The following is a 55,334-nucleotide window of genomic DNA, read 5'->3' as shown; positions in this document are numbered from 1 at the left end:
GGATACCCGCTTCGATACGGAAGAGGGGATGGGTGTGATTTTCACCTTGGTAGAAAGTGGTTTGTCCGATGGTGAAGTGGGTGTCGTCTTTGCTCATCGCTCAATCTTCCTGACATTACGTTTTGTGGGCTGGCCTGTCTTCATGGATAGACCAGCGCAGGCATACTCTTAGTGCGAAGTCCGTGGCTCAGTGGGCGTCTGAACTTGGAGCAGCGCGGATTCGAGCAAAGCGCGCAGGGCCTCCATTTCATGCATCGAGGTCATCATCAAAATTGACGCTGGGGATTTAGGCTGCAGCAGCAAGGCCTGATGCACCACAGTAGCTGCGCAGAGCGCATAGTCCGTGGCCTGGATGAGGGTGTCTTCGAGGGTAAGCTTGTCGAGGGGTGGATCGGGGACGATCTTCAGCATGGTATGGCTCCTGTCGTAATGGAGCTACCACTAACCGCGGCTAAACGAATTGGTGGCAGCTGTACGCGGGTTAGCCGACCGGGACGTCAGGCACCCGGCGCACCCGAAGGTGCCCCCCGTACAGCCGCCATGAAAGGCGCAACTGCCGACTACTCGGTGTTGCAAGGCTGTGGTGTCCGACGATTTCGGGCGGCTAAACCCGGTCGTTGAATGGCAACGACATGCCGAGACTAGAGTCCACATTTTGCGCGTGCAACGGATAACAGCCGCCGGGAGTATCTTTGGGAAATGCCCTACAAGAAAGGGCCAAATTCTGATTTTTTCAGCCGTTAGACGTAACAGCATGTAACGCCTGGCCTGACATCGAGCCGTCGACGCGCCCTTGAAGCGCGCTCCGCGTCACCGGCAAAATTGTGCGACCACATCGTCTGATGACGTGACCTGGGCATATTCGCGGCGTTAGTGTCGAGGCCCTGAATAGGATGCTGCCTGAATCAGGAATGCAGGCGCAGCCATTGATCTGCAACGTCACCCATCGTGGCTGGGGCGCCGCTCTTGATCCATGCCATAAAAGCCCGATCAAATTTGAATGCCCCGCCGCACTCGCTCACCAGGAACTGCCGGACCTTCTGCGTATTTCGGTAGCGGGTGTCGATTGGTGTAGCGCGGGTGATTGGCCCAGCATGCCAGTCAAAGCTCATATCCATTTCCTTGGAGGGGAAGTCGCCCGGAGCGTAGCACCGCTCGTGCCACAAAACACTGATGCGCCTTTGCGACCGACAATGGACAACCAGCGCAAGAAGATCACCGACCAAAAGGCTTGGCGTGCGAGCGAACCTATAATGCCGTGCGATCCAACGGCGTAATCAAGTCAGCACCTTGATTGCGCACATTGCCAACGGCTGTGCTCACGCGGTACCACTCAAAAACCTCTGCCGGCTCACCCAGATTGAGCGCCATCTGCTCGGCATAATCGCCAGGCATCACTGCTGTTATCCACGCTCGGGCGAGCTCTGGCGACAGTACGACAGGCCTTCGGTCGTGCACATCGACCATGCCGCCCTGGGCATCGGCGGTGATTATCACGAACCCGTCGTGCTCACCGCCCGAGAACTGCCCTATCGACGCGCACAGGGCAGGGCGCCCGTCGCGGCGCCGGATGTAGTACGGCTGCTTCTTGGCGCCACCTTCGTCCACCCATTCGTACCAGCCATCAATGGGCGTGACTGCCCGATGCGGCCAGATGGCCCGGAAGAATGGGCCGTGGGCCACCTTCTCGACCCGGGCATTGATAGGCGCAGCGCGATCGGTCGCCCAATGCGGGCGCCACCCCCACCTCACCAGGTCTGCCCTTGGGCCTGCGTCATCCATCCGTAGAATTGCTACCGGCGTACTTGGCGCGACGTTGTACCTACCAAGCGTCTGGTTTCCTACGTTGTTCCGCCATACTACCGGCATGCTCAGGGTATCCACGAAGTCGTGGATGCCTCGGTACTGCGTCAGCCTTCCGCACATACGCCCTCCCTAAGAAGCTTCAGGATAGCCGCTGACCTGTTAAGCATCCGTAGCTACCCCTCAATTTGGATACCCCTGCAACATGAGGTTCAGCCCGTGCTGGGCTGTTGTATCTGGACTGCAGTTACCAGATGTGTGTGATATCGTTTTGCCTCTATCATTGGAGGCAGCGATGAAGGTCAAAAATTGGGACGGCTGGGAGCCAGAGTGGCTGAAACTTGTAGATCACTACCAGAGCGCGCCGGCAGCGCCAGGTGTCTACATCATTTGCGCGGACCGTGCGATCACGCGTGCGGTCGGGATTGACGACAACGGCATTCTGACGGTTGGCGAGTCGGATAACTTGAAGCGTCGGCTTGCTGATTTCGTCCGTTGCGCGAGAACGAAAGGCGCGACAGGGCATATGGCCGGTTGGCGATTCAGCTTCGCTTCGTTCGAGAAGATGTTCCCGCTAGATACTCTGTATGTGAGCTGGTGCCCCACTGTCGACAAAGCAGCAGCATACGCGAAGGAAGGCGAGATGCTTGGGCTTTACCTAGCCGAGCATTACGAGTTACCTCCGCTTAACTACAAGTTCAACTGGTCTCCTCAGGAGCAGTGATCGCTGAGCCCAGCTTCGCGCTGGTAGTGGCGCTTATTGGGATGTTAGAAAATCTGGCGCAGATGAACACGGAAATGGATAACCAGGCGGAAAAATGAAAACGTTGTGCTTTGAAGATGTAATGTTCCTTTCTCCAATGGATGAGGAGTCGTTTTTTACTAGATTAGGAAAAATCAAGTGTGTATCCGCGGTGTTAGGGGTGGGGAACGAAATAAGAGTTTCCATAAAGTCGCCGGTTTCAAAAGTGGACCTTCGCGAACTGCTGGCGGTGAGCTACAGGTATGAAACTGATATGACGCAGTTGCAGTGTCTTATGACTAAGGCTAGTGAGTCTTGGTTCTTTGGTAACAAGGATGCATACTGGTACGCTAGGGTTTTTGGTTAACTCACCTGAATATTGTCAAGTTCATAGCAGGCTGCGTAGTCAGGCGCCGCGGGGCGGCGCATTGCGAGCTGCGCTCGCTCCTACGGGGGGAAGGGTTAGGCGTCTGACAGCGTTGTTCGAATAAAGGCCAAGGCATCCTTGAAAACCTGATGCCATTGGTCAGACGGTTCGCTCATGAGCGGGTGCCAGAAAAACCTGAACTCATGGCCACCATCATCTTCTGCAAAATGCACCCAGGTGTTGGGTAGGTCTTGGGCGACATGGCATTCATGAAATGCCCATAGGTGGCCGGTAACGCGGGAGCGCCATTGCCCCAGATTACGGGTGGGTGTGGAGCGGAGGCCGGCTTCTTCTTTTAACTCTCGCACAGCAGCCAGGTCGGTGGGCTCACCGGGTTCGACACTGCCTTTGACCAGTTGCAAGCCTGCCAGTGGGTGCTCGAACGCCAGGATTTCCAGCGCTTCGCGGGTTCGTAGAACGACGGGGCAAGCTTTATCGGCTTCCATGCTGTCAGGCCTGTTTCCAGAACATTGGGTGGGGCGGGAAGCATAAGGGAAGCAGGCTGGAATCAGAACCAGAGGATGGTTTGGTTTGCAGAGTGGTAGAGCGCCGCTGGGCGGCGCATCGCGAGCTTTGCTCGCTCCTACCGGGCCAGTTCACAGCCTCGTAGGAGCGAGCAGAGCTCGCGATGCGCCGTGTGGCTCAGAAATGAACCGTGATACCTGCATTCACCGAGTGGAAGCGCGTGCCGGAACCGAACTGGCCCTGGTACGACAGCCCCACATCCGTCTGGCGGTTCAACTTCACTTTCGCCCCAAGCTCGGTCATCGCCACGTTGCGCGTCTGTACCAGGCCCTGCACCTCGAAGTCCGGGCCGCCGGCCAAGGCCTGGGTGCTGCGTGGGTCCAGGTCACCGTACGCACGGCGCCAGCCCAGCGAGCCATACACCTGGGTGTCGTGGCTGGCCACGCGGGTGTGGGTCGAAGCGCGCATGCCCAGGGTCGAGAACCAGGTTTCCTGCTTTTCACTGGCCACGTTCAACGCCGCAGCACCGCCTTTTTCACGGAAGCTGTCGGCATCGTACTTCACATACGAAACGCCCACGAACGGCTCCAACGCCACCTCGCCCAAACCAATGCGATAGGCCGCTTCGCCACTGGCTTGCAAGGTGTTGGCGTCGCGCTTGCTCTTCAGGTGGTCGTCGAACCCGGCGAAGGCCACGTTACGTTTGCTGTCGAGCTTGTGCCAGGTGTAGCCAACGTCTGCGCTCAGGCGCAGGGCATCGAGTTGCGCGCCGGTGTACAGGCCCAGGTGGTAGTTGTCGCTGTGGCCCTTGGCATCGCGGTCGTCGGCATCGAACTTGGTGCGGCTGTAGCCACCATACACACCGGCACGCCAGTCCGGGGTGATGCTGCCGTCCGCGCCCACCAGCACACCGCCGGTTCGCTGGTGAAGGCCGCCGGCGCCATTGTTGCCGTCCAGCCGCGACCAGTTGCCGAACACCTGCGCCCAGGCACCGGCCTGGGTGTCAGGGGTGGCGGGCATGAAGTTCGATGCACCCAGCGGCATGCGCACGGCCGTGCTGTCGAGCAGGCTGCGCAGGCGAGTGTTCAGGGCGCCGGAAACCACCTGGCTGTTGGCGATCAACGCAGTGCCGGTGCTGCCGTGGTAGTCGCCGGAGAGTTGGTCGATGGCATTGCGTGCGCTGTCGGCATCCAGCACCAGCAAGTTGTTGTACAGGCGCAGCGGGTCGCCGCTTTGCTGAAGCTCGCTAAGCGCACCTGCGGTGTTCCACTGGTTGCCGGTGAGCGCTACCGTCTGGAAGATGCCAGGGGTGGCCGGGCCGCCTGTTTCTGGCGGCTGGACCGGGGGCTGAACCGGTGGCTCTACGGGCGGCTCGACCGGAGGCTGAACCGGCGGCTCCACCGGTGGCTCGACGGGGGGCTGAACGGGCGGCTCCACCGGTGGCTCGACGGGGGGCTGAACGGGCGGCTCCACTGGTGGTTCGACCGGTGGCTCTACAGGCGGTTCAACCGGAGGCTCCGGCGTAGTGGTTTTCTGCGCGATGGTCAGGTTCAACTCGTTGGCCGTGCGTTGCAAGCTGACGTTGAGAAACGCCGAGTTGGTGAACGCCTCGGCATAGGCGGTGCCGGCGGCAGCGCCGTCGACTACGCCGCCCTGGGCGGCCAGCAGAGTGTAGGTTTGGCCGGTCTGGTAGCTTTGTGCGTCATTGAGCGTGGTGACGTCGACCCGGGTGCCGCGCAGGGTTGCGGTGCCAGTGACATTGACGCGGTCGGCGCCGCCGTCGCCAGCGATGTCCGCAGCGTATCGCGAACCGGCAGCCATCTCCAGGTTGCCGTTGATCGAAAGGGTGCCCAGTGCGCCTTCACCCGGGGAGAGCGTACCGCCGGAGGCGACCTGGGTATTGCCGACTTGGCCGGTACCGGCCAACACGCCGCCGTCGAGTACTTCGGCGCGGTTGCTGTAATTGCCCAAGCTGTCGGTATGGCCGACGGTGCCGTTCACCACCAAGGTGCCGTTGCCGATGCTCAGCAGCGAGGTGCCGCGAGGGTTGGTCTGGTCGACGTCGCCGGCCAGCACCAGGCGCCCACCACGCACCACCGTGCTGCCCGACAGGCCGGTGAGGTCACCGCTGAGCGTGGTGTTGCCGCTGAAGGCATACACCCGGCCCGCGCCGCTGATGCTGTTGCTGACCTGCAGGTCGCTGTCGGTGTGGTTGAACGCCAGCGCGCCGCTACCTGCGCCGAAGCGGATCGCCGTTAGCGGGTCGAGGCGGCCGGCGGCTTGCGCGGTACCGGCCGAAAGGCCGTCGATATCAGTGCGGGCCGGGTCCCGGGTGGCCTGGCCACCGATGCTCAGGGTGCCGCGTGCCGCTGAGTTGATACTGGTCAGCTCGCTGATGTCGATACCTTCGCTGCTGCTCAGCTCGGCGCCATTGGCCAGCACCAGGTTGGTGCTGTTGGTGGTGTTGCCCACCAGCAGCGTGCGGGTGGCCAAGCGCGTGCCTTCGCCAGACACGCTGACCACGGTTTCGCGGCCAAGGTTGGCCGAGCCCAGCTCCATCGAGTCGCTGGTCAGCACTGCGCCATCGCTCAGGCTGAGGTCGTTGCGGTTTCTGAAAGAACCGGTGTTGTCCCAGCGTGTGTTGGCGCCCGACAGCTCGCTGATCGAGTTGATCGCCACCCGCTCGCTGGCAAGCTGCCCGCCATCTTGCAGGGTAATGCGCGAGTCGTAGAGAAAGGTGCCGCCGGAGGTCACGTTGACTGCGTCCACCTTCGCGCCTTGGCCGCGCACCAGCAAGTTGGCCCGGGAAAACGCATTGCCGGTATTGCCATTGTCGCTGAGCTGAAGGTCGCGCACCGACACCAGCGCGCCGTCCAGCACATTGAGCGTACCCTGGCCGGCGCCGCCGATGACGATGGTATTGCCCAGTACGGCCGTGGTACGTGGCACGATCCAGCGGGTGCCAGGGCCTGTGACCGTGACAGTGGCCAATGCAGCGTCGGCTGTGTTGGAGGACTGCCGGCCACCGATTCGCCCGCCCTTGGTGGTGACTTCGGCGCCGTTGTTGATGGTCAGGCTGGCGCTAGCGCCGTTTTCGGGGCGCAGCAGTATCGAGCCATCGTAGGCTCGGTCGCTGCTGAAGGTGTCCTCTCCGCTGTTGAGCTCATAGTCCGCCGCGTGGGCGCTTGGCAGCAGGGCGAGGGTGATCGAAAAGGCGAGCGGGGATAATCTGAATAAGGGATTCATGGCGGTTCTTGATACTCCATTAAATGCCAAGCTCCGGGGGGGCTTGGCGTTCCTTATGTGCAACGGATTAAGGATGGAAGTATCGGGAGGGTTGGCCGCAATGAGAATAGTACGCATGTCCTAGGTTATGTGGACGGGGTGCGCTGGCAGCGTAATTAGTGATGTCCGCGGAACTAATTTGCTGTTGTGAACGGTTTGAGCGGTAGCTCAGAATGGTGGCATATTGCCTTGATGTAAGTGTATGCTCGCTCCTTTTCAACACATCATGGAGTGATCATGCGTCATTACCTTTTTGCCCTAGCGGGTATCCTCACCCTAACAAATACTGCGCACGTTGATGCCTCGTCGATAGACGGAAACAAGGTTACTCAGGGTTTTTATCATGTATACAACGACAAAGGCCGTGAGCGGATTGAGGTCGTATCCACTGATAGCGCGGGTCATGAGACTGGCAGAATGAGCGGCGACGTTTCCCGTGACACCCGACTTGCTCGCTTCACTGCCTTGTTCGGGGAGAATTGCCTGCTCGGATTCACTCCAGCGAAGATGAAGGTATTAGTCGTAGAGGATATCTCTGGAGGCACTGCAGTTTGCGAAATCATGCCACTGCCAACCGCACTTCGGGCCAAATAATACCGATTCGAATTCGTTGATTTTTAGTGGCCCTATTGGTTCTGTCTCAGCGAAATGGGCTCTTACACGCTCTTCCTCAACTAGGAGAACCTGCGTCAAACAGTGTGGGAGCCGTCATATGAGCGGATAGCTGGTTATCTAGCTCAATCCACCCACCGCCACAACGGCTCATCCAGCAACCCTACGCCCTGCAACTGCGTTTGCCCCTGGTGTTTCTCCAGCTCCAGCACATTGCAGCCCTCGCACGCTGTGATTGCCTCGATCAGCGGCCGGCTGTGCGACACCACCCATACTTGGCTGCGTTGCGAGGCCCGAATGATCAGCCGTGCCAGTGCCGGCAGCAAATCGGCATGCAAGCTGGTTTCCGGTTCGTTCAGTACCATCAGCGACGGTGGCCGTGGCGTCAGCAAGGCGGCCATCAACAGCAGGTAACGCAGGGTTCCATCCGACAACTCGGCGCCGCCCAGTGGCCGCAACAAGCCGTGCTGATGTAGCCGAACACTGAACAGCCCGCCTGGTGGAGCGTCGATCTCAAGGCGGCTACCGGGAAAGGCGTCTTCCAGCGCGGCCACCAAGTCTTCCACTTCACCGATCTCGATGATGGTTTGCAGCGCCGAGGCCAGGTTGCGGCCGTCGTGGTGCAGCACCGGCGAGCGGGTGCCCAGTTGGGGCTGGCGGCACGGGGCGTCGCGGTCGATACGGAAGTGATCGTAGAACCGCCAGCTGTTGATGAAGGCACGCAACTCACCGATCTCCGGCGCCTGGCGGGGCCGGCCAACGATGTTGAAGAAACTCTCGCCGCTGTCGGCATGCTGGTCGAGCACCGCCCAACTGTTGCCCTCGCGGGCACGCACCAGGGCGTTCCGGCGCTCGACCAGCAGCGAGGCAGGGCGGTAGGCGCCAGCGCCCCAAATGGCTTCGCACTTGATCTCGGGGTCGAGCATGAAGGCGGTCGGGTAGGGCAGGGGAATCGGCAGGCCAAGGGAGATCGCGAAACCGAAATCCTCGGTGGCGAAGCCCAGGCGCAGGCGTTTGGACTCGCTCGCCTGCTGCCCTTGAATGGGCACTTCGCCGCGCTTCATCCGGGCACTGGTTTGCGGCCCGGCCCACCAGGTGGAGTCCAACCCGCCTTCGCGGGCGAGGGCTTCGACCACGCCGCCCTGGGCGGTTTCGGCAAGCAGGCGCAGGGCTTTGTACAGGTTGGACTTGCCGCTGCCATTGGCGCCGGTGACCAGGTTGAGTTGGCCCAGCGGAAGCACCAGGTGGTTGATAGAACGGTAATTGCCGATGGCGAGGGTAGTGAGCATGCGGTGCGTCCCAGCGTGAACCAGGCGGTCGATTGTGGGCGAAGCCGGCCTGTGATGCCAGCGTTGAAGCCCTTCCCAACATCAGATCGGCGTGAGCAGGATGCCCGGCACCACGCTTGGCGTGGCCTGTAAAAATTGAAACATTATGATACTTTGCCCGTCCTTCAATCGACTTCAGGAAGAGGTCTCATGCAATTCCCTTTTGTTGCAATAGAGTTCAATGAAGTGCAGGCGCTGAAAAAAGCTTGCAAAGGCGCTCAGCTGAAGGGGCTGAGTGTTTTGGGCGCAGCTACTTTCGCCGTGCTTGCCAGTACGGCCACCTTTGCGGCCAGTGACATTGCCGGCGTCGCCCTCGGCGTTTCGCTGGATGAAGCCAAGGCCGCCATCGCCGATGCCAACCCCAACTTCAAGGTCACGCCACTGATGCTAGTGGGCGGCCAGGAAGCCGGTGTTACAGCGAAAACTGACGACCGCATGCCATCGACGGGCATCAATAACAGTGGCGGCCCATCCGACGAGTTTGCAGCCTTGCTGAACGACTCGGGCAAAGTGTGGTTCGTGGCACGTGCGCAGCGCTTCGACAAAGGCGGGCGGATAGACCTTGAGTCGTTCAAGCAAACGCTGATCGAGAAGTTCGGCCAACCCTCGGACCACTCGATCATCGGTGCCCAGGGCTACACCTGGCAATACGACCGCACTGGAACACAGTGGACTGGAAAGGGCCCGGCGCCGTGCCAAGGCAATGGAACCTACTCCACGATTCCTGGCGTTTCACTGACCGCTCCGCGCTCGTTCAGCCCCAAATGCGGGAAAATCGTTTCGGTTAGCGCTGTTACTCAGCCGGACCATATGGTGCCGTATTACACGATCGCCATTACCGATGCCCAAGGGATGTTCGATGAGTTGTCTGCACGCGATGCGAAAGAAGAAGCTGCGCGTAAACAGAAACTGGCCGACGAAAAAGCCACGGCTGTGAAACCAAAGATTTGATGGTGGGTCAGAGCACTCGCTTACTGTATATCCAACTGATAAGGACATCCCATGCGTAATCTCAAAGTTGCACTCGCGGCACTGCCGTTCCTGGTACTGGCCGGCTGCGGTAACGACGCCCTTGAAGGTACTTACGAAGCCACCACCACCGTGATGGGTTTCAAGGCGCCCAAACAAACCTGGGAGTTCTCCAAGGACTACATCATCGCCAACGGCAGCAAGGTCAAGGTTGATGAATGGGAGCGCAAGGGTGATGTGGTAGTTGCGCGCAACAAGGACGGCCAGGCGTTGATCAACGTTCGCGTGCTCGATGGCGGTAAACGCCTGGAAGGCGTAGGCGGCAATGACATGGCCAAGAACGAGTTCGTGCGGGTGGACTGACCGTTCCGAGCGTTGCCTGTACGGGCCTCATCGCGAGCTACGCTCGCTCCTACCGCGTAGGAGCGAGCAAAGCTCGCGATGCGATCTAGCAGGCGCAACCGGCCCCAGGACAGCTCCCGCTCACCACTCGATCGCCTGCCCGTCCCACGCCTTAAAGCCACCACTTTCCGCAGGCCCAAGGCGTTCCACCAACGTGATCAGGCACTGCGCCGCATACGCCGGCTCGAACAGCTTCCCCGCCGCAACATTCCCTTGAAACGGCCGTGACAGCTCGGTATCCGTTGTCCCCGGATGCAGCGCCAACACCGTCGCAGCCGGGTTCAGCCGTTTCAGTTCGATGCTCGCCGTGTGCAGCAGTTGATTGAGCGCCGCCTTGCTCGCCCGGTAGCTGTACCAGCCTCCCAACCGGTTATCGCCAATCGACCCCACCCTCGCCGACAGCGCGGCGAAGGTCGTCGGGCCTTTGCGCAGCATTGGCAACAGCTGCTTGAGCAACAGGATTGGCGCGAAGGCGTTGGTCGCGAAGCTTGCCTGCAACCCGGCCAGTTCCACCTGCAGCAACGACTTTTCGGCCTTGGCGCCTTCCTGGTGCAGGATGCCCAAGGTGCTGATGACCAAGTGCAGATGATCACAGGTTTGGCGCACCGCAGCCGCGAGCGCCACCAGGGCCTGTTCGTCACGTGCGTCGCAGTCGATCAGCAGCAATCGGCCGCCGTGCGCATCTGCAAGCGTCAACAGGGCGGTGCTCTGGCTGGCCTGCCGGGAAACGGCCCAGACGCGCGCCACGTCGGCACGGGCCAACAGCGCGGCGCACAGCGCCAGGCCAATGCCCCGGCTTGCACCACAGATCAGCGCATTGGCGTCGCCATGGATGTTGGGAATCAGGCTCATGCATGCACCTCATGCGATGTGCGTGGCTGGGTGTTTCCGGTAGACCGCCTCGCGCCGATTAAACGCCGTTGAGCAGTGGCGCGTCGTCAGCCCTGGGCTCTGGCAGGCTATCAAGAAACGCCTTGATTTCCCGCTTGCCGCGCAAGTGCAGCGTAGGCACTTGCGGCCCAACCTTTTCGCGCACGGCCTCGATACCGGGGCGGTAACCGCGGTCGAAGGTCCACACGAACTTGAGAAAGGCCAGTTCAAAGCGTTCCTCACAGCCGTCCGCGCGGTCCGGGCGCGGCTGGTTGCGCAGCAGGCGCTGCACCACGCGGGTAAAACAGGTCAGACGGGGTGTGTCGAGCCAGATTATCAAATCCGCACGCGGCAAGCGCAGGTCGAAGGTGCGGCGGGCGTAGTTGCCCTCGCACACCCAGGCATCGCCAGCGACCGCTTGGCGCACGCGCGCACGAAACTGCTCGGCGTCCGGCTCGGCCCAGTTCGGCTCCCAGAACAGCCGGTCCAGGTGGACCACGGGGAGCTTCAGGCGGGCGCCAAGGGCGCGGGCGAGGGTGGACTTGCCGCTGCCGCCGTTGCCGAGAATGACGATGCGTTGCATGGGGACTTCCTGTCGGGGTAAACGCGCAATTCTACCCGTCAGCCCAGGCAGTTCAAACAACTGCCTGCCGGTTTGCACGCCCCGCTCAGGTCTTTGCTACCGTGCCCGCACGCGGTTGGCATCCTGTGGATGGTTTTGTGCTGCGCGGGGCAGCCATCAGGCTTGCGGAGTTACGCCCAGCAATACCTGAACCTGGCGTTGCAGTTGGCTGACATGCTCACGCTCGGCGCGCAGGGCAGAGCGCAGTTCGCTGTTTTCCAGTTCGTGGATACGTGCGCTGCGCTCCAGGTCGCGATCACCTTTGAGCAGGCTCCAGATTTCGCCCTGCCGGGCATGGTCAAGGCAGACCATGAGCAGCGTAAGGCCGGTGACGCCCAGCAATGTGATTTCAATGGCTTGCATCTGTTTCTCCTTGGGTGGTGGCAAATTGCTGCCAACCAAAAGATATGTCCTGTTAAACGACATGTCGATATTGGAGGCTTGTACAGGTAAAGGAATGGTGCAGATCTGAAGGCCAGCCCGGCGCTAGGGTGGAGAAGGCCTTGAGGCTACCTGGCTGGGCCAAAGCGCACGAAGTATTGTGCCGTGAGGGCTGTAGCGCATGGGCCACCAAACCGCATCTTTGCGCAATCGCTTATGATATGACCGGTTTATTTACATATCGCTGCTGGCTTGATTTGCATCGGGCTGGACACGTACGATCAGGCGACACGTCAGCCTTTTAACCATGAACAGCCACCCTGCCACCAGGAACCCGGATGAAACGCACACAACGAATGGAACAAACCCGTTGGGACCTGGCTTTGCGCTATCGCCTCATTGAAACGGTGGTGTGGTGGGAAGGCAGGCTGACAACCAATCACCTGATGCAAAGCTTCGGCATCAGCCGGCAGCAGGCCTCCAAGGACATCAATACCTATATCAACGATTACGCCTCGAAAAACCTTGTCTACGACAAGCAAATCAAAGGCTATGTGCCCACCCGCCAGTTCAAGCCCCTGTTCATCGATGACAGTGCCAGTGCCTACCTGGACCTGCTGAACCAGAACAACGAGCGTGCCCCGCACATCGAAGGGCTGGCGCTGGCGTACGCACATACCGAGGTGTTGAAAGTGCCGGACCGTTCCATCCGGCCCGAAGTGCTGCGGCCATTGCTCAAGGCCTGCCGGGAGAAACGGCGGCTGGACATCGAGTACGTGTCCTTCACAAGCCCAGAGCTGGAAGGCAGAACCATTGCGCCGCATACGCTGGTGTATACGGGCATGCGCTGGCATGTGCGGGCGTACTGCGAGAAGAACCGCAAGTACCGGGATTTCGTGCTGAGCCGTTTTCGCGGGGAGCCTGAGTTGCGCGATGAAATCACCGATAACGGCATCGAGCTGGACACCGAGTGGAATACCCAGATTGACGTAATCTTCCGGCCAGACGAGCGCCTGAGCCCGGCGCAGAAGGCGATCATCGAGGTGGACTACGGAATGACGGATGGGCAACTGGTGGTGCGCAGGCCGCAAGCGTTGGTGAAGTACGTTGTGCAGCGCTTTCAGATCAACCCGAATGTGCATGAGCCCAAGCCCGAGGCGCAACAGTTGGTGCTGGCCAATCGCACCGAGCTTCGCCCTTGGTTGTATTCGGATTGAGCCCGCAACCCCTCAGTCGCTATCCAGCTTGCTCAGGTCCTTTGCCGTGAAGGCTGCAGCCTGGCGCTTGTTGGCCACGCCAAACGGCACGTGCACCATGGGCAGGTCGCCGGCTGCCGAATACAGGTGGCTGCGCTGGTCATCGAAGAACATGTGCGGTTTCAGAATCCGCAGTACCCGTTCCTTTTCCATGCCGCCCAGGAAGAACGACTCATCCGGCGAAACCCCCCAGTTCTTCAAGGTGGTTACCACCCGTTCATGGGCCGGCGCGTTGCGCGCGGTGACGATGGCGATGCGCAAGATGCGCTGGTAGTCAGGGTCTTGCGCCAGCTTGCGGTCTTCAAGCTGGCGAATCAGCGACAGCTTGCGGTACAGGTCGGCCAATGGGCCCGGCTGATGGGGAATGGCCTTGCGGTCCTGCTCGTGGGCCTGGAAGTCATCGAGGTTGAGGTTCTGCTTGTAGACGCTTTCGGCCTCGTCATCGGCAATCACGCCATCGAAGTCGAAGGCCACCCTTAGCTCGGTGTCGATCTCGTCGTCGTAGATGCGCGTGGGAAGCACCAGCCCGGCCGGGTAATTGGCGTCGATGGCGCGTTGCACGTCACCTTCGTGGGCGCTGAGGAACAGTGAGGCATTGAACGCGGGAATGTACTCGTAGGGCGAGCGGCCGGACATGAACGCCGCACGGGTGATGTCCAGGTTGTAGTGCCTGATCGAGCGAAACACCCGCAGCCCGGTTTCCGGCGAGTTGCGCGAGAGCAGCACCACTTCCACCGGCAGTTGCTCGGGAAAGGCCTGGTTGATGCTCAGGAAGCGGCGGATGAATGGGAAGGCCACGCCCTTGGGGAACGGTACGTCGAGGTTCGCCTCCTGGTGCAGGCGGTAGGCTTCGACGCCTTCGGCCTGGTAGATGTCGTCGGAGACGGCCAGGTCGAACAGGGCGCTGGAGGCAACGCCGACAACCAGTTTATGCTCGATGGGGTAGGGCATCGCGGGCGTCTCCTGCGGCGCTTGGCAAAAGGTCGAGTGCCATCATACACGCCGCGTGCGTTTGGGCGTGACACTGGGTGACAGCCCCGCGATGCGCCTAAGTCAATTCATCCGTCCTTGAGCAACTGCTTGTACATGACGATGGTGCGTTCATCTCCATGCAACACCTCGCGCAGCTTCTGGTAGCCAAGCATTGAATAGAAGCCATTCGGCGGTAATGGAGGAGGGCACTCGCAAGCTACTCAGCCCGCTTGCGGTGGCGTGTTGCTCGATCACCTGCATGAGCTGGCGGCCAATGCCAAGGCCTTGATGATCCGGGCAGACGAACACGCTTCTGACCACATCGTTTTCAAGGCTGGCGGTCGCCACCACGTTCTCGTCGATCAGTGCCACGAAAACCTGGCGCTGAGTCAGCAGGGCGATGATGGCCGGCGCGCTGAACGAGGCCTCGACGCGAGCGATGGTACGCGCGTCGTAATCTGCGGCATTGCTGGTGCGCAGTGCGCTGATGATCACCTGGCTGATGGCGACGGCATCATTGGGTAGCGCTTGGCGAATGTAGCAATCCAATCGTGTATCTCCTCTCTGTGCAAGCGTATCCCCAGCTACAGGCTTCCCATCGCTTCACAACGCCTGAAAACGCCCCTCGAAATCGCTCGCCAGCTGTTCCAGCGTCACACTGCCCAGCCGCTCCAGCAATAGCGCCTGGGCCGCCTCGAAGGCATCGGTAAGCGCCGCATTCACCGCCTGTTCCACCAGGCAATGCGGGTGGTCGGTTGACAGGCCGATGGCAAAGATCGACGCACCGCCCAGCGCTTCATGGATATCCAGCAAGGTGATCTGCGCCAGAGGCCTGGCCAGCGTCCACCCGCCACGGTGCCCTTTCACAGAGCTTACATAGCCTTGCTCCTTGAGCAGCCCCATGGTCCTGCGCACCACCACTGGGTTGGTCCCAAGCATCTGCGCAAGGGTTTCGGAGGTGGACGGTTTGTCATGGCGGGCCATGTGGATCAGCACGTGCAGCATGCGGGACAGGCGGGTGTCGTTTCTCATCTGAGCGAGGTCTGGCCAGGGTAGGCTGCCAGCCTCACACGAAACATCAAAGGTTACAAGACCATTGACGGGTCACTATCATGTAACTTACGTTGTGTCATAAGTGACATGAGCGGGTCGTGAACCCGAGGAGAAAGACCAGATGTTCGACGTGATCATTGTCGGCGGCAGCTATGCCGGTATTTCTGCCGGCCTGCAGCTGGCGCGGGCGAGGCGCAAGGTGTTGGTGATCGACGCCGGTGTACGGCGCAACCGCTTTGCACGCAGCTCCCATGGCTTTCTGGGGCAGGATGGGCGTGACCCGGCGGTAATCGCCGATCAAGCACGCCAGCAGTTGCTGGCCTACCCCACGGTGCAATGGCTGGCGCGTTCAGCGGTGTCGGCGGCCAAGGAGGGCGACGGGTTCCGGGTCACGCTTGATAGCGCCGAGCAGTTCGGCGGCAGGCGCCTGATCCTGGCAACGGGCGTCGTGGATGAGCTGCCGGGCGTACCGGGCCTGGCTGAGCGTTGGGGCCATAGCGTCTTCCACTGCCCGTATTGCCACGGCTTTGAGCTCAACGGGGGCAAGATCGGCGTACTGGCGGCGTCGCCGGTGGCGATTCATCACGCCATGATGCTGCCCGACTGGGGGCCGACTACGTTGTTCCTCAATGGCGTGTTTGAGCCCGACGCCGAGCAATTGGCCCAGTTGGCAAGGCGAGGGGTGCAGGTAGAGCGCGAAGCGGTGGTGTCGATTGGTGGGGAGCGCGCCGCTGTCAGCCTGGCCAGCGGCCGGGTCGTCGAGCTGGCAGGGCTGTTTACCCAGCCGCATACGCAAATGGCCAGTTCGTTGCCTGCGCAGCTGGGGTGCGCCTTTGAGGAGGGGCCGATGGGGGCGTTCATCAAGGTGGATGCCATGCGCGAAACCAGTGTACCTGGCGTATTCGCCTGCGGCGATGCCGCAGTAGCGGCGGGGAATGTGGCTATCGCGGTGGGCGAGGGGGCGCGCACAGGCGGTGCCGCCCACCATTCGTTGATATTCCGCTAGTCGGCGGCGTGCTGGGCGAAGCGTTTGCGGTACTCCGCCGGCGTCACACCCACGTGCCGCACGAACGCCCGGCGTAAGGTGTCGGCATTGGCAAACCCGCACAAGGCAGCCACCTGCTTGGGTGGCTCGCGCCCACCCTCCAGCCGCGCCCGTGCAGCATTGACCCTGGCCAGCTCGACCCAGGCCGCCGGGGTCATGCCGACATCATGCTGGAACACCCGGGCGAAGTGCCTGGGGCTGAGCCCCACCCGGGCAGCCAGGCTGGCAATGTCGTGGGCCAGCGCCGGGTTGGCTGCAACGAAGCGCTGCAGGCCTTGCAGGGCTGAGCGCCCGACGGGTGAGGTGCCACCCTGGCGGCTGAACTGCAACTGCCCACCCGGGCGCTTGAAATACATCACCAGTTGCCCGGCCACTTGCCGGGCTACCTCCCGCCCCAGGTCTTCTTCCACCAGGGACAAGGCCAGATCCAGCCCGGCCGTCACCCCGGCTGCCGTGCGCAGCTTTCCGTCGTGCACCTGGATGGCATCGGCCTCCACCTGCACCAGGGGATAGCGCTCGGCCAGCGTCTGCGCTACGGCCCAGTGGGTCGTTACCCGGCGTGCGTCGAGCAAGCCGGCGGCAGCCAGCGCGAATGCCCCGGTGCACACCGACCCATAACGCCGGCAGGCGCCGGCACGCTGGCGCAGCCAGTCGAGGATACCGGGCCGCAAATACTGTTCGGCAGCGTTCGGGGTTCCGGCGATCAGCAACGTATCGAACGCTTCCAGGTCTTCGCCTATCCAGCCATCGGCCAGCAGGCGAGTGCCGGATGAGCTCACCAGCGGGCCGGGTTCGCACGCCAGCAACAACAGGCGATAGGCATCGTAGCCGACCTGGCGATTGGCCTCGGCAAATACGTCGAGCGGGCCGCAGGCGTCCAGCAGCTGAACGCCGGGCATCGCCAGAATGGCCAATGTCAGTGAGGGTGTTGGCATGTGGGTTCCAGGTATCGGACTGCAAGTCCGTATTACCGCGACAATGGCAGGATATGGCGTTATAAGTCAATTGAGGACATAGGTGCACGCCAGCAGACTGGGCAGGTCATTCACCCACCCAGGAGCGATCATGTCTTCATCCATTGCTGGTATCGCGCTGCCCGACAGCGCCATGGCCCGTGAAATCACCGAGCTTGTGCGTGACACGGCGTCCCCTCTGTTGTTTCACCATTCCAGCCGGGTGTTCTATTTCGCCGCCCTGACGGGAGAGCGGCTGGGGCTGAAGTACGACAGCGAGTTGCTGTACGCAGGCTGCATGTTCCACGACATGGGCCTGACCCACACCCACAGCAGCGCCTGTTGCCGTTTCGAAGTCGACGGGGCCAACGCTGCCCGCGACTTCCTCCAGCGCCACGGTGTCGACGAACGCGATGTCGAGCGGGTGTGGACGGCGATCGCCCTGCACACCACGCCCGGCATTCCTGAGCACATGCATCCGCTGATCGCGCTGGTGACCGCCGGGGTCGAAACCGATGTGCTGGGCCTGCACCATGACGGCCTCAGCCCGGCGCTGCGCGATGCGGTGGTGCAGGCGCACCCGCGCGGGGCGCAGTTCAAGGAGGCCATCATCCAGGCGTTCTACGAAGGGATTCGGCACAAGCCGCAAACCACATTCGGTAACGTCAAGGCCGATGTGATTGCGGACAAGGACCCGGCCTTCCGGCCGGGCAATTTCTGCAGTGTGATTCGCCAGTCGTGCTGGCCTGATTGACCGCGTTGGCACGGGCATGATCGCCACGGCACCGGGGTTGCCGGTGTTCGCGGGGCAAGCCCGCTCATGGAGCAAGTCATAACTATCTGAATTAAAAGAGAATCCTGTGGGAGCGGGCTTGCCCGCGAACACCGGCGAAGCCGGTGCCATCCACCTCATCGCCTGCTTCGCGGGCAAGCCCGCTCCCACAGGGGATTGCAGCCCGCAGGGCTGGGTGATCTCCTACAGGGCATCGCCTACAGCACTTGTGGATTCGCCACGTTGATCGGCGCCCCTTGGGCAAACGCCAGCACATTGTCGAACGCATCGCCAAAGTACAGCTCGTAGCCATTCTTCTCCACGTAGCCCAGGTGCGGTGTGCACAGCACGCGCGGGTGGCGCAGCAGGGGGTGGCTGGGGTCGAGTATCGGCTCCTGCTCGTAGACATCCACCGCCGCATAACCCGGCCGCCCGTTGTCGAGCGCCTGCAGCAGGGCGCCGGGGGCGATCAGCTCGGCGCGGCTGATGTTCACCAGCAGTGCGCTGGTTTTCATACGCGACAGGTCATCGCAGGTCACCCCGTGGCGGGTGCTGGGCGACAGGCGCAGGTTGAGGCTGAGGATATCCGACTCGGCGAAGAACGCCTCCCGCGAAGCCGCCGCCCGGTGCCCATCCGCCTCGGCCTTGGCGCGGCTGGCCTCGCTGCCCCACACCAGCACCGGCATATCGAAGGCCTGGGCATAGCGCGCCAGGCGTTGGCCGATCTTGCCGTAGCCCCAGATGCCCAGCACCTGGCCGGCCACCGCCTGGCCCAGGTTGACCTGCCAATCGCCCTGGCGGAACGCATCGATCGCCGGCACCAGCTGGCGCCGGGCGTTGAGCATCAGCGTCCAGGCCAGTTCCGCCGGCGCCACCGGTGAACCGCGCCCCTCGGTCACGACGATGCCGCGCGCCGTGCAGGCGTCCACATCCAGATGGCCGGCAACCTTGCCGGTCTGGCTGATCAGCTTGAGCTTCGGCAGCCGGTCGAGCAGGGCGGCGTCGATGCGCGTGCGCTCGCGGGTGAGTACCAGTGCCTCGGCATCGGCGAAGCGGCTGGCCAGTTCATCCAGCGAGGCCGGGCGCTGCTGGTGGAACACCTGGACCTCGTGGCCCGCCAGCTTGCTGAAGCAGTCGAGGGAGCGGATTACGTCCTGGTAGTCGTCGGGAATGGCGATGCGCATGGTGGTCGGCCCTGGTGGTGGGTTGGCGATGGGGCTGTTGTTGGGGCAGCAAAGTCAATGATGGCAGACAACGGCCAGATGCACTTCTGGAAGATGTGCGTTAGGAGACCTGTAGGAGCGGGCTTGCCCCGCGAACACCGGCTTTGCCGGTGCCATGCACCGCGTTGCCTGCTTCGCGGGGCAAGCCCGCTCCTACAGATATTTGATTGAACAAAGAACCCGGTGGGGTCAGGCGGGCCTGGCCCGGCGCTGAACGACACCGGCCAGGCACTTGAGTACCAAGCCCAGGACCACCGCCACCGCGGCACTGACGAAAATCGTCTCGTGCCCGGCGCCCTGTTGCTGCAGGGCCACGAAGGCCGGCGCCAGCGCCGCTGCGGCCACCTGCAGGATGCTGACCCAGGGCGTCAATGTACCCCGTGGGTCATTGGTGGTGATCGCCCCCATGTAATACGTCAGCGCCAGCACCCAGCCGAAGTTCATCAGCAGCAGCGCCAGGCACAGCCAGTTCGCATCCGGCGTGAAGCGCGCCAGCATGCCGATCGACACCAGCACCAGCACCGACCCCAAACCGATCATCGGCCCACGGCTCACCCGTGCGCCCAGCACGCTGGGCAATGCGCCGCCGGGCAAGCCGCCAAGAATCCCCAGGCCAAATGCCCAGCCCACGTCCACTGCGCCAATGCCGCGTTCGCGGGCCAGCTGGTCGACGAAGCCCCAAATGCAGTAGATCGCCAACTGCAGGCACAGCATCCCCAGCAAGGCATAACGGCCCAAGGTTGCCGAGCCGAGCCCGCTGCCTGCCACCTCAGCTGGCGCCTCACGGTGCAGCCGATGCGGAATGGCCAGCGCCGCCAGGGCAATCAGCACGAACCAAAACCCCAGGGTCGCCACCGCGCCACGGTTGCCGAGCTGCTCGGCCAGCTGCGGCAGGCAGGTGGCATACAGGGCAAAGACGGCGGTCTGGATCAACAACGACAAACCGTAGGAGCGGTCTTGCCCGGGCAAGCGCCCCAGCCCACTGACCGCCCCGGCATACAGCACGCCGGCCGCCAGGCCACAGGCCAGGCGGCACAGCACCAGCGCGCCCAGCGAGCTCAGCGCGGCACTGGCCAGGTTCAGCGCCAATGCTGCCAGCGCCGCGCCAAGGTAAAGGCCGCGCCCGCCGAAGCGGCGCCCCAACACAGGCAGCAGCAGGCAGCCCAGCAGGGTGCCGGTCATTTCGCCGGACAGGACCCAGCCTTGCTGGCTCAGGTTCAGGCCGAGCCGTTCGGCCACCAGGCCGATGAAGATCGGTTGCACGCCAATGATGATCAAGGCCGTGGCGGCTATGTAGATCAGCGCGGCACGCAGCAGCAGGGTGTTGTTATTGTTGTGCATGGCAATTTTCCGGGTGAAGCAGGGCGGTCAGGGTCAGGCGTGGGGGAGGGTGCCTGCGTCGTGGGTGATGCGGCCGTTCATCAGGGTTAGCGCCACGTCGGTCTTGCCGATCTGGTAGCGGTCGAGTTCGAACAGGTCCTGCTCAAGAATGATGATGTCGGCGCGCTTGCCAGCGGTGATCGAGCCGATCTCCTGTTCCAGCCCCAATTGGTAGGCACCGTTGAGGGTGTAGGCGGCAATCAGCTGCGGGATGCTCAGGCGCTCGTCGGCATCGGGCATCACCGGCGCGTTGGGCTCGCCGCTGAGCTGGCGGGTATGGCCCGACTCGATGTGCTCCACCGGCTTGTGCTGGCAGCGGCATTGGCAAACCAGCCCGTCCATGCCGATCGACACGGTTACGCCTTGGTCGATGAAGGTGCGGAACTTGTACATCGAGGCCCAGCGCTTGAACCCGTACGACTGCTGGATCGCCTCGGCGTAGGCATCGACCACGCCCCATTGCAGCTGGGTGTTGGCCATGACGCCGATGCGCCGGAAGCGCGGGATGTCGTCGCTGTGGGTGAGGAAGGCGTGGGTGATCACGTGGCGGCGATCACGGGGTGGGTTGTGGGCGAAGGTGCGTTCGAACACGTCCAGCGCCATGCGCACGGCGCCGTCGCCCACGGCATGCACCATCACGTCGATGCCGGCGGCGTCGGCGGCGCGCACATGGCGCTCGAACACCGCCTCGGGCATGGTCGTGGCGCCGCAGTGGGGTTTGTCGCAGTAGGGTTCGAGCAGGAATGCCGTGTGGTTCAGCTCGGTGCCGTCGAGCATCAACTTAAGGGTTTGCGCCTTCACCAGCGGTGAGTCGTAGCGGCTGCGCAGGTCTTGCAGGATGGGCAGCGGATCATCCTCGGTGCCCATGTTGATGTAGCTGCCGACCACGCGCAGCTTCAGGCGTTGCTCGCGCTCCAGCTGCTGCAGGGTTTCGTACAGCAGCGCCTGGTCGCCTGCCGGGTCGAGGAAGCCTGCGTCAAACACCGTGGTAATGCCGGCGGCCACCAGTTTTTCCTGCCAGAAGGGAATCGAGCGCAGGTACAGGTCGATACCGGTCGGCAGGTAGCCGGCTTCGCTCAGGCGCTGCATCAGCAGCGAATAGGCCGCGCAGTCGACGATCACCCCTGTCGGCTCGCCGCTGACCGGGTCTTTCTCGAACCAGCTGGCGCCTTCCTCTACGGGTGGGGTGTCGCGGTCGATGCCGGCAGCAGTCAGCGCGTAGGAGTTGACCCACATGGTGTGGTAGTCGGTGGACAGCAGGCACACCGGCTTGTCTGGGCAGATGGCATCGAGCGCTTCGCGGCGCAGCAGCTCGGGTGGCATCAGCGGCTGGATCCAGCCCATGCCGGTAATGGCCTTTTCCTGCGGGTTGGCGTCCACATAGCGCTGCAGCAGGGCCAGCACCTGCTGTGGGTCTTCATGGTTGACCAGGGCCTGGAAGGCGAACGCAGTGCTGGAGAAGTGCCAGTGCGATTCGACGAAGCCGGGCAGCACCAGCTTGCCGCCCGCGTCGATCAGGCGCGTGGCGCCGGTGGCGTAGGCCATGACACGGGCGTGGTCGCCCACGCAGAGAATGTGCTCGCCTTGTACGGCGACGGCATCGGCCCAGGGCCGGTGCGGGTCCACGGTGTAGATGCGGGCGTTATGGATGATGAGGTCTGCTGCGGTGCTCATGGCGGCTCCCTGGGTCAAAATGCCGCGCTAGTGTTGTGTCGGTTAAAAACTTTAGTCAATAAAATATTTTTGTGAATTGGCTTTGCTGTATGCTGGGCAGCGAATTCACAAGACAGGGGGCGATGTGAGCGGATTGCGCGAGCAGCAGAAGGCGATGCGCCGGGAAACGATCAGCCGTACGGCGCTTGGCCTGTTCGAAGCCCAGGGCTTCCAGACCACGACCATGGAGCAGATTGCCCGCCTGGCGGCGGTGTCGGTGCCGACGGTGTTTGCCTATTTCGGCAGCAAGCAGGAAATACTGCTGGAGAAGCTGCGCGAGGCTGACCACCGTGCGGTGGCACAGGTGCGCCAGCGGCTGGCGGAGTTCGACACTGCCCTGGATGCCCTGTGCTGTTACGAGGCGCACCTGACCGAGTACGCCTTCGAGGTGCTACCGGCGCCGCTGTGGCGGGAAATCCTTCCACCGCTGTTGCCGTTGCTGGGCCCCCACCAGCAGGAGGTGCCGCAGGCGTATAAGCGGGTCAACGATGCGCTGGTGGCGGAGTTGGTGCGCCTGCTGCAGGACCTGTGTGACAGCGGCCAGCTGCGCCCTGACCTGGATGTGGCCTATGCGGCATTCCTGATCAATGACTACGGCCATTTGCAGCTGTTGCGCCTGTGCAATGCCGAGCCCCTGGAGCTGGCGGGGCACCGCGAGGAGGTGCGGCGGTTCATGGCCTTCCTGCTGAGCGGCATGCAAGGGGGACGGTAGTTCCCGCACTCTCTGTAGGAGCGAGCGTAGCTCGCGATGGGGCGCGCAGCGGCCCTAGGATTTGAGCTTCGCGGCCGATAACGCCGGGGCTGCTCTGCAGCCCATCGCGAGCTTCGCTCGCTCCTACAGGGAGGCCTCGTTCAATCAGGCCCCTGCGCCCAACGGCCACCCTTGGTGATGCTCCACCAGAAAATCCACGAACACCCGCACCCGTGCCGGCATCGTCGGCCCACCGACGAACACCACATGCAACGGTTCCTGGTCCCCCGGGTTGTAGTCTTCGAGCAACGCCACCAACTGGCCGCTTTGCAAGGCATCGGCCACGGTAAACAGCCCGATCCGCGCCACCCCCGCACCCAGCAGGGCCAATTGCGCCAGGGCCTCGCCGCTGCTGCATTCGATATTCCCGGCCACCTTCAGCGAAAAGCCCTCGCCATCGCGGCTGAACGGCCAGTCCATCGCCGCCCTTCGGAAGTTGAAGCGCAAACAGTTGTGCCGCGCCAGGTCTTCCGGCACCTGCGGCGTGCCGCAGCGCTCCAGGTACTGCGGCGACGCCACCACCACCTGCCCAGTATGGCCGATGCAGCGCGCGCTCAGCGAGCTGTCGGGCAACACGCCGAAACGCAGCGCGACATCGGCCTGGCCGCCGTGAATGTCAACGATCTCGTCGCTCAGGGTCAGGTCCACCAGCACCTGCGGGTAACGCGCGCTGAACGCCGTCAGCAGCGGCACCAGGGTCAGCCGGCCATGGCCCAGCGCCGCGCTCACCCGTAGCCGTCCGCGTGGCACGCCCTGGTCGGTGATCGCTTCTTCGACTTCAACCAGGTCCGCCAGAATGCGCCGCGCCCCACGCAGGTAGGCCTCGCCTTCGGTGGTCAGGGTAATCGCCCGGGTGGTGCGCAACAGCAAGCGGGTGCCCAGGCGCTGTTCGGCGCGGGCAATGATGCGGCTGACCGCCGACGGCGTCAGCCCCAGTGCCCGCGCTGCGGCCGACAGGCTACCGGCATCCACCACCTGGGCGAACACCTCCATTTCTCCAGAGCGGCCGTTGTAATCCATTTGTGCCTCATACGCAAAGGTGATTGCCGAAAAAGCGGTCTAGTGCGTTCAAGGCGCTGATCGTAGCATTCCCGTCATAGATAAGGAGCTTTCCCCATGCGTATAAATCCCCCTCTCGTGGCGCTGGCCATCGGTGCCTTCGGCATCGGCGTCACTGAATTCGCCCCCATGGGCATGTTGCCCAGCATCGCCGCCGACCTCGGCGTGTCGATTCCCGCTGCCGGCCTGCTGGTCAGTGCCTACGCCGTTGGCGTGCTGATCGGCGCGCCATTGATGACCCTGGCCACCGGCAAGGTTCCGCGCCGTTACCTGCTGATCGGCCTGATGGCGATCTTCACCCTGGGTAACCTGCTGTCGGCGCTGGCCAGCGACTACCAGAGCTTGTTGGTTGCGCGCATTGTCACGTCGCTCAACCATGGCGCGTTCTTTGGTGTCGGCTCGGTAGTGGCGGCCAGTGTGGTGCCGCCGGAGAAAAGGGCCGGGGCGGTGGCCGCGATGTTCATGGGCCTGACCTTGGCCACCATCGGCGGCGTTCCCCTGGCCACCTGGTTCGGTGAATTGTTCGGCTGGCGCACGGCGTTCTGGGGCATTGCCGGCCTTGGGTTGGTGGCCATGGTGTCGCTGTGGTTTGCGCTGCCCGACCTGCCGCTGCCCAAAAGCGGCGGGGCGATGGCCGAGATCCGTGTGCTGGGCCGTGGGCCGGTGTTGGCGGCGCTAGCGCTGACGGTGGTCGGCTCCAGTGCGATGTTCACCGTGTTCACCTATATCGCGCCGATTCTGCACAGCCAGGCCCAGGCCTCGACCCCCTTCATCACCGCCATGCTGGTGCTGTTCGGCATCGGCTTGACCCTGGGCAACCTGTGGGGCGGCAAGGCGGCGGACCGTTCGATCGAACGAACCCTGCTGGTTTCCCTGGCGGTGTTGGTCGCGGTGTTGCTGGTGTTTCCGGCGACCTTGGGCGGCTCACTGCCGACCGCGGTGGCGATCCTGGTGTGGGGTATTGCCAGCTTCGCCCTGGTGCCGCCGCTGCAAATGCGCGTGATGGAAGCCGCCAAGGACGCACCGAACCTGGCGTCGGCGGTGAATATCGGGGCGTTCAACCTGGGTAACGCGATTGGCGCGGCGCTGGGTGGGGCGGTGATCAATGCGGGGCTGGGGTATCCAGCCGTGTCGTATGCCGGTGCCGGGATGGCGATGCTGGGGCTGGTGTTGACCTTGGCCTGGCGTGCGCGGCCTGCAGTGGCTGTAGGGCCGAGCGCCGCTTAGCGGCGCATCGCGAGCTGCGCTCGCTCCTACCGGGGATCATGCATGCATACGCCGCCCCCGTAGGAGCGAGCGCAGCTCGCGAATGGCCCGCAAAAATAACCCCCCTTGGCTCCGTCACTCTGCGTAAATTATAATAAGTCCCATTTACGCCGCCCCTCGCCGAGCCGCCCTCCCATGATCGACACCGCGTCGCCCTCGCAGCCCACCCTGCCGGCCCTGTACCGCGAGCACCGCGGCTGGCTGGAGGGCTGGCTGCGCCGGCGCCTGGGCAATGCCTGGGATGCCGCTGACCTCAGCCAGGACACCTTCCTGCGCGTGCTTGCCAGCCCCCAGCCCCTGGCAGACATTCGCGAACCCAGGGCCTACCTGCTTACCATCGGCAAGCGCCTGCTGTGCAACTTCCACCAACGCCGCAGCCTCGAACAGGCCTACCTCGATGCCCTGGCGCAATTGCCCGAGCAAAGCCTGCCTTCTCCCGAACAGCGCTGGATCCTGCTGGAAACCCTGCACGCCCTCGACGAACTGCTGGACGGCCTCAAGGCCCCCGTGCGCAAGGCCTTTCTCTGGAGCCAGCTTGAAGGCCTGGGCTACGCCGAAATCGCCGAACGCCTGGCCATTTCCGAACGCACCGTCAAACGCTACATGGCCCAGGCCTACGAGCATTGCCTGCTGGCGCAGCTGTAATGCCCGCGCAACCCGCTGATGCACGCGCCGTAGTACGCGCGGCTGCCCGCTGGCTGGCACTGCTGGAGTCAGGTGGGGCCAGCCCGGCAGACCTTGAGCGCCTTGCCCAATGGCGTGCCAGCAGCAGCCAACACGAGAACGCCTGGCAGCAGGCGCAATTGCTGCGCCAGCGCTTCGCCGACCTGCCCGGCGAGCTGGCCATGGCCACCCTCGACCGCCCGCAGCCCAGCCGCCGAGCCTTGCTCAAGCAGGCCCTGGGGGTTGCCGCACTGGTGCCGACGGCCTGGTTGCTGGGCCGGCAGTTGCCGCTGGAGGCCTGGCGCGCCGACGTGCACACCGCCGTGGGCGAGCGCAGGCAGCTGACCTTGAGCGATGGCACCCGCCTTCAGCTGAACACCGACAGCGCCGTCAACATCGACCTCGCCGCCCAGCGCATCACCCTGGTGCGCGGAGAGGTGGCGGTGGACGTACCCACTGCCGTCAGCCTTGCGCTGCAGGTGCCGTATGGCCAGGTCACGCTCAGCGGCGCCGAGGTTTGCGTGCGCCTGTTCGATGAGTCCTGCCGGGTGTCGGTGGCCGCAGGTAGGGCGACCGTGCAGCCCGGGCGCGGTGCTGCAACCACCTTGCAGGCAGGCCAGCAGGCCAGCTTGCGGGCAACCGGCCTTGGCCCGGTCAAGCCCTTGGACGAACTGCTGCTGGGCTGGCGCGAGGGCGTACTGCGCCTGGATGACCGGCCCCTGGTCGACCTGCTGCTTGAGCTGCGGCGCTACCGGCCCGGCCTGTTGCGCTGGGCACCGGAGCTTGCGCAGTTGAAAGTGACCGGCACCTTCCGCCTCGACGACACCGACCGGGTGCTGGCGCTGCTGGCGGCCAGCCTGCCCGTGGAGGTGCATGCACGCACCCGTTACTGGGTAACACTGGCCCCGCGAGAAAAGCGTGCCTGAGTGTGTCCCCTTTTTTTTTCTCACCGGTCATTACCGGTAGAAGAACACAAGGGGAGCCGTCTTCAATGCCAGCCGTAACACCATTCCGCCTGATCCCGCTCGGGTTCGCGATCAGCCTTTGCCTGCACGCACCTGCCTGGGCAGACCAACAAGCCCGCCGCCATTTCGAAGTGCCCGCCGCCAGCCTGGGCGCGGTACTTACCCGTTTCGCTGACCAGGCCGGTGTCAGCCTGTCGCTGGACCCGGCGCTGGTCAGCGGCCAGCAGAGCACTGGCCTGTCTGGCAACTACAGTGTCGAGGAAGGGTTCCTGCAACTGTTGCGCGGCAGCGGCCTGCGCCTGCAGCCGGTGGGCGAGGGCGCCTATACCCTGGTGCCGGCCGCGCACGGTGCCGGCGCCCTGGAAATCGCCCCGACCACCATCGTCGGCGGCCAGGCCCCTGGCAGTGATGCCCAGCCCTACGCCGGTGGCCAAGTCGCGCGCAAGGGCTCGCAGGGGCTGCTCGGGGCTCGCGACTTCATGGAAACGCCGTTCAGCATCACCACCTACACCAGCGACCTGGTGAAGAACCAGCAAGCCCGCACCCTGGGCGACCTGATTGGCGCCGACCCGTCGGTGCGCGCCACCAACCCGGCAGGCGGGCGCTTCGAGCAGTTCACCATTCGGGGTTTCAGCCTGTTCAACACCGATGTGTCCTACAACGGCCTGTACGGCATCCTGCCTACCTATTCCATCGACATGGAAATGGCCGACCGCGTCGACATCATCAAGGGCCCCAGCCAGCTGATCAACGGTATCTCGCCGCGGGGCAGCGTCGGCGGTGGCATCAACGTGGTGCCCAAGCGTGCCGGTGACACGCCGATCACCGAGTTCACCGGCAGTTATGCCTCAGGCAGCCAGGTGGGCGGAGCGGTGGACATAGGCCGGCGCTTCGGCGAAGGCGAGCAGTTCGGCTTGCGTTTCAATGGCGTGAAGCAGGCCGGCGATACCGAATGGGACCACCAGCGCGTCGACCGCCAGATGGCCGTGCTGGGCCTGGACTTTCGTGGTGAGCGCTTGCGCCTGTCGGCCGACCTGGGCCACACCGAGCGCGACACCGATGCCCCCCAGGAGCGCGTGTTGGTAGGGGCCAACGCCCAGGTGCCGAGTGCCAACCACGTGCGCCACAACTATGCCCAGGCCTGGAGCAAGGCGCGCACCGAGGACACCTTCGGCGCGTTCAATGCCGAGTACGACATCAGCGATTCGCTGATGGCCTACGGCGCGGTGGGGGCGCGCAAGAGCAACCACGACTTCCTCCGGCACAATGTGTCGGTGGTCAACGATGCCGGCGATTTCACCGTGCAGCCTCGCGACTTCACCCGCGACGAGTCGGTACGTACCGCCATGGCGGGGCTGCGCAACTGGTTTCATACCGGGCCTGTCAGCCATGAACTGAACCTCGCCGCCACCTACTTCTACATGGACTTCACCAACGGTGGCGCTCGCTATGCGTCGGCGCCGAGCAACCTGTACCAGCCAGTCGCCACGCCCACGCCCGGCACGCCGACCCGTACCGATGCCAAGGTGTACACCGAGAACCGTTTTTCCGGCGTCGCCCTGGCCGACACCCTGGGCTTTTTCGACGACCGCCTGCTGTTGACCCTGGGGGCCCGCTGGCAGCGTGTTCAGGTGGATGACTGGAGCAATGGGGTGAAAGGCGATACCGCCTATGACGAGGAAAAGGTGTCGCCTTCGGGCGGTGTGCTGCTCAAGGTCACCGAGCAACTGTCACTCTACGCCAACTACATGGAAGGCCTGAGCCAGGGCAAAATCGCCCCGTCGACCTCGGTCAACGAAGACCAGGTATTCCCGCCTTTCATCAGCCGCCAGGTTGAGGTGGGCGCCAAGTATGACTTTGGCCGCGTCGCCGTCACGGCCAGTGCCTTTCGCATCCGCCAGCCAGCCTACGAAACCAACGCTACCTCGCGGGTGTTCGGCCCCAACGGCAAGCGCGACAACCGCGGTATCGAGCTGAGCCTGTTCGGCGAGCCGCTGGACGGCGTGCGCGTGCTGGGTGGGGTGATGTATATCGACAGCAGGCTGACCGACACCGTCAACGGCGCCTTCGACGGCAACCGCGCCCCGGCCACGCCCGAATACAACGTCAACCTGGGCGCCGAGTGGGATGTGCCCGGGGTCAAGGGGCTGACGCTGACCGCCCGTGGCATTCACTCAAGCTCGCAGTACCTGGACCAGGACAACAGCAAGCAGATCGATGGCTGGGAACGCTTCGACGTTGGCGCGCGCTATGCCTTCAAGGTCGACAGCACCCAGGTGACCCTGCGGGCCAGCGTCGAGAATGTGCTGGATGAGCGCTACTGGGCCTCGGCGGGGGCCTCGGATGACAGCGAGCCAGGGCTGACATTGTCGACTCCGCGAACCTACCTGCTGTCGGCCACGCTTGGCTTCTGAATTGCGCGCCACCCCCTGGTAGGAGCGAGCAGAGCTCGCGATGGGTCGCGCAGCGGCCCCAGGGCTTCAGCTTCGCGGCTAACAACGCCGGGGGCTGCTGTGCAGCCCATCGCGAGCTGCGCTCGCTCCTACCGGGAGCTGCGTCGGCGTTTGGAAGTGGGGCAGGGCAAACCGTTGCGCCCGTGGGCAAGGTAGCCCGGGCGCGCACGGTGATCGAAGAAGCCCTACCCAGTATCCGTATCCTGCCCTCAGGAAAGGCGCGCCGTGCTCACGGTGATGAAGCCCTTGTTCTGCACGGCAATGCGGATCACCGTCTCGTCGGCCGGGGCCTTTCGCTTGCGCTTGATGCACACGCCTTCCAGGGCAACCGCCTTCATGTGATGGCTGATGGCGCGCCCGCAGGGGTCGAAGAACATCTCGCTGGCCAGCAGCTCGATGCGCTCCACCAATTGCCGGGTGTGCTCGTCGGTGGCGCAGAAAAACATCACCCCGGACAGGTGCGGGTCGCCGTCGGGGTTGCAGACTTCATGGGCCATCAATTCGCGCAGGGTGCTGCGCAGTTCGGCGGTGGTGTGGGTGTGTGGGTGCATGCGCAGCCTCCTCAGAATCGCGAGTACCGAGCATGTGAGCACCGGCCTAGCGCGACAAGTAAGATGCGTCCGTGCTTGCCGTGGGAAATGTCCGAGCGTAGAGCACAGGGGCCGTCGAAGTATTGATACGGCACAAGGCTTGGGCAGATTTGCACGCCGACCGGGGAGGGCCTTTAACCGTGGCCTGCGTATCCCTCATAAAAGCGTGCTTCCCTGCGCCTCGCCAGTCACGGATAATCGCCGAAATCCAAAAAATACTCCGTGAGCCCCCATGAGCAACCCCGTAGCCCCCCTCAGCCAGCCTGAACCCTCGGCTACGCGCCAACCGCGTAAGAACAACCCCGAGAAAACCCGCGAGGACATCCTCCAGGCCGCGATCAACGAATTCGTCCAGCAAGGCCTGGCGGGCGCCCGCGTGGACGCCATCGCCGAGCGCACCGCCACCTCCAAGCGCATGATCTACTACTACTTCGGCAGCAAGGAGCAGCTGTATGTCGAGTGCCTGGTCAAGCTCTACGGCGATATCCGCAAGACCGAACAGAGCCTGGACCTTGAATCGCTGCCGGCCGAACAGGCCATCTGCCGCCTGGCCGAGTTCACCTTCGACCACCACGACCGCAACGTCGATTTCGTGCGCATGGTCTGCACCGAGAACATTCACTACGGCGAGTACGTGAAGAAATCCCCGGAAATTCGCGAAATGAGCAGCCTGGTGCTGGACGCCCTGGGCAGCACGCTCAAGCGTGGCGTGGAGGCGGGGGTGTTCCGCCCAGGGATCGAGGTGATCGACCTGCACATGCTGATGAGCTCGTTCTGCTTCTACCGGGTGTCCAACCGCCACACCTTCGGTGACATCTTCCAGATCGACCTGGCCGCAGACGAGGTCAAGCAGCGCCACCGGCAGATGATCTGCGACGTGGTGCTGAGCTACATCCGCGCCTGAACCCGCCTATTCGCCCAGCCGTTGCTCACGCGACGGCGGGTAGCCGAAGTAGGCCGCATAGCACTTGCTGAAGTGCGACACCGAGACGAAGCCGCAGGCCACTGCCACCTCCATCACCGACAGGTCGGAGTATTGCAGCAGGCGGCGGCTTTTGGTGATGCGCAGCTCCATGTAGTAGCGCCGCGGCGAGGTGCCCAGCTGGGCCTGGAACAGGCGGTCGATCTGCCGCCGCGAGCGGCCACTGTAGGCCGCCAGCTGGTCGAGGCTCAGGGTTTCCTCAAGGTTGTTTTCCATCAGCTCGACGATGGTGCGCAGGTGCAGGCTCATGGACTTCTTGGCGCCGGGGCCGACCTGGCGGTAGCGCGCGCCCGAGAACGAAAGAATTTCTTCAACGCCTTCGGCCAGGCCGTCGCCGTACAGGCGCCGCACCAGGCCGAGCATCAGTTCCATGGCGCCATTGGGGCTGGCGGCGCTCAGGCGGTCGCGGTCGAGGGTGAAGCTGGCCGGGGTGATGCGGGTTTGCGGGCTGCGCTCGGACAGGCTGGCGCGTTGCTCGGGGTGAATGCTGCAGCCGTAGTCGTCCAGCACACCCGCGCGGCCGAGGAACCAGGCGCCATTCCACAACCCGCCCAGGGCCATGCCGTGGGCGGCGCAGTCGTCCAGCAGGCGGTCGAGTTCGGGGTACTTCAGCGGGGTTCGCAGGCCGCCGCAGACAATCAGCAAGTCAAGTTCCCGGAGTTCTTCGGCGGATAACTCGGTGGCGACCAGTTCCAGGCCCAGGTCGCTGAGCACGCGGTCGCCGTTCAGCGACAGCGGCGTGAAGCGGAAGCTGTCGGCGCGCAACAGGTTGGCGGTAACCAGCACGTCCATGGCCACGGTGAAGCTGGCCATCGAGAAATGCTCAAGCAGAATGAAGTCGACCCGATAGGGGGCTTCGGGGCTGCCGGCGCCGGCCTTGAGCCGCAGCATGTTGCTGGTGCTGGTCTTCTTGCTGAACTGACGTGGGGTGGGCACTCTGAACTCCGCTTCCTGGCTGGCCCGCAGAGTGTGGCGGGAGCGTGCGGGAAAGACAATCACCCGTGGGTGCGTGTCGTATTGCAGGTCGCGTTGAGGCAAGTGGCAAATCGAAGTCGCAAGGCAAGCCCACCCCTGTAGTAGGAGCGGGCTCGCCCCGCGAAGAGGCGCGCACGGTCAGGCCAGGAAATCGGCAAACGCCTTGTCCTGCTCCAGCACGAACGGTAGTTTCTCGAACAGCAGCGCCAGGTCGACACCCTCGAACAGCGGCCCCCCCAAGGCGTCGTGCGCCTCATCGGTTGGCCCGCCATGCTGCTCCAGCGCATCGCACACTTCCATGGCCTGGGCAATCACCCGTGCATAGGGCTGGCCGTCCGGGGCCTGGTGCGGTTGGGCCTGGTAGCGGATGGCCGTAAGGATGGTCAGCGGCAGGTTCCAGCGTTTTGCCAGTTCCGCGCCCACCTCCGGGTAGCCGAAGCCCAGTTGCTGGGTTTCGCTGGCCGCGCGGCTGGTGGTGCCACTGGCGCCTCTGATGCGTGCGGCGTAATCCGGCGCGCCGGTTTGGATCAACAGTTCGCCGATGTCGTGCATCACCCCGCAGGTAAACGCCACTTCACCGTCAAGCCCGGCCTGGCGCGCCAGCAGGCGGCTGATGCTGGCGACCTGGAAGCTGCGGCCCCAGAACTGCTTGAGGTTGAACCCCGGCGCCGACTTGAACGCCCCGGTCACCGCCGAGGCCAGCACCAGCGTGCGCAGCACGTTGAAGCCCAGGCGCATGGCGGCGTCCTCGATGCTGGCCGACTCGCGTGCTCCCTTGAAGCGTGCCGAGTTGGCCAGGCGCAGTACCTTGGCAGCGATCACCGGGTCCCGTTCGATGCTGCGCGCCACCTTTTCGAGGCTTTCGTTGGGGTTGTCGAATTGCTGGACCAATTCCAGGGCGACCTGGGGGATGCTGGGAAGACTGTGCAGCTCTGCAAACAGCGTAGAGATATCCATGGCTAGGCGCTCTTCGTCCGGTGGAGAACTTTAAGATAGGCAATTTTTCGCCGTCTGCACGCCGGTTTACGCCTGCCTTGATCCTGCTGGGCGCGGCAAATCCGAATGAACCCTCGCCGTTTGCTATAACCATAGTAATGACACGCCAACGGGAGAGTGCTCATGGAAATCGGAACGATCTGGATCATGGTGGCAGCCTTGGTCATCTTGCTGGAAATCTTCGCCATCTGGCACATCATCGGCAGCGAACGTCGGGCCGAACGCAAGATGCTGTGGATCGTGTTCGTGGTCTATGCGCCGTTCCCGGGATTGTTGTTCTGGATATGGCGCGGGCCGCGGGCGGTGAAGGGCAGGGCGGTGCTGCACGAAAAGTGAAGGCTCGGCATCAGGCGCACAGCGCCTGATGCGCATTGGGTTTACTCAGGCAGGATGTTCAGCTCCATCGCCGGGGCCAGGCCGCTGACCAGCAGGCTGCTCTTGAACGCCACGTGTTTGTCCACCGCCAGCTCCTTGAACGCCTTGCGGATGCCGTTGCGTACCAGGGTACGCGCTTCGCGGCGCTTGGTTTCGCTGTCGCCGGGCGCCAGGGTCACCTCGCCAAGCAGGGTGGTTTCGATATGCTCGACCGTGTCCCAGCCCATTTTGTTGCGCATATGGCTGCGGGCTTTTTCGGCGTGGGGCTCGTCCTGGTGGGTGAGCGGGTTGATGGTGTAGGAGAGTTGGAAGGAGTAAGACTTGCTCATAGTGGTTCCTTTACAGTGCGGTAATTGGCCTCCGTGCCGGAACCTGCACTGTACGAGGCCAGGGGGCCTGTGCCTACAGACGCGGTGTTGAAGCGCACAGGCGCCGGCTGCGAAATTTCCTACAACTGGCCTTGACCTCGACTTAACTCAAGGTCCCAGACTCGGGCGCTCAATCACACCAAGGAGCGTCCCATGACCCAGGTTTTCCAACTGTCCAACCCGCCGGGGCTGTACGACCCCAGTGGCAATGCCTATTCCCATGTGGCCGAAGTCACTGCCGCCAGCCGGCTGCTGTATGTCGCCGGGCAGGGCGGTGAGGATGCCCAAGGGCGGCTTTCGCCAGACTTCGGCGAGCAGGCGCGCCAGGCGCTGGCCAATGTGCAGGTGGCACTGGCGTCGAAAGGGGCCGAGCTGTCCCAGGTGTTCAAGTTGACCTTGTTGATCGTTGACCACAGCGAGGCGCGGTTGCGGGCCTGGGTGGCGGAGGCGGACCGGGCCTGGGGTGGGCACATGAAACCGACCTGCACCTTGATCCCGGTGCCGCGCTTGGCGCTGGATGGAATGCTGGTGGAGATCGAGGCGGTGGCGGCTATCGTGTAAGGCAAGGTCGGCCTCATCGCGAGCCAGGCCCTGCACGTTCCCCGTAGGAGCGAGCGCAGCTCGCGATGCGACCTGACAGGCACAAACATCATAGAATGGCACTTTGACCCCGAGCCACCCCCATGCCCCCCATCGAGCTGCTGCAAACCACCCCCGACCAGGCCGAACTGATCCGCAACCTCTACCAGTTCTACGCCTATGAATCCTCCGACTGGGAGCAAGAGGACGTGGAGGTGGACGGCCGTTTCTATATCCACGAAGACCATCTGCAGCGTTACTGGCACAGCCCCGGCTGGAGTGCCAACCTGGTGCTGGTCGATGGTTTCATCGCCGGTTTCGTGCTGGTCGAGGGCTGCGAACTGCCTGGTATCGACGCGTTGGAGCTGGCCGACCTGTTCATCCTCAAACGCTATCGCCGCCAGGGCATCGGCCGCGCCGTGGCGCAGGAATTGTTGGCCAGCCCCGGCGACTGGCTGCTGCGCTGCTATGCCCAGGACCCCGTAGCAGCAGCCTTCTGCAGGGCGGCAGTGGCCGGCTTGCTGCGCCCGGTGCAGCAGGTGGTGCTCGACGATGACCCGCAACTGCTCACCTTCCGCATCACCTCGGCCTTGCACTGACGTTCCAGTAAAATACTGTGAACCACTTCACAAAATACGCTCACCCGGCATAATGCCAGCACCGCTTTTCAAGACCCGGCCGCGCTGGCACGGGGTTCTTATTCGTGCACGCCGCAGGTTCAGGTAAATTTCATGTCGCTAGTCGCAAGCCCCGACATCATGTACCGGCTGTTGATCCAGAGCGTGGTGGACTATGCCATCTACCTGCTCACCCCCGAGGGTATTGTCGCCAACTGGAACCCGGGCGCCCAGCGCGCCAAGGGCTACCGCGCCGAGGAAATCGTCGGCCAGCATTATTCGCTGTTCTACAGCGAGGCCGAGCGCGCCGCCGGGCTGCCCGCGCAGAACCTGGAGCAGGCCCGCAGCACCGGCCGCTTCGAAGAAGTCGGCGCACGCCTGCGCAAGGACGGCACGGCCTTCCATGCCCATGTGGTGATCGAGGCCGTGCGCGATGACCACGGCCAGCTGGTGGGCTTTGCCAAGGTCACCCGTGACATCTCCGAACGCCGCCGACAGGAGCTCGAACTGCTGCAGGCCAAGGAGCTGGCCGAGCAATACAGCCAGGAAATGGCCAACCTGTCGCAGTTCCTCGATTCGGTGATTGCCAACATCCCCGCCAGCGTCATCGTCCAGGACCTGCAAAGCCAGCGCATCCTGCTGGCCAACCAGCAGGCCGAGCGCCTGTTCGGCGGGCGTGGCAAGCCGATGATCGGGCACACCCCAGGCGAGTGCCTGGCACCGGCTGCCGCCGACTACCTGGAAACCCAGCTCAGCCGCGGCGCCCGCAGCACCAAGGGCTTTGCCGCCGAAACCCGGGTCGACACCGCCTGTGGCCCGCGCACCCTGCGCAGCCGCGCCCTGCTCAGCCAGAACTGCGAAGGCCAGGCCGACTACGTGCTGTTCGTGGCCGAGGATGCCACCGAGGAGCTGGCCGCCCACGCCCAGATCCACCACATGGCCCACCACGATGCGCTCACCGGCTTGCCCAACCGCACGCTGTTCAACGAACGCCTCAAGCAGGCCCTGGTGCGTGGCCACGAGCATGAAAAACTCACCGCCGCCCTGTGCCTGGACCTGGACAATTTCAAGAACATCAACGACTCCCTTGGCCATGCCTTCGGCGACAAGCTGCTGCGTGCCCTGGGCAAGCGCCTGCGCCGCGAGCTGCGCGAGCACGACACCCTGGCGCGCCTTGGCGGTGACGAGTTCGCCGTGGTACTGACCCACCTGGACAACCGCGACGCCGCCTGTAACACCGCCCAGCGGCTGATAGACGCCATTTGCCCGCCGTTCCAGATCGAAGGCCACCAGTTCTCGGTTGGCGTCAGCATCGGCGTGGCCATTGCCCCGGACGACAACGACCACGCCGAGCAGCTGCTCGGCTATGCCGACATGGCGCTGTACGAGGCCAAGCGCAATGGCCGCAACCGCTACGAGTGCTTCAACGTCGAGCTGGATGTGGCCGCACGCCAGCGCCGCTTGGTGGAAACCGACCTGCGCACCGCGCTGCACCTGGGCCAGCTGCACCTGCACTACCAACCGGTCGTGGATCAGCAGACCAACAGCGTGACCGGCTACGAGGCGCTGCTGCGCTGGGAGCACCCCACACGCGGCATGGTCATGCCGATGGACTTCATTCCGATTGCCGAGGAAACCGGGCTCATCCACGAACTGGGCATCCGTGCGTTGAACCTGGCGTGCCAGGAAGCGGCCAGTTGGGGCACCGAGCAAACCGTGTCGGTGAACCTGTCGCCGGTGCAGTTCAAGAATGCCAACCTGGCCCATACCGTGGCCCTGGCCCTGGCCGACTCGGGGCTGGCGCCCCAGCGCCTGGAACTGGAAATCACTGAATCGGTGCTGCTGGGCAACAGCGAAGAGAACGTGCGGACCTTGCGCGCCCTGAAAGACCTGGGCGTGTCGATTTCCCTGGACGATTTCGGCACCGGCTATTCGTCGCTGGGCTACCTGCGCTCGTTCCCGTTCGACCGGATCAAGATCGACAAGTCGTTCGTGCATGACATGTGCGAGAGCCGCGAGGCGATGTCGATCATCCGCGCAATCACCGAGCTGTCCAACAGCCTGATGATCAAGACCACGGCCGAAGGTGTGGAGTCGGAGGAGCAGATGCGCCGGCTGAGGGCCGAGGGCTGCTCGCACTTCCAGGGCTACCTGTATGGGCGGCCGGCGCCGGCCAGCGAGCGGTTGAAGCAGGTGGTGGGGCCTGACTGAAGGGCCTCTTCGCGGGGCGAGCCCGCTCCTACAGGGGCGTGTGTAGGCGCGGGCTTGCCCCACGAAAGGGCACGGTCAGGCCTCAGCTATTCCAATCAGGCGCAAAATCCGGGCTGACCACCCGCTGATCCTTTGGCAACCCGGCAATCACGGCGCGGTCCTGGTCATCCAGCCGCACCTCAAGCGCCGCCAGGTTGGCCAGCTGGTTCTCGCGGCTGCTGGCCTTGGGAATTGCCGCCACGCCGTCCTGGTCCAGCAGCCATTTCAGTGCCACCTGGCTGGGCAGCACCCCATGCTTGCGTGCGATCGCCTGAATCTCCGGCCGCGCCGCCGCCTGGCCACGGGCCAGCGGGGTGTAAGCGGTCAGCAACAGGTCATGCTGGCGGGCATAGTCGAGCAGCGGCTTTTGGCCCAACAACACATGGTATTCCACCTGGATGGCCGACAATGGCGCGCCCAGTTCCTCGACCACCTGGCGCAGCAGGCCGAGGGGGAAGTTGGCCACGCCGATCTGGCGCGCCTTGCCTTCGTCGCGCAGGGCCACCAGGGCCTCGATGCTGCGCGGCAGGTCCCAGTCCTTGCCCGGCCAGTGGATATGGAACAGGTCGACCTGCTCGGTGCCCAGCGCGCGCAGGCTGTCTTCCAGCGACTGGCGCATGGCCTTGGGCGCCAGGCGGTCCCACCAGACCTTGGTGGTCAGGTGCACCTGTTCACGTGGCACGCGGCTGTCGCGCAGGGCCTGGCCCACGGCGGCTTCGTTGTCGTAGGCGGTGGCGGTATCGATGTGCCGGTAGCCCAGTTCCAGGGCCTGGTGCACAGCGGCCGTGCATTGGGCACCGGTCATCGGCCAGGTGCCCAGGCCGATGCAGGGCAGGTCCAGGCCGGTGCGGGTGGTGAGCCTTTGCATGAAAACTCCTTGTTCGGGTGCGAGGTTGCCTGGCCGATGGTGCGCGCTTTGGCGAGCGGCAGCCATGTGCCAGCGGGAAAAAGTGGTCGATCAGCGAACGAATTACAAAACACCCCCGGCAACCTGGGCTTTTGATCTTCCTTAAGTCGTCGTATCTCTTCTAGAATTCCGCCTGTCGCACCTGCCCCTGGCGCAGCCTTTCGCCGCGCCGCCATCGAGATCGCCATGAGTTCCAGCACACCGCTGTCCGGAGTCAACCAACCCCTGCGTGGCATTGCCCTGGTGGTGGTGGCGACGTTCCTGTTCGCCAGCCACGATGCCTTGTCCAAGTACCTCGGTGGGTTGTACCCGATCGTCATGGTGGTGTGGGCGCGCTATGTGGTGCATACCCTGCTGATGGCGGGCATCTTCTTGCCCAAGTCCGGCCTCAACGTGCTGCGTACCCGCAGGCCCGTGCTGCAAACCCTGCGGGCATTGAGCCTGCTCAGCACCAGCCTGCTGTTCACCACGGGCTTGCAGTACCTGCCACTGGCCGAGGCCACCTCGGTCAACTTCCTCGCTCCGGTGCTGGTGACTGCGCTGTCGGCGCCGCTGCTCAAGGAACGGGTCACCACGGGGCAGTGGGTGGCGGTAGTGCTGGGCTTTATCGGCGTGCTGGTGGTGGTGCACCCGGGCGGTGCGATGTTCACCCCGGCGATCCTGTACCCGTTCGGCTCGGCGCTGGGGTTCTGCTTCTACCAGTTGCTCACGCGCATCCTGGCGGCGTATGACAGCCCGACCACCAGCAATTTCTATGCGGGGTTGTGCAATACCTTGGCGATGAGTGCGCTGGTGCCGTTCTTTTGGGAAGTGCCACGCTGGGACCATGCCTTGCTGATGCTGGCGCTGGGCGGCTTCGGCATGAGCGCGCACCTGCTGCTGACCCAGGCCTTCCGGCATGCCGCGCCGGCCTTGCTGGCGCCGTTCAGCTATTGCCAGATCGTGTTTGCCGGGTTGCTGGGGTTCGTGATCTATCGCCAGGTGCCGGATGATGCGAGCTTGCTGGGCATTGCCATCATCTGCCTGAGTGGGCTGGGCGCGGCCTGGATGCAGCGCAGGAAGTGACACCTCCTGCGCCTGTAGGAGCGAGCAGAGCTCGCGATGGGCTGCAACGCAGCCCCGGCATCCTATGCCGCGAAGCCGAAAACCTGGGGCCGCTGCGCGCCCCATCGCGAGCTACGCTCGCTCCTACCAGGGCCGGCAACAATCCGCGAAAGGGCGGTCAAATCCTACCCCTTGATCAGCCCCTGCAACGACCTGTCGAAATCCCGCAAGGCTGCAGCCTGCACCGCCTGTTCATCTTCCACCACCCGGGCGACATCCCCCAGCGGCTTCTGGGCGCGCCCTTCGGCGCGGCCAATGTAAGTCAATTGGTCATCGAAGAACCGCGCCACCACCCGGCTTTCGATATCGCTACTGGCCAGCCGGCTCTGGGTATCGAGCAGCACGATGACATCCGGGTGGTCGGCCAGCAGGGTGTCCAGGTCCTCATAGAACGTCACCTCGGCAAACCGCTGCGCCAGCGACCGAGCCAGCCAATCGTAGGCTTGGCTGCCGCCGTTGAGGGTGGCGACCGGGACCTTGCCGTTGGCTGGCTGTTTGGCTACATCGCCACGGTGCTGCTGCAGGTAGTTCAGCGTCGCTGCGCTGTCCCGGCCCAGCAGCACGGCCACATGCTGCCCCGGTGCCAATGAAACGTCGGAAAGGGCCGTGGCCGAATAGAAATGACCAGCGGGCTGGGCGCCCACTTGCGGGGTAGGCGCTGCGCATCCGCCAAGGGCAGCGAGCAGGGCCAGCAGGGCAGCGATCATGCCGGATTTCATGGTGGACGCCTCGTCGGTCAGTGAATGCCACCATCTTCCGCCGCGCCGGCGCCGGGCGGAACTTGATGGCCTTCATGGTGGTTATCGACGGGATCGATGCATCACTGGGTGGCCATGAAATGCAGGATACGCTCGCGCAGCCAGCGTTCGGCCGGGTCGTTGTCCTGGGCGCCGCTCCACACCATCGACAACTCCGCCTCGGTGATCTCGAACGGCGCCGGGTCGGCCCGCAGGCTGCCATCGTCGGCCAGGGCGCAGGCGGCGTAGTCCGGCACGGTGGCGATCAGTTCGGTGTTGCGCAGCAGCGCCCGCAGGCTGCCGAACTGCGGCACCGCCAGCACCACCTTGCGGCAGCGGCCAATGCGGGCCAGGTCCAGGTCGATATTGCCGCTCATGTCGCCGGAGAACGACACCATCACATGGGGCCGGGCGCAGTATTCGTCGAGGGTCAACGGGCCTGGGCGGTCGTCGGCGCGCAGCACCCGCACGCCGATATCGCGCAGCTTGCGGCGCTTGGCGGTGGCGGGCAGGTCGGTGGTGTAGCTCACGCCCACGGAAATCTCGCCGCTGGCCAGCAGGCCCGGCATCAGCAGGAAGTTGGCCCGGCGCACCACCACGCTGATCTCGGGGGCTTCTTCGCGCAGGGCCTGGAGCAGGGCGGGGAACAGGCCGAACTCGGCATCGTCCGAAAGGCCCAGGCGGAATTGGTTGCAGCTGCTGGCCGGGTCGAAGTCGCGGGCGCGGCTGATGGCCGAGGAAATCACGTCCATCGCCGGGCCCAACTCGGCGAAAATCTGCATTGCCCGCGGCGTCGGTTCCATGGCGCGGCCGCTGCGAATCAGCAGCGGGTCATCGAACAGCTCGCGCAGGCGGGCGAGGGCGGCGCTGACGGTGGACTGGGTGATGAACAGCTTTTCGCCGACGCGGGTCAGGTTGCGTTCGATCATCAGGGCTTCGAAGAGCACCAGCAGGTTCATGTCGACGCGGCGCAGGTCGTTGCGGTTCATGGGCGCTTGGGTTCCGGGGGTGAAGGGTTGGCGGTGTATTGAAGCACGGCGCTGGCCTGCTTGCCTTGTATGGATGTGCCGGCCCTGTCGCGGGGCAAACCTGAAAGAGCCAACCTATCACCCCTCAATACTGCCTCTATTAGACCTCTGCCCAAGCTCGGCTAGTCTTTCCCCTGGCCCCGCGATTTGCGCGTGCGGGCGGCGTGCCAGCACCTACGTGCAAGACCCCGCCGCCTTCAGCGTGACAGCTTCGCAAGCCCCACGTCGGCACAAGACCGACCCGACCTGATGAGGGGTAGGCACGAGCCCCAGCGCTCGGCTGAAAGAACACCTGGCATAGACCGGAAATCTGGATAACCGACCCAAAAGGTAACAGCAGATGTCGAACGAATCGAAATGCCCGTTCCATCAAACCGCAGGTGGCGGCACCACCAACCGTGACTGGTGGCCTGACCAGCTCAACCTCAGAATTCTCCACCAACATTCGTCCAAGTCCAGCCCAGACCCGGACTTCGACTACGCCAAGGCGTTCAAGAGCCTCGACTTCCAGGCCCTGAAGAAAGACCTTACCGCCTTGATGACCGACTCCCAGGACTGGTGGCCGGCCGACTTCGGCCACTACGGCCCGCTGTTCATCCGCATGGCCTGGCACAGCGCTGGTACCTACCGCATCGGTGACGGCCGCGGTGGCGCCGGCTCCGGCCAGCAGCGCTTCGCCCCCCTCAACAGCTGGCCCGACAACGTCAGCCTGGACAAGGCCCGGCGCCTGCTGTGGCCGATCAAGCAGAAGTACGGCAACAAGATTTCCTGGGCCGACCTGATCGTGCTCACCGGCAACGTCGCCCTGGAGTCGATGGGCTTCAAGACCTTCGGTTTCTCCGGGGGCCGTGCCGACGTGTGGGAGCCTGACGAAGACGTGTACTGGGGCTCGGAAAAGGTCTGGCTGGGCGGCGACACCCGCTACGGCAAGGAGCAGGTCAAGGCCCAGCCGCCAGGCCAGGGCGACCTGGTGGCCGAACCTGCCAAGCACGGCGAAGAACAGAACCGCGAGCTCAGCGCCGAGCGCAACCTGGAAAATCCGCTGGCCGCGGTGCAAATGGGCCTGATCTACGTCAACCCGGAAGGTCCGGAAGGCAACCCCGACCCTGTGGCTTCGGGCAAGGACATCCGTGAAACCTTCGGCCGCATGGCCATGAACGACGAAGAAACCGTGGCCCTGATCGCCGGTGGCCATGCCTTCGGCAAAACCCATGGCGCCGGGCCCGCCGACAATGTCGGGCCCGAACCCGAAGCCGCAGGCCTTGAGCTGCAGGGCCTGGGCTGGGCCAACAAATATGGCTCCGGCAAAGGTGGCGATGCCATCACCAGCGGCCTGGAAGTGATCTGGACCTCCACGCCAACGAAATGGAGCAACGAGTACCTGAACAACCTGTTCAACTTCGAGTGGGAGCTGACCAAGAGCCCGGCGGGTGCACATCAGTGGCGGCCTAAAGATGGCAAGGGCGCAGGCACCGTGCCGGATGCCCACGATGCCGGCAAGCGCCACGCTCCGTCGATGCTCACCTCCGACCTGGCGCTGCGCTTCGACCCGGTCTACGAACCGATCGCCCGGCGTTTCAAGGACAACCCCGACCAGCTGGCCGACGCCTTCGCCCGCGCCTGGTACAAGCTGATCCACCGCGACATGGGCCCGCTGGCGCGTTACCTGGGCCCGGAAATGCCCAATGAAGAGCTGCTGTGGCAAGACCCGATCCCCAAGGCCGACCACCCACTGGTGGGCGAGCAGGACATCGCCGCACTCAAGGCCAAGGTGTTGGCATCGGGCCTGAGCGTGGGTGAGCTGGTGTCCACCGCCTGGGCGGCGGCCTCGACCTTCCGCGGTTCCGACAAGCGCGGTGGCGCCAACGGTGGCCGCCTGCGCCTGGCGCCGCAGAAGGACTGGGCGGCCAACCAGGGCACCGACAAGGTGCTCAAGGCGCTGGAGCAGATTCAGGGCGAGTTCAATGCCGGTGGCAAGAAGATCTCCCTGGCCGACTTGATCGTGCTGGCGGGCGCCGCCGCTGTCGAGAAGGCCGCCAAGGACGCCGGGCACACCGTCAGCGTGGCGTTCCGCCCAGGCCGTAGCGATGCTTCCCAGGCGCAGACCGACGTTGAGTCGTTCGCCGTGCTGGAGCCGCTGGCCGACGGTTTCCGCAACTTCACCAAGGCCCGCTACAGCGTCAAGGCGGAAAAACTGCTGCTGGACAAAGCCCAGTTGCTGACCTTGACCGCGCCCGAGCTGACCGTGCTGATCGGCGGCCTGCGCGTGCTGGGGGCCAACCATGGCGGCAGCAAGCATGGGGTGTTCACCGACAAGCCCGGCACCTTGAGCAATGACTTCTTCCGCCACTTGCTGGACATGGGGGTCGAGTGGAAATCGACCTCGGCGGACAACGAGGCCTTCGAGGGGCGTGACCGCAAGACCGGGCAGGTGAAATGGACCGGTACGCGGGTCGACCTGGTGTTCGGTTCCCATGCGCAGTTGCGGGCCTTGAGCGAGGTGTATGGCAGCAGTGATGGCAATGACAAGTTCGTCAGGGACTTCGTCGCCGCCTGGGAGAAGGTGATGGAGCTGGACCGTTTCGACCTGAAGTAACCTGAGGGCGCCTTGCGCCCATTCGCGGGGCAAGCCCGCTCCTACAACACAACCCTTGTAGGAGCGGGCTTGCCCCGCGAACGGCTGCAAAGCAGCCCCTTACGCCCCTGCCAATCCCGCCAATTCCAGGTCGGATAGATACAAAAGCGTCCTCGTTCGTTCTGCTGCAATGCACCTCAGGCAACCGGCCTGAAAGCGTGCTCACAACGACAAGGAACACCGACCATGCAAATGCCCCAGACCCTGAAGATCCGCAATGGCGACAAGGTCAAGCCGACCTTCTCCGCACAGGAGTACGCCGCCCGCCACGCCCGCCTGCGTGCCTACATGGCCGAACAGGACATCGAGGCGGCGATTTTCACCTCGTACCACAACGTCAACTACTACAGCGACTTCCTCTACTGCTCGTTCGGCCGGCCTTACGCCCTGGTGGTGACCCAGGACAAGGTGGTGACCATCAGCGCCAACATCGACGGCGGCCAGCCCTGGCGCCGCACCGTGGGCACCGACAACATCGTCTACACCGACTGGCAGCGCGACAACTATTTCGTCGCCATCCAGCAGGCCCTGCCGTTGGCCTCGCGCATTGGCGTTGAGTACGACCACTTGAACCTGCAGAACCACGCCAAGCTCGCCGCCTGCTACCCCCGGGCCGAGCTGCTGGATATCGGCGCACCTTGCATGCGCCTGCGCATGATCAAGTCGGCCGAGGAGCAGGCGTTGATCCGCCATGGCGCACGGGTGGCGGATATCGGCGGCGCGGCGGTGGTGGAAGCGCTGCATGACCAGGTGCCGGAGTACGAAGTAGCATTGCACGCCACCCAGGCGATGGTCCGCGAGATCGCCCGCAGCTTCCCCGACAGTGAGCTGATGGACACCTGGACCTGGTTCCAGTCCGGGCTCAACACCGACGGCGCGCACAACCCGGTGACCAGCCGCAAGGTTGGCAAGGGCGAAATCCTCAGCCTCAACTGTTTCCCGATGATCGCCGGCTACTACACGGCGCTGGAGCGCACGCTGTTCCTCGACCACTGCCCGGATGAGTACCTGCGCCTGTGGCAGGCCAACGTCGAGGTGCACGAGGCAGGGCTCAAACTGGTGCGCCCGGGCATGCGCTGCTGCGATATCGCCCGTGAGCTGAACGAAATCTTCCTGCGCCACGACCTGCTGCAGTTCCGCACCTTCGGTTACGGCCACTCGTTCGGCACCTTGAGCCACTACTACGGGCGCGAGGCCGGGCTGGAGCTGCGCGAGGACATCGACACGGTGCTGGAGCCGGGCATGGTGGTGTCGATCGAGCCGATGATCATGCTGCCCGAAGGGCGGCCGGGGGCGGGAGGGTACCGCGAGCATGACATTCTGATCGTCAACGAACAGGGCGCAGAGAACATCACCCGGTTCCCGTATGGGCCGGAGCACAACATCATTCGCAAGTAGCGAGCGGCGTCGCCTGCGTTCGCGGGGTAAGCCCGCTCCTACAGCGATGGCACCGGCCTGATGGCCAGTGAAACTCCTGTGGGGGCGGCTTTAGCCGCGAAGAGGCCGCTGCAGATAACAAAAAACTGTATGACCAGCAGACCCTGCCGCCAATTAGAAGAATCAGAGGGTACCCGTCATGTCCAGCACCACTTTCAACGCTCCCACCCTCGACGGCGCCGCCCCCAGCGCCGAACGCCAGGCCCTGCGCAAGGCCGCGCGCGCCAGTTTCATGGGCAACTTCGTCGAATGGTTCGACTACGCCGCCTACGGCTACCTGGCCACCATCATCGCCACCACCTTCTTCCCGCAAACCGACAAGACCAGCGGCCTGCTGGCCACCTTCGCGGTGTTCGCCCTGTCGTTTCTCGTGCGCCCACTGGGCGGCGTGGTGTGGGGGCACCTGGGTGATCGCCACGGGCGGCGCAATGCCCTGTCGTGGTCGATCCTGATCATGTCGCTGTCCACCTTCTGCATCGGCCTGTTGCCTGGCTATGCGCAAATCGGCCTGTGGGCGCCGGGCCTGCTGTTGCTGATTCGCCTGATGCAGGGTTTTTCGGCATCGGGCGAATACGCCGGTGCGGCGGCCTTTCTTGCCGAATACGCGCCACCCGGGCGGCGCGGGCTGTACACCAGCATCGTGCCGGCCAGCACCGCCGCAGGCCTGTTGTTCGGCGCGGCGTTCGTCGCCGTGCTGCACGAGCTGCTCAGCAGCGAAGCCCTGCACAGCTGGGGCTGGCGCCTGCCATTCTTGTTGGCCGCACCGTTCGGCCTGGTGGGCCGCTACATCCGCATGAGCCTGCAGGACACGCCCAAGTTCCTGGAAATGGAACAGCGCCTGGAGCATAAAAGCGGCATGGCCCCGGCGCCGATCCGTGAGCTGCTGGGCCAGCACCGGCGCAGCCTGGCCATCGGCCTTGGGGTCACTTGCTTGAATGCGGTGGCGTTCTACCTGCTGCTCAGCTACATGCCCACCTACCTGTCCAGCGAAATGGGCATGAGCGAGCGCGATTCGTTCATTGCCTCGACGGTGTCGCTGGCCACGTACATCGGCCTGATCTTTCTGATGGGGCGGCTGTCGGACCAGTTCGGGCGCAAGACCATGCTGGTGGTGGCGTCGTTGCTGTTCCTGGGCCTGACCGTGCCGTTGTTCACATTGCTCGATGGCCAGCCGTTGCTGGTGATTCTTGCGATCCAGATTCTGTTTGGCGCGATGCTGGCGATGAACGACGGAACCTTGCCATGCCTGCTGGCGGAAATTTTCCCGACCCGTGTGCGGTTCAGCGGCTTCGCCTTGAGTTTCAACCTGGCCAATGCACTGTTTGGCGGCACGGCGCCGTTCATTGCCACCTGGTTGATCCAGGTGACCGGCAGCAAGCTGGCGCCGGCCGGGTACCTGCTGGCGGCGGCGCTGGTGGCACTGGTGGCCATGGTGATGTGCCGGGAAACGGCCCATGTGGAGCTTGAGGAGTAGGGGCACTGCACTGGCCCTGGTAGGAGCGAGCGTAGCTCGCGATGCGGCGCGCAGCGGCCCCAGTTTTTCAGCTTCGCGGCACAGAATGCCGGGGCTGCGTTGCAGCCCATCGCGAGCTGTGCTCGCTCCTACCAGGGGCTGCGCCAGCGCTAGTGCAGTGATGCCTGGCGCCGCTCGCCCAGCGGCGACAGGCCGAAGAACCGGCTGTAGCTCTTGGAAAAATGCGCCGGCGAGCTGAACCCGCAGGCCAGCGCCACCTCGCGCACCTGCACATCGCTGCGCAGCAGCAACTCCCGCGCCCGCGACAGCCGCAGTTCCAGGTAATACTGGCTGGGGGTGCGCTGCAGGTACTTGTGGAACAGCCGCTCCAGCTGGCGCACGGTCACCTCGTTGAGGCTGGCCAGCTCTTCGAGCCCCAGCGGCTCTTCCAGGTTGGCCTCCATGATCGCCACCACCTGGCTCAACTTTGGCTGGCCACTGCCCAGCAAGGTCCACAGCGGCACCCGTTGCCGTTCGCGCTCGCCGCGCACGCGGTCGCACAGCAGCAGCTCGGCGGCCTTGGCGGCGATGGCCTGGCCGCCAGGCTCGCGGGCCACCAGTTGCAGCATCATGTCCATGGCCGCAACACCGCCCGAGCAGGTGTAGCGGTCGCGGTCCAGTTCGAACAGCTGGCTGGAAATCACGATGCCGGGGAAGTGCTCCTGCAGCACCTGCAGGTCTTCCCAATGGATGGTGCAGCGGTAGCCCTTGAGCAAGTCGGCCTTGGCCAGCAGGTAGCTGCCGGTACAGATGCCGCCCAGTGGCAGCTGTTGGCGAGCCAGCTGGCGCAGCCAATCGCCCAGCGGGCGGGTGGCGCGGCTGCGGTCGATGGGGTTGGCGCCGACCACGAACAGGGCATCCAGAGGCGGGGCGTCGGCGATGCTGTGGTCGGGCAGCACGCGCATGCCGTTGCTGGCCACAACCGGCTCATGGCTGGCGGCAATCAGCACGCTGCGGTACAAGGTGTGGCGCGCCGCCAGGTTGGCCATGCGCAGGGTTTCCACCGCCGAGGCCAGGCCAATGGTGGTGAAGTTGGGCACGATCAGGAAACCGAAGGTTCTGACAGGGGAAGGCGTTACCATTGATGTCGCGGGGTGGACCATTGCGATCTTCCTGTGCAAGCTGAGGCGTAGTTCGTCAGGGGCAGTGGAAAAACCGGCCTCGCATGTTTCTTGTTGTTATGGGTCGTTACCCGGTGGATCTTACACCCCGGCACATCGGCCAGGAATGGACCTGACCGCACATAGAAGGTGAATGCACGTGAACCCCGAATCCCTGCTGGCGGCACTGCCAGGTGTTGCCATCGCCCCCGAGGCGATCCAGGTGCTGCCCGATGCCAGGGCTTATCGCAATTGCCTGCTCGAACGCATTGCCGCGGCGACCCGGCGCATCGTCATCGTGGCCCTGTACCTGCAGGAAGACGAGGCTGGCCAGGAAGTGCTCGACGCCCTCTACCAGGCCAAGGCCGCACGGCCAGCGCTGGAAATCACCGTGGTGGTCGACTGGTTCCGCGCCCGCCGTGGCCTGCTCGGCGCTGGCCGGCAGCCGGGCAACGCCGCCTGGTACCAGGCCCAGCGCCAGTTACGCGGGCTTGAGGTGGCGATCCACGGGGTGCCGGTGCAAACCCGCGAGCTGTTCGGCGTGCTGCACCTGAAGGGCAGTATCATCGATGACTGCGTGCTGTACACCGGCGCCAGCCTGAACAACGTCTACCTGCACCGCTTCGACCGCTACCGGCTGGACCGTTACCACCTGTTCGAATCAGCGGCCCTGGCCGATGCCATGGCCGGGCTGGTGCAGCGCCTGCTGCACCCCACCGCCACACCGCGCCTGGACTTGCCGCCGGCACCCGCCCCGCGCGGCTTGCGTGGCGATATCCGGCGCCTGCGTGCGCGGCTGCGGCGCATGGCCTATGAGGTGCCGGCAGCGCCAGGCGAGCCGTGCTTGCGCGTGGTGCCGTTGCTTGGCGTCGGCCGTGGCAACCCGCTCAACCGTAGCCTGTGCGCGTTGCTGGCGGCAGCGCGGTCGCAGATCGTGATCAGCACGCCCTATTTCAACCCGCCGCGGGTGGTGATGCGCGAGATCGACCATGCCCTGGACCGTGGCGTGCGCATCGAGCTGATCGTTGGCCACCGCACCGCCAACGACTTCTACATCGCCCCCGGCGAGCCGTTCAGCGCCAGCGGCGCCTTGCCGTACCTGTACGAGGACAACCTGCGCACCTTTGCCCGCCGGCGCCATACGGCCATCGCCTGTGGCCAGCTGGTGGTGCGCATCTGGAACGATCCGGGGCATACCTTCCACGCCAAGGGGGTGTGGGTCGACCAGCGTTATTCGCTGCTGACCGGTAACAACCTCAACCCTCGCGGCTTCAACCTGGACCTGGAAAACGGCCTGCTGATCGACGACCCGCTGGGGCAGTGGCTGGTGCCGCGAGCCGTGGAGCTGGAAGGCATCCGCCGCCACGCGCCACAGATTGCGGCTGCAAGCGACTTGGGTGAAAAGGCCGAGCACCCCAAGGATGTGCGCAAGTTCCTGCGGCGCTTGCGCTACAGCCGCCTGGAGCCGCTGATCAAACGGGTGCTCTGAAGGGTCAGGCGGCCGCTTCGCCAGCCGCCTGCGCCTTGGCCTTGGGCTTGCCGGGCTTGAGCCGGGAGATGGCGAACAGCACCACCGCAAGGCCGGCCACCTGGTACACGGAAATGTCCTCACCCAGAATCGCCCACGAGGCCAGCACGGTGAGCACTGGGCCCAGGTTGCCCACCGCTGCAGTTTGGGTCGGCCCCATGCGCTGGATGGCCAACGCCACCCAATAGATGGGCAATACCGTGGAAAACACCGCCATCATCGCCGCGTTCGCCCATACGGCGCCGGGTAGTTGCCACAGCTGGCCGACCGGGGCCACCAGCAGGTAGTGCCCCAGTACCATCAGCGAAGAGGCAGTGCCGCACAGCCCGGCCAGGCGCATGGAGCCCATGCGCTTGAGCATCATGCCGGTGCCGGAGTAGTACAGCGCGTAGGTCACGGCACTGGCAAACACCCACAGCGAGCCCAGCACCACCTGCTGGCCAGCGCCGCTGACGCTGACATCGTGCACGAACGCGATGCCCAGCCCCACGTAGCACAGGGCCATCGCCGTGAGCGTGCGCGTACTGGGCTTCTCGCGCAGGGCAATGGCCTGGAACACCAGCACCAGGGTGGGGTAGGTGAACAGGATCAACCGTTCAAGCCCGGCGCTGATGTACTGCAGGCCATAGAAGTCGAACAGGCTGGCCAGGTAGTACCCGAACAGCCCGAGCAGGGCCACGCGCACGCCGTCACCCAGGTTCAACGGCGCGCCGCCCTGGCCCCGGCTGGCGAACACCAGCCAGGCGAACAGTGGCAGTGACAGGCCCATGCGCAGGGCCAGCAGGCTGATGGCATCGACCGGGCCGGCGGCGTAGGCCAGCTTGACGAAGATGGCCTTGAAGCTGAAACCCAGCGCGGCCAGCACAGCGTAGAGGGCGCCGCTTTGCAACTGGCGGTGGATCAGGCGGCTCAGTGCGTTCATGGGGGATCCGTGGTGAAGGAGGGCAGGGCTTATTCTGAACAGAACGCCGCTGCGCTAGAATCGCTTTTTATCGAACATGGCGTTCGCTTTTGGAGAAGGCCTAAATGCCTTTCGATCTTCCCGACCTGCGCCTGCTGCTGGCCATCGCGGCCACGGGCAGCCTGAGCAAGGCGGCTGCCACCTTCCCGGTGGCGGTGTCTGCAGCCAGCAACCGCTTGCGCCTGCTCGAAGCGCGCTGCGGCGTCACCTTGTTCACCCGCACGGCCGAGGGCATGCAGGCAACGCCTGCCGGGCGGCTGGTGCTGGAGGGCGCGCGGGCGGTGCTGGCCCAGGCCCAGTCGCTGCAAAACACCCTGCAGGAGCTGGCTGGGCAACGGCGGGTCACCCTGCACCTGGCGGCGTCCACGGTCAGTACCAGCACCTTGTTGCCGGCGGTGCTCGGGCCGTTCCTGGCCGATTACCCGGAAGTGGACCTGCAACTGGCCGAACACAAAAGCGCCGATGTGTTGCGTGCGGTGCTGGCCGGTGAGTGTGAAATCGGCGTGTACGACAGCTTGTCGATTGATGCCGATGTGGTGACCTTGCCGTTTCGTACCGAGCGCCTGGTGATGCTGGTGCCGATCGACCACCCGCTGGCCGGGCGCGAGCAGCTGTGCCTGGGCGATGCCTTGGGCTACCCGTTCATCTGCTTGCCCAGCGAGCGGCCCATGCAGCGCTTCGTCGAGGGGCTGGCCATCAACCTTGCCCGACCGTTGAAGGTCCGGGTGCGCGCACCCAGTTTCGAGGCCATTGCGCAACTGGTGGCGCGCCAGGCCGGGATTGCCATGGTGCCGGAAACGGCGGCGATGCGTGCCGAGCAGGAATTGCCGGTGCGCCGGGTGGCGCTGGAGGAACGCTGGGCTACGCTGGAATTGCGTTTGTGTTTTCGCGATTGGGAGCAGCTGAGTTCGCATGCGCGGCAGTTGGTGACGTTTCTGTCGGGGCAGTGAGGGTGCCTGGGCGGGCCCTTTCGCGGGGCAAGCCTGCTCCTACACACGCATCCTCGGCGATAGCACGCCTGTAGGAGCGGGCTTGCCCCGCGAAGAGGCCGGCACCGGCCAAGCACCAGTCGTCAGTTGTACCGATCATCGCCAGCCCAGGCCAGTCAACCCTGACGAACCCTTGGAAAAGGCTCACATGAATGGACGCAATCCTCGGCAATGGTTCGCCGCGCAGCCAGGTGGTTCGCCAACTCATTCTGGTGTTTTCCGGCTTGCTCATCGTGGCCCTGCTGTTGGGCCTGGTGTCGCTGTACCGCATCGCCCAGACCCTGGACGAGCGCGAACAGGCGCAAAGCCGCTTCTACGCCGAGTCCGCCCTCGCCCAACTGCAGAAGAACGAGCGCAACTACCTGCTGACCCACGCCTTTTGGCAAGCCGCCTACGATCACCTGGCCGGGGCTGCAGACAGCCACTGGGCCTTCGATGAAGACAACGTCGGGCAAACCCTCTACACCGAAGACGGGTATGAAGGGGTGTTCGTGCTTGACGACGACGGCACCCATTACGCCGTGCTGGACGGCCAGCTGAGTGACCAAGGGTTCGACCACCACAGCGCCAGTGGCGGCCGGGTGCTGCAGCTGGCGCGCCAGGCCGTGCAGCGCGAGCAGGCGGCCTCGGGTTACCTGCTGTTTCGCGGCCAGCCGGCGTTGTTCGCTGCGGCGGTGATCCGCTCGCCGTCGGCGCCGCACCACTTGCCGGCACCGGCAGCCGTGTTGCTGTTCGTGCGCGTGCTCGACCCCGCCATGCTCGAAGCCTTGGGCCGAACCGTCGGCTTGTCGGATTTCGCCCTGTCCACGGCGGCAAGTGCCGAGCCGGGCAGGGGCCTGCTGCCCCTGGAGGGCAGCGGCCAGGCGTTGACCTGGCATGTGGAGCAGCCCGGCAGCACGCTGATCCGCACGGTGGTTGCGCCGTTTGCCGTGGCGTTGCTGGTCATCGTGATGTTCATGCTGGTGTTCGCCCGCCAGGCCATGCGTACCAGCGCCAGCATCGACCGCAGCCACCGCCAGCTGGCGGCCTCCAAGTCGGCCCTGGAAACCAGTGAAGCGCGTTTCAAGGCCGTGGCCGAAGCCGCCTCGGACTGGATCTGGGAAACCGACGCCCAGCAGCACCTGACCTACCTCTCCGCACGTTTCGCCGAGTTGACCGGGCACACGGTAGCGCAATGGCTGCAGCGCCCGCTCAAGCAACTGCTGGACTGTGACACCTTGGACATCGAAGCCTGGTTGCATGGCCTGGCCGCCAGCGAGGCCAGCGGCAACCTGCGCTGCCAGTACCGCGACCGTGCCGGCCAGCAACGCGAGTGCCGCATTGCCGCCAGGGCGATCATCGAGCAGGGCATTTGCAAAGGGTTTCGCGGTACGTGCAGCGATATCACCGATGAGGTGGCGGCGCATGCGCAAATTCAGCACCTTTCCCTGCACGATGCCCTCACCGGGCTGCCCAATCGCAACAAATTGTTCCGTTTTCTCGAACAGGCCGAGGCCGGGCAGATCGCCCTGCTGATGCTGGACCTGGACAACTTCAAGCCAATCAACGACAGCCTCGGCCACTCGGCTGGCGATGCGGTGTTGATCGAAGTGGCCCTGCGCCTGGGGCAGATGACCCGCGACAGCGACCTGGTGGCGCGCCTGGGCGGCGACGAATTCATCGTGGTGCTGGCGCGGCCCGGCCAGCAAGAGGAAGTGGACCGCTTCTGCCTGCGCCTGATCGAGACACTGCGCCAGCCGATTACCCTGGACGGCCACACCGTGCAGATCGGCGTAAGCCTGGGGGTGGTGCTGTCGGCGCAGTACCCCGCTGCGCCCAACGAGCTGATTCGCTACGCCGACGTGGCCTTGTACGGTGCCAAGCAAGCCGGCAAGAACACCTGGCGCTACTTCTCCCCCCAGATGAACGCCGCGCTGCTGGAAAAGCGCACCCTTGAGCGTGAGCTGCGTGAAGGGATCCCGCGCAATGAGCTGGTGCTGCATTTCCAGCCGCGCTACAAGGTCGATGGCATCACTGTGGCGTCGGCCGAGGCGCTGGTGCGCTGGCGCCACCCGCGCTTGGGGTTGCTCAGGCCGGACCGTTTCATCCCGTTGGCCGAGGAGTCGGACCTGATCGTGCAGCTGGGCAACTGGGTGCTGCGTGAAGCCTGCGAGCGAGCCAGGGCCTGGCCGCTGGCGGTGATGGTGTCGGTGAACATGTCGCCGGCCCAGTTCCGCCGCAGCGATGTCGTGCGCGACGTGGCCGATGCCTTGCGCTGCAGTGGCTTGCCTGCGCAGCGCCTGGAGCTGGAAATCACCGAGAACGTGATGCTCAACGACGTCGAAGGGGCCTTGCACACCATGACGGCGCTCAAAGAGTTGGGCGTGCGCCTGAACATGGACGACTTCGGCACAGGCTATTCATCGCTGGGCTACCTGCGCACCTACCCGTTCGACAGTATCAAGATCGACAAGCGGTTCGTGCAGTCGCTGGGCAAGAGCGACAGTGACCGTAGCGTGGTACAAGCTATTATCAACCTGGGCAACGCCATGGGCATGACCGTCACCGCCGAGGGCGTCGAAACCCCGGAACAGTTGGCCCTGCTCAGTGATGACCAGTGCCATGAGGTACAAGGTTTCTTGCTCAGCAAACCGGTGGAAAACCAGGTGCTGATGCGTTTGATGGAGGCAGGGAAGGCAGCCGATCGCGTCATGCCATGAACAGTTACATTCAAACGTTTGCGACGCGACGTATAGCCCCTCTGAAAAGTCATCCCAAGCGCATACAATCAGGCCTTTTCCACGTTAACCAGATAGGCCAACCTGTATATGGCGCTTGATCCACCCACGATGCTGACCATTACCATCGCCCTGGCAGCCGCTGCTGCCTTGTACCTGGCGATCGAATGGCGCAGTGTCCGCGAACCGTCGCTGCTGTTCTGGAGCGCTGGCTTCGCCACCATTACCGTCGGCTCGACCCTGGCGCTGCTGCGCGGGATCGGGCTGTTGCTGATCGGTATCTGGTTCGCCAACGGCTTGTTGGTGGTTGCCCACTGGTTCTTCCTCGCCGGCGTGTTGCGCTTTACCCAGTCGCGGCTGTCGCGTGGCTGGCTGTTGATCGTGTTGGTGTGGTTCGGCTTGTTGCTGCTGCCGGTGGGGCCGCAGTGGTCGAAGGTCATGCTGATGGTCAACTCGCTGCTGGTGGCGCTGCTGACGCTCAAGGCCAGCTTCCTGCTGCGCCCGCACGGCAAGTCGCTGAGCGTCGGGGCTGCGCAGCTGCGCTATGTGCTGCTGGTACATGGCTTGTTCTACGTGACCAAGGCGGTTATCGCGATTACCCCAGGCACGCTGATCGACCTGGCCACCTTTGGCGGGCTGATCATTCAGGTTTCCCTGGTCGAAGGGGCGATGGCCTTGATGTTGATCGCCCTGTCGATGACTGGCACCGTGCGCTACCGCCGTGAGGAGCGCATCGCCCGCCTGGCGGCACGCGACCCGCTGACGGCGCTGTACAACCGCCGGGCGCTGGAGGTGCGGGCGCCGCACTTGTTCAAGGAAGTCAGCCCGGCGAACCCGGCGGCGCTGCTGTTGATCGACATCGACAACTTCAAGCTGGTGAACGACCTGCATGGGCACGCCGCCGGTGACCGTTTGCTGGTGGCCTTGAGCGAGATGATTCGCGCGGTGCTGCCGGAGCGCTCGCTGGCCGCGCGGCTGGGCGGTGACGAGTTCGTGATTTTGCTGAGCGCTGCCAGCGGCGAGCGGGTGGTGGAGCTGGGCGGGGTGTTGCGCGAGCGCTTCCAGCAGTTTGCCCGGGAGGCGATGCCTACGCCCCAGGCGGTTACCTTGAGCATTGGCGCGAACTTGTTCGACCAGCCACCGGCCAGTTTGGCGGCGTTGATCGAGCAGGGGGACGTGGCGCTGTATCAGTCCAAGCGCGGAGGGCGTGACAGCATTCGGCTGGTGGTGAGCCCTGTGAGGTAGCCGGCGAGGCCGGTGCCATCCGCGTCGCCTGCTTCGCGGTTCCCGCACACAGTTGCTTTTGCTTTTGCTTTTGCTTTTGCTTTTGCTTTTGCTTTTGCTCTTGCTCTTGCTTCTAAGCGCGCGGTAGTTCAGGCAACACCAATCGCGACCTCAGGAGGCCGAACGGAGGTCTTGCGGAGGGAGGTGACGGGCATGGATGCCCGTCAAGCGCTGGGCCCCAGGATGGGGCCTGCAGCGCGGTCCTCCCGGGAGCAAGACCGGAGTGAGGGGA

The 55,334-nt window shown here is 64.1% G+C and carries 52 protein-coding genes (1 of these 52 running past the window's edge); 25 read left to right on the top strand and 27 right to left on the bottom strand.

Going from position 1 to position 55,334, the window contains the following annotated elements; translation table 11 throughout:
• From F3J45_RS00260 to F3J45_RS00245, 4 genes are all read right to left on the bottom strand, one after another.
• Positions 1–97: the start of a DUF3077 domain-containing protein gene (locus F3J45_RS00260; RefSeq protein ID WP_167055397.1), read on the bottom strand. It extends 167 nt beyond the left edge of the window; 97 of the gene's 264 nt are visible here — the first part of the coding sequence; its start codon is at positions 95–97; the stop codon falls past the left edge of the window.
• Positions 98–168: 71 nt separating this feature from the next.
• Complete coding sequence (locus F3J45_RS00255; protein WP_167055394.1) at positions 169–411, bottom strand: hypothetical protein; 243 nt, start codon at positions 409–411, stop codon at positions 169–171.
• A 494-nt stretch (positions 412–905) separates the two neighbouring features.
• Positions 906–1,112, bottom strand: coding sequence for a DUF6434 domain-containing protein (locus F3J45_RS00250; protein ID WP_167055391.1), 207 nt, complete (start codon positions 1,110–1,112; stop codon positions 906–908).
• A gap of 136 nt (positions 1,113–1,248) precedes the next feature.
• Complete coding sequence (locus F3J45_RS00245; RefSeq protein ID WP_167055388.1) at positions 1,249–1,926, bottom strand: SOS response-associated peptidase; 678 nt, start codon at positions 1,924–1,926, stop codon at positions 1,249–1,251.
• Between the two features lie 172 nt (positions 1,927–2,098).
• Between F3J45_RS00245 and F3J45_RS00240 the strand changes: the two genes are divergently transcribed.
• The gene (locus F3J45_RS00240; RefSeq protein WP_167055385.1) at positions 2,099–2,527 is read left to right on the top strand and encodes a GIY-YIG nuclease family protein; all 429 of its coding nucleotides are present in this window, start codon (positions 2,099–2,101) and stop codon (positions 2,525–2,527) included.
• Positions 2,528–3,007: 480 nt separating this feature from the next.
• On the opposite strand, the gene F3J45_RS00235 is transcribed toward F3J45_RS00240, so the two are convergent.
• Both F3J45_RS00235 and F3J45_RS00230 read right to left on the bottom strand, forming a co-directional pair.
• Complete coding sequence (locus tag F3J45_RS00235; protein ID WP_167055382.1) at positions 3,008–3,418, bottom strand: NUDIX domain-containing protein; 411 nt, start codon at positions 3,416–3,418, stop codon at positions 3,008–3,010.
• 196 nt (positions 3,419–3,614) lie between these two features.
• Entirely contained in the window at positions 3,615–6,683 is a 3,069-nt protein-coding gene (locus F3J45_RS00230) for an autotransporter domain-containing protein (protein ID WP_167055379.1), read from the bottom strand.
• Positions 6,684–6,959: 276 nt separating this feature from the next.
• Here F3J45_RS00230 and F3J45_RS00225 point away from each other — a divergent pair, with 276 nt between their 5' ends.
• Complete coding sequence (locus F3J45_RS00225; protein ID WP_167055376.1) at positions 6,960–7,316, top strand: hypothetical protein; 357 nt, start codon at positions 6,960–6,962, stop codon at positions 7,314–7,316.
• Between the two features lie 143 nt (positions 7,317–7,459).
• On the opposite strand, the gene F3J45_RS00220 is transcribed toward F3J45_RS00225, so the two are convergent.
• Positions 7,460–8,623: an AAA family ATPase gene (locus tag F3J45_RS00220; RefSeq protein ID WP_167055373.1), complete on the bottom strand. Its 1,164-nt coding sequence runs from the start codon at positions 8,621–8,623 to the stop codon at positions 7,460–7,462.
• Between the two features lie 189 nt (positions 8,624–8,812).
• Here F3J45_RS00220 and F3J45_RS00215 point away from each other — a divergent pair, with 189 nt between their 5' ends.
• Positions 8,813–9,613 (top strand): hypothetical protein, encoded by an 801-nt coding sequence (locus tag F3J45_RS00215; RefSeq protein ID WP_167055371.1) that lies wholly within the window; start codon positions 8,813–8,815, stop codon positions 9,611–9,613.
• Positions 9,614–9,664: 51 nt separating this feature from the next.
• On the top strand, positions 9,665–9,994 hold the full coding sequence (locus F3J45_RS00210) for a hypothetical protein (RefSeq protein WP_167055368.1): 330 nt from the start codon (positions 9,665–9,667) through the stop codon (positions 9,992–9,994).
• 120 nt (positions 9,995–10,114) lie between these two features.
• On the opposite strand, the gene F3J45_RS00205 is transcribed toward F3J45_RS00210, so the two are convergent.
• The 3 genes from F3J45_RS00205 to F3J45_RS00195 all read right to left on the bottom strand — a co-directional run bounded on the left by F3J45_RS00205 (position 10,115) and on the right by F3J45_RS00195 (position 11,888).
• Positions 10,115–10,885 (bottom strand): SDR family NAD(P)-dependent oxidoreductase, encoded by a 771-nt coding sequence (locus F3J45_RS00205; RefSeq protein ID WP_167055365.1) that lies wholly within the window; start codon positions 10,883–10,885, stop codon positions 10,115–10,117.
• A gap of 58 nt (positions 10,886–10,943) precedes the next feature.
• On the bottom strand, positions 10,944–11,486 hold the full coding sequence (locus F3J45_RS00200) for an AAA family ATPase (protein ID WP_167055362.1): 543 nt from the start codon (positions 11,484–11,486) through the stop codon (positions 10,944–10,946).
• 156 nt (positions 11,487–11,642) lie between these two features.
• Positions 11,643–11,888: a hypothetical protein gene (locus F3J45_RS00195; protein ID WP_167055358.1), complete on the bottom strand. Its 246-nt coding sequence runs from the start codon at positions 11,886–11,888 to the stop codon at positions 11,643–11,645.
• A gap of 356 nt (positions 11,889–12,244) precedes the next feature.
• Here F3J45_RS00195 and F3J45_RS00190 point away from each other — a divergent pair, with 356 nt between their 5' ends.
• A complete protein-coding gene (locus tag F3J45_RS00190) occupies positions 12,245–13,123 on the top strand; it encodes a WYL domain-containing protein (RefSeq protein ID WP_167055355.1) in 879 nt (292 codons plus the stop codon).
• Positions 13,124–13,135: 12 nt separating this feature from the next.
• On the opposite strand, the gene F3J45_RS00185 is transcribed toward F3J45_RS00190, so the two are convergent.
• From F3J45_RS00185 to F3J45_RS00175, 3 genes are all read right to left on the bottom strand, one after another.
• The gene (locus F3J45_RS00185) at positions 13,136–14,113 is read right to left on the bottom strand and encodes a 5'-nucleotidase (protein ID WP_167055353.1); all 978 of its coding nucleotides are present in this window, start codon (positions 14,111–14,113) and stop codon (positions 13,136–13,138) included.
• A gap of 150 nt (positions 14,114–14,263) precedes the next feature.
• Positions 14,264–14,683 (bottom strand): GNAT family N-acetyltransferase, encoded by a 420-nt coding sequence (locus F3J45_RS00180; protein WP_205300323.1) that lies wholly within the window; start codon positions 14,681–14,683, stop codon positions 14,264–14,266.
• A gap of 54 nt (positions 14,684–14,737) precedes the next feature.
• A complete protein-coding gene (locus F3J45_RS00175) occupies positions 14,738–15,166 on the bottom strand; it encodes an Rrf2 family transcriptional regulator (protein WP_167055351.1) in 429 nt (142 codons plus the stop codon).
• Positions 15,167–15,308: 142 nt separating this feature from the next.
• On the opposite strand from F3J45_RS00175, the gene F3J45_RS00170 reads away from it, so the two are divergent.
• Positions 15,309–16,193, top strand: coding sequence for an NAD(P)/FAD-dependent oxidoreductase (locus F3J45_RS00170; protein ID WP_167055348.1), 885 nt, complete (start codon positions 15,309–15,311; stop codon positions 16,191–16,193).
• Here the strand turns inward: F3J45_RS00170 and F3J45_RS00165 are convergent.
• Positions 16,190–17,167, bottom strand: coding sequence for a GlxA family transcriptional regulator (locus F3J45_RS00165; RefSeq protein ID WP_167055345.1), 978 nt, complete (start codon positions 17,165–17,167; stop codon positions 16,190–16,192). The genes F3J45_RS00170 and F3J45_RS00165 overlap by 4 nt on opposite strands.
• A gap of 130 nt (positions 17,168–17,297) precedes the next feature.
• Here F3J45_RS00165 and F3J45_RS00160 point away from each other — a divergent pair, with 130 nt between their 5' ends.
• The gene (locus F3J45_RS00160) at positions 17,298–17,939 is read left to right on the top strand and encodes an HD domain-containing protein (protein WP_167055343.1); all 642 of its coding nucleotides are present in this window, start codon (positions 17,298–17,300) and stop codon (positions 17,937–17,939) included.
• A 236-nt stretch (positions 17,940–18,175) separates the two neighbouring features.
• Here F3J45_RS00160 and F3J45_RS00155 read toward each other — a convergent pair whose 3' ends face one another.
• The 3 genes from F3J45_RS00155 to F3J45_RS00145 form a co-directional block, all read right to left on the bottom strand.
• Positions 18,176–19,141 (bottom strand): D-2-hydroxyacid dehydrogenase family protein, encoded by a 966-nt coding sequence (locus F3J45_RS00155; RefSeq protein ID WP_167055340.1) that lies wholly within the window; start codon positions 19,139–19,141, stop codon positions 18,176–18,178.
• Between the two features lie 228 nt (positions 19,142–19,369).
• Complete coding sequence (locus tag F3J45_RS00150) at positions 19,370–20,521, bottom strand: MFS transporter (RefSeq protein ID WP_167055337.1); 1,152 nt, start codon at positions 20,519–20,521, stop codon at positions 19,370–19,372.
• 33 nt (positions 20,522–20,554) lie between these two features.
• Complete coding sequence (locus tag F3J45_RS00145) at positions 20,555–22,234, bottom strand: amidohydrolase (RefSeq protein WP_167055334.1); 1,680 nt, start codon at positions 22,232–22,234, stop codon at positions 20,555–20,557.
• 124 nt (positions 22,235–22,358) lie between these two features.
• Here F3J45_RS00145 and F3J45_RS00140 point away from each other — a divergent pair, with 124 nt between their 5' ends.
• Positions 22,359–22,985, top strand: a complete 627-nt coding sequence (locus tag F3J45_RS00140) for a TetR/AcrR family transcriptional regulator (protein ID WP_167055331.1) — start codon at positions 22,359–22,361, stop codon at positions 22,983–22,985.
• A gap of 144 nt (positions 22,986–23,129) precedes the next feature.
• Here F3J45_RS00140 and F3J45_RS00135 read toward each other — a convergent pair whose 3' ends face one another.
• A complete protein-coding gene (locus tag F3J45_RS00135; protein ID WP_167055328.1) occupies positions 23,130–24,044 on the bottom strand; it encodes a LysR family transcriptional regulator in 915 nt (304 codons plus the stop codon).
• A 96-nt stretch (positions 24,045–24,140) separates the two neighbouring features.
• On the opposite strand from F3J45_RS00135, the gene F3J45_RS00130 reads away from it, so the two are divergent.
• From F3J45_RS00130 to F3J45_RS00115, 4 genes are all read left to right on the top strand, one after another.
• On the top strand, positions 24,141–25,310 hold the full coding sequence (locus F3J45_RS00130; protein ID WP_167055325.1) for an MFS transporter: 1,170 nt from the start codon (positions 24,141–24,143) through the stop codon (positions 25,308–25,310).
• 174 nt (positions 25,311–25,484) lie between these two features.
• Positions 25,485–25,994 carry a sigma-70 family RNA polymerase sigma factor gene (locus tag F3J45_RS00125; RefSeq protein WP_167055321.1) on the top strand — a complete coding sequence of 170 codons (510 nt, stop codon included), beginning with the start codon at positions 25,485–25,487 and terminating at the stop codon, positions 25,992–25,994.
• Entirely contained in the window at positions 25,994–26,938 is a 945-nt protein-coding gene (locus F3J45_RS00120; protein WP_167055318.1) for a FecR domain-containing protein, read from the top strand. The genes F3J45_RS00125 and F3J45_RS00120 overlap by 1 nt, the downstream gene beginning before the upstream one ends.
• 65 nt (positions 26,939–27,003) lie before the next feature.
• A complete protein-coding gene (locus F3J45_RS00115) occupies positions 27,004–29,391 on the top strand; it encodes a TonB-dependent receptor (protein WP_167055313.1) in 2,388 nt (795 codons plus the stop codon).
• A 248-nt stretch (positions 29,392–29,639) separates the two neighbouring features.
• On the opposite strand, the gene F3J45_RS00110 is transcribed toward F3J45_RS00115, so the two are convergent.
• Positions 29,640–29,981, bottom strand: a complete 342-nt coding sequence (locus tag F3J45_RS00110) for a hypothetical protein (RefSeq protein WP_167055310.1) — start codon at positions 29,979–29,981, stop codon at positions 29,640–29,642.
• A gap of 271 nt (positions 29,982–30,252) precedes the next feature.
• On the opposite strand from F3J45_RS00110, the gene F3J45_RS00105 reads away from it, so the two are divergent.
• Positions 30,253–30,924, top strand: coding sequence for a TetR/AcrR family transcriptional regulator (locus F3J45_RS00105; protein WP_167055307.1), 672 nt, complete (start codon positions 30,253–30,255; stop codon positions 30,922–30,924).
• 6 nt (positions 30,925–30,930) lie between these two features.
• Here F3J45_RS00105 and F3J45_RS30440 read toward each other — a convergent pair whose 3' ends face one another.
• Together F3J45_RS30440 and F3J45_RS00095 are read right to left on the bottom strand one after the other, a co-directional pair.
• Entirely contained in the window at positions 30,931–31,938 is a 1,008-nt protein-coding gene (locus F3J45_RS30440; protein WP_167055304.1) for a GlxA family transcriptional regulator, read from the bottom strand.
• A gap of 177 nt (positions 31,939–32,115) precedes the next feature.
• Entirely contained in the window at positions 32,116–32,934 is an 819-nt protein-coding gene (locus tag F3J45_RS00095) for an HDOD domain-containing protein (protein WP_167055302.1), read from the bottom strand.
• A 162-nt stretch (positions 32,935–33,096) separates the two neighbouring features.
• Between F3J45_RS00095 and F3J45_RS00090 the strand changes: the two genes are divergently transcribed.
• Positions 33,097–33,309 carry a PLDc N-terminal domain-containing protein gene (locus F3J45_RS00090; RefSeq protein WP_167055299.1) on the top strand — a complete coding sequence of 71 codons (213 nt, stop codon included), beginning with the start codon at positions 33,097–33,099 and terminating at the stop codon, positions 33,307–33,309.
• 41 nt (positions 33,310–33,350) lie between these two features.
• Here F3J45_RS00090 and F3J45_RS00085 read toward each other — a convergent pair whose 3' ends face one another.
• The gene (locus tag F3J45_RS00085) at positions 33,351–33,677 is read right to left on the bottom strand and encodes a hypothetical protein (RefSeq protein ID WP_167055296.1); all 327 of its coding nucleotides are present in this window, start codon (positions 33,675–33,677) and stop codon (positions 33,351–33,353) included.
• A 192-nt stretch (positions 33,678–33,869) separates the two neighbouring features.
• Between F3J45_RS00085 and F3J45_RS00080 the strand changes: the two genes are divergently transcribed.
• The 3 genes from F3J45_RS00080 to F3J45_RS00070 all read left to right on the top strand — a co-directional run bounded on the left by F3J45_RS00080 (position 33,870) and on the right by F3J45_RS00070 (position 37,123).
• Positions 33,870–34,277 carry a RidA family protein gene (locus F3J45_RS00080; protein WP_167055293.1) on the top strand — a complete coding sequence of 136 codons (408 nt, stop codon included), beginning with the start codon at positions 33,870–33,872 and terminating at the stop codon, positions 34,275–34,277.
• 122 nt (positions 34,278–34,399) lie between these two features.
• On the top strand, positions 34,400–34,894 hold the full coding sequence (locus F3J45_RS00075; RefSeq protein WP_167055289.1) for a GNAT family N-acetyltransferase: 495 nt from the start codon (positions 34,400–34,402) through the stop codon (positions 34,892–34,894).
• A 132-nt stretch (positions 34,895–35,026) separates the two neighbouring features.
• Positions 35,027–37,123, top strand: coding sequence for a bifunctional diguanylate cyclase/phosphodiesterase (locus F3J45_RS00070; protein WP_167055286.1), 2,097 nt, complete (start codon positions 35,027–35,029; stop codon positions 37,121–37,123).
• Positions 37,124–37,205: 82 nt separating this feature from the next.
• Here the strand turns inward: F3J45_RS00070 and F3J45_RS00065 are convergent, their stop codons facing one another.
• The gene (locus F3J45_RS00065; RefSeq protein WP_167055283.1) at positions 37,206–38,030 is read right to left on the bottom strand and encodes an aldo/keto reductase; all 825 of its coding nucleotides are present in this window, start codon (positions 38,028–38,030) and stop codon (positions 37,206–37,208) included.
• A gap of 225 nt (positions 38,031–38,255) precedes the next feature.
• Here F3J45_RS00065 and F3J45_RS00060 point away from each other — a divergent pair, with 225 nt between their 5' ends.
• Positions 38,256–39,134 carry a DMT family transporter gene (locus F3J45_RS00060; protein ID WP_167055279.1) on the top strand — a complete coding sequence of 293 codons (879 nt, stop codon included), beginning with the start codon at positions 38,256–38,258 and terminating at the stop codon, positions 39,132–39,134.
• Positions 39,135–39,298: 164 nt separating this feature from the next.
• On the opposite strand, the gene F3J45_RS00055 is transcribed toward F3J45_RS00060, so the two are convergent.
• Positions 39,299–39,880 (bottom strand): hypothetical protein, encoded by a 582-nt coding sequence (locus F3J45_RS00055; protein ID WP_205300322.1) that lies wholly within the window; start codon positions 39,878–39,880, stop codon positions 39,299–39,301.
• A gap of 113 nt (positions 39,881–39,993) precedes the next feature.
• Entirely contained in the window at positions 39,994–40,899 is a 906-nt protein-coding gene (locus F3J45_RS00050; protein WP_167055273.1) for a LysR family transcriptional regulator, read from the bottom strand.
• Positions 40,900–41,278: 379 nt separating this feature from the next.
• Here F3J45_RS00050 and katG point away from each other — a divergent pair, with 379 nt between their 5' ends.
• From katG to F3J45_RS00035, 3 genes are all read left to right on the top strand, one after another.
• Positions 41,279–43,534 (top strand): catalase/peroxidase HPI, encoded by a 2,256-nt coding sequence (gene katG / locus F3J45_RS00045; RefSeq protein WP_167055271.1) that lies wholly within the window; start codon positions 41,279–41,281, stop codon positions 43,532–43,534.
• A gap of 225 nt (positions 43,535–43,759) precedes the next feature.
• Positions 43,760–44,971 carry a M24 family metallopeptidase gene (locus F3J45_RS00040; RefSeq protein ID WP_167055267.1) on the top strand — a complete coding sequence of 404 codons (1,212 nt, stop codon included), beginning with the start codon at positions 43,760–43,762 and terminating at the stop codon, positions 44,969–44,971.
• A 178-nt stretch (positions 44,972–45,149) separates the two neighbouring features.
• On the top strand, positions 45,150–46,484 hold the full coding sequence (locus F3J45_RS00035) for an MFS transporter (RefSeq protein WP_167055263.1): 1,335 nt from the start codon (positions 45,150–45,152) through the stop codon (positions 46,482–46,484).
• A 149-nt stretch (positions 46,485–46,633) separates the two neighbouring features.
• Here F3J45_RS00035 and F3J45_RS00030 read toward each other — a convergent pair whose 3' ends face one another.
• Positions 46,634–47,605 (bottom strand): GlxA family transcriptional regulator, encoded by a 972-nt coding sequence (locus tag F3J45_RS00030; RefSeq protein WP_205300321.1) that lies wholly within the window; start codon positions 47,603–47,605, stop codon positions 46,634–46,636.
• A gap of 178 nt (positions 47,606–47,783) precedes the next feature.
• Between F3J45_RS00030 and pssA the strand changes: the two genes are divergently transcribed.
• On the top strand, positions 47,784–49,112 hold the full coding sequence (gene pssA, locus F3J45_RS00025; protein WP_205300320.1) for a CDP-diacylglycerol--serine O-phosphatidyltransferase: 1,329 nt from the start codon (positions 47,784–47,786) through the stop codon (positions 49,110–49,112).
• Between the two features lie 4 nt (positions 49,113–49,116).
• On the opposite strand, the gene F3J45_RS00020 is transcribed toward pssA, so the two are convergent.
• Positions 49,117–50,073: a DMT family transporter gene (locus F3J45_RS00020; RefSeq protein ID WP_167055253.1), complete on the bottom strand. Its 957-nt coding sequence runs from the start codon at positions 50,071–50,073 to the stop codon at positions 49,117–49,119.
• A 104-nt stretch (positions 50,074–50,177) separates the two neighbouring features.
• On the opposite strand from F3J45_RS00020, the gene F3J45_RS00015 reads away from it, so the two are divergent.
• The 3 genes from F3J45_RS00015 (at position 50,178) to F3J45_RS00005 (ending at position 55,063) form a co-directional block, all read left to right on the top strand.
• Positions 50,178–51,062: a LysR substrate-binding domain-containing protein gene (locus tag F3J45_RS00015; protein ID WP_167055250.1), complete on the top strand. Its 885-nt coding sequence runs from the start codon at positions 50,178–50,180 to the stop codon at positions 51,060–51,062.
• 191 nt (positions 51,063–51,253) lie between these two features.
• On the top strand, positions 51,254–53,800 hold the full coding sequence (locus F3J45_RS00010; protein WP_167055247.1) for an EAL domain-containing protein: 2,547 nt from the start codon (positions 51,254–51,256) through the stop codon (positions 53,798–53,800).
• Positions 53,801–53,929: 129 nt separating this feature from the next.
• On the top strand, positions 53,930–55,063 hold the full coding sequence (locus F3J45_RS00005) for a GGDEF domain-containing protein (protein WP_205300319.1): 1,134 nt from the start codon (positions 53,930–53,932) through the stop codon (positions 55,061–55,063).
• Positions 55,064–55,334 lie beyond the last annotated feature (271 nt).

Origin of the sequence: Pantoea sp. Ap-967, assembly GCF_011752565.1 — a bacterium.
Lineage (GTDB): Bacteria > Pseudomonadota > Gammaproteobacteria > Pseudomonadales > Pseudomonadaceae > Aquipseudomonas.
This window is presented reverse-complemented; position numbering and strand designations above follow the sequence as displayed.

Excerpts from the sequence above, each read along its gene's own strand:
- F3J45_RS00060 (WP_167055279.1), top strand. The coding sequence starts at position 38,256 with ATGAGTTCCAGCACACCGCTGTCCGGAGTCAACCAACCCCTGCGTGGC.
- F3J45_RS00055 (WP_205300322.1), bottom strand. The coding sequence starts at position 39,880 with ATGATCGCTGCCCTGCTGGCCCTGCTCGCTGCCCTTGGCGGATGCGCA.
- F3J45_RS00105 (WP_167055307.1), top strand. The coding sequence starts at position 30,253 with ATGAGCAACCCCGTAGCCCCCCTCAGCCAGCCTGAACCCTCGGCTACG.
- F3J45_RS00085 (WP_167055296.1), bottom strand. The coding sequence starts at position 33,677 with ATGAGCAAGTCTTACTCCTTCCAACTCTCCTACACCATCAACCCGCTC.
- F3J45_RS00215 (WP_167055371.1), top strand. The coding sequence starts at position 8,813 with ATGCAATTCCCTTTTGTTGCAATAGAGTTCAATGAAGTGCAGGCGCTG.
- F3J45_RS00095 (WP_167055302.1), bottom strand. The coding sequence starts at position 32,934 with ATGGATATCTCTACGCTGTTTGCAGAGCTGCACAGTCTTCCCAGCATC.
- F3J45_RS00080 (WP_167055293.1), top strand. The coding sequence starts at position 33,870 with ATGACCCAGGTTTTCCAACTGTCCAACCCGCCGGGGCTGTACGACCCC.
- F3J45_RS00120 (WP_167055318.1), top strand. The coding sequence starts at position 25,994 with ATGCCCGCGCAACCCGCTGATGCACGCGCCGTAGTACGCGCGGCTGCC.
- F3J45_RS00160 (WP_167055343.1), top strand. The coding sequence starts at position 17,298 with ATGTCTTCATCCATTGCTGGTATCGCGCTGCCCGACAGCGCCATGGCC.
- F3J45_RS00240 (WP_167055385.1), top strand. The coding sequence starts at position 2,099 with ATGAAGGTCAAAAATTGGGACGGCTGGGAGCCAGAGTGGCTGAAACTT.
- F3J45_RS00205 (WP_167055365.1), bottom strand. The coding sequence starts at position 10,885 with ATGAGCCTGATTCCCAACATCCATGGCGACGCCAATGCGCTGATCTGT.
- katG (WP_167055271.1), top strand. The coding sequence starts at position 41,279 with ATGTCGAACGAATCGAAATGCCCGTTCCATCAAACCGCAGGTGGCGGC.
- F3J45_RS00020 (WP_167055253.1), bottom strand. The coding sequence starts at position 50,073 with ATGAACGCACTGAGCCGCCTGATCCACCGCCAGTTGCAAAGCGGCGCC.
- F3J45_RS00035 (WP_167055263.1), top strand. The coding sequence starts at position 45,150 with ATGTCCAGCACCACTTTCAACGCTCCCACCCTCGACGGCGCCGCCCCC.
- F3J45_RS00200 (WP_167055362.1), bottom strand. The coding sequence starts at position 11,486 with ATGCAACGCATCGTCATTCTCGGCAACGGCGGCAGCGGCAAGTCCACC.
- F3J45_RS00230 (WP_167055379.1), bottom strand. The coding sequence starts at position 6,683 with ATGAATCCCTTATTCAGATTATCCCCGCTCGCCTTTTCGATCACCCTC.
- F3J45_RS00210 (WP_167055368.1), top strand. The coding sequence starts at position 9,665 with ATGCGTAATCTCAAAGTTGCACTCGCGGCACTGCCGTTCCTGGTACTG.
- F3J45_RS00090 (WP_167055299.1), top strand. The coding sequence starts at position 33,097 with ATGGAAATCGGAACGATCTGGATCATGGTGGCAGCCTTGGTCATCTTG.
- F3J45_RS00225 (WP_167055376.1), top strand. The coding sequence starts at position 6,960 with ATGCGTCATTACCTTTTTGCCCTAGCGGGTATCCTCACCCTAACAAAT.
- F3J45_RS00115 (WP_167055313.1), top strand. The coding sequence starts at position 27,004 with ATGCCAGCCGTAACACCATTCCGCCTGATCCCGCTCGGGTTCGCGATC.
- F3J45_RS00245 (WP_167055388.1), bottom strand. The coding sequence starts at position 1,926 with ATGTGCGGAAGGCTGACGCAGTACCGAGGCATCCACGACTTCGTGGAT.
- F3J45_RS00145 (WP_167055334.1), bottom strand. The coding sequence starts at position 22,234 with ATGAGCACCGCAGCAGACCTCATCATCCATAACGCCCGCATCTACACC.
- F3J45_RS00175 (WP_167055351.1), bottom strand. The coding sequence starts at position 15,166 with ATGAGAAACGACACCCGCCTGTCCCGCATGCTGCACGTGCTGATCCAC.
- F3J45_RS00075 (WP_167055289.1), top strand. The coding sequence starts at position 34,400 with ATGCCCCCCATCGAGCTGCTGCAAACCACCCCCGACCAGGCCGAACTG.
- F3J45_RS00110 (WP_167055310.1), bottom strand. The coding sequence starts at position 29,981 with ATGCACCCACACACCCACACCACCGCCGAACTGCGCAGCACCCTGCGC.
- F3J45_RS00050 (WP_167055273.1), bottom strand. The coding sequence starts at position 40,899 with ATGAACCGCAACGACCTGCGCCGCGTCGACATGAACCTGCTGGTGCTC.
- F3J45_RS00235 (WP_167055382.1), bottom strand. The coding sequence starts at position 3,418 with ATGGAAGCCGATAAAGCTTGCCCCGTCGTTCTACGAACCCGCGAAGCG.
- F3J45_RS00150 (WP_167055337.1), bottom strand. The coding sequence starts at position 20,521 with ATGCACAACAATAACAACACCCTGCTGCTGCGTGCCGCGCTGATCTAC.
- F3J45_RS00070 (WP_167055286.1), top strand. The coding sequence starts at position 35,027 with ATGTCGCTAGTCGCAAGCCCCGACATCATGTACCGGCTGTTGATCCAG.
- F3J45_RS00040 (WP_167055267.1), top strand. The coding sequence starts at position 43,760 with ATGCAAATGCCCCAGACCCTGAAGATCCGCAATGGCGACAAGGTCAAG.
- F3J45_RS00195 (WP_167055358.1), bottom strand. The coding sequence starts at position 11,888 with ATGCAAGCCATTGAAATCACATTGCTGGGCGTCACCGGCCTTACGCTG.
- F3J45_RS00135 (WP_167055328.1), bottom strand. The coding sequence starts at position 24,044 with ATGGATTACAACGGCCGCTCTGGAGAAATGGAGGTGTTCGCCCAGGTG.
- F3J45_RS00165 (WP_167055345.1), bottom strand. The coding sequence starts at position 17,167 with ATGCCAACACCCTCACTGACATTGGCCATTCTGGCGATGCCCGGCGTT.
- F3J45_RS00010 (WP_167055247.1), top strand. The coding sequence starts at position 51,254 with ATGGACGCAATCCTCGGCAATGGTTCGCCGCGCAGCCAGGTGGTTCGC.
- F3J45_RS00015 (WP_167055250.1), top strand. The coding sequence starts at position 50,178 with ATGCCTTTCGATCTTCCCGACCTGCGCCTGCTGCTGGCCATCGCGGCC.
- F3J45_RS00065 (WP_167055283.1), bottom strand. The coding sequence starts at position 38,030 with ATGCAAAGGCTCACCACCCGCACCGGCCTGGACCTGCCCTGCATCGGC.
- F3J45_RS00220 (WP_167055373.1), bottom strand. The coding sequence starts at position 8,623 with ATGCTCACTACCCTCGCCATCGGCAATTACCGTTCTATCAACCACCTG.
- F3J45_RS00005 (WP_205300319.1), top strand. The coding sequence starts at position 53,930 with ATGCTGACCATTACCATCGCCCTGGCAGCCGCTGCTGCCTTGTACCTG.
- F3J45_RS00170 (WP_167055348.1), top strand. The coding sequence starts at position 15,309 with ATGTTCGACGTGATCATTGTCGGCGGCAGCTATGCCGGTATTTCTGCC.
- F3J45_RS00130 (WP_167055325.1), top strand. The coding sequence starts at position 24,141 with ATGCGTATAAATCCCCCTCTCGTGGCGCTGGCCATCGGTGCCTTCGGC.
- F3J45_RS00255 (WP_167055394.1), bottom strand. The coding sequence starts at position 411 with ATGCTGAAGATCGTCCCCGATCCACCCCTCGACAAGCTTACCCTCGAA.
- F3J45_RS00185 (WP_167055353.1), bottom strand. The coding sequence starts at position 14,113 with ATGCCCTACCCCATCGAGCATAAACTGGTTGTCGGCGTTGCCTCCAGC.
- F3J45_RS00250 (WP_167055391.1), bottom strand. The coding sequence starts at position 1,112 with ATGAGCTTTGACTGGCATGCTGGGCCAATCACCCGCGCTACACCAATC.
- F3J45_RS00125 (WP_167055321.1), top strand. The coding sequence starts at position 25,485 with ATGATCGACACCGCGTCGCCCTCGCAGCCCACCCTGCCGGCCCTGTAC.
- F3J45_RS00030 (WP_205300321.1), bottom strand. The coding sequence starts at position 47,605 with ATGGTAACGCCTTCCCCTGTCAGAACCTTCGGTTTCCTGATCGTGCCC.
- F3J45_RS00190 (WP_167055355.1), top strand. The coding sequence starts at position 12,245 with ATGAAACGCACACAACGAATGGAACAAACCCGTTGGGACCTGGCTTTG.
- F3J45_RS00155 (WP_167055340.1), bottom strand. The coding sequence starts at position 19,141 with ATGCGCATCGCCATTCCCGACGACTACCAGGACGTAATCCGCTCCCTC.